57 protein-coding genes and 1 tRNA gene (2 of these 58 only partly in view) are annotated in these 56407 nt (G+C 63.9%); 24 read left to right on the top strand and 34 right to left on the bottom strand.

Annotation, left to right across the window (positions count from 1 at the left end):
- A protein-coding gene (gene pdxS / locus CAPI_RS05615; protein ID WP_018017066.1) for a pyridoxal 5'-phosphate synthase lyase subunit PdxS crosses the window boundary here: on the bottom strand, nt 1–655 show its 5' portion. 230 nt of this gene lie to the left of the window's left edge; the window shows 655 of its 885 coding nt (coding positions 1–655); the start codon lies at nt 653–655; its stop codon lies off the left edge, out of view.
- Between the two features lie 70 nt (nt 656–725).
- Between pdxS and pdxR the strand changes: the two genes are divergently transcribed.
- Together pdxR and CAPI_RS05605 are read left to right on the top strand one after the other, a co-directional pair.
- Nucleotides 726–2081: a MocR-like pyridoxine biosynthesis transcription factor PdxR gene (gene pdxR / locus CAPI_RS05610; RefSeq protein ID WP_018017065.1), complete on the top strand. Its 1356-nt coding sequence runs from the start codon at nt 726–728 to the stop codon at nt 2079–2081.
- Between the two features lie 192 nt (nt 2082–2273).
- The gene (locus tag CAPI_RS05605; RefSeq protein ID WP_018017064.1) at nt 2274–2414 is read left to right on the top strand and encodes a hypothetical protein; all 141 of its coding nucleotides are present in this window, start codon (nt 2274–2276) and stop codon (nt 2412–2414) included.
- A gap of 479 nt (nt 2415–2893) precedes the next feature.
- On the opposite strand, the gene arc is transcribed toward CAPI_RS05605, so the two are convergent.
- Genes arc through CAPI_RS05590 form a run of 3 tightly spaced genes read right to left on the bottom strand, consistent with a single transcriptional unit; the run spans nt 2894 to nt 6496 of the window.
- Nucleotides 2894–4417, bottom strand: a complete 1524-nt coding sequence (gene arc, locus CAPI_RS05600; protein WP_018017063.1) for a proteasome ATPase — start codon at nt 4415–4417, stop codon at nt 2894–2896.
- A gap of 9 nt (nt 4418–4426) precedes the next feature.
- On the bottom strand, nt 4427–5263 hold the full coding sequence (locus CAPI_RS05595; RefSeq protein WP_026157053.1) for a tRNA (adenine-N1)-methyltransferase: 837 nt from the start codon (nt 5261–5263) through the stop codon (nt 4427–4429).
- 39 nt (nt 5264–5302) lie between these two features.
- Nucleotides 5303–6496: a M18 family aminopeptidase gene (locus CAPI_RS05590; RefSeq protein WP_018017061.1), complete on the bottom strand. Its 1194-nt coding sequence runs from the start codon at nt 6494–6496 to the stop codon at nt 5303–5305.
- A gap of 25 nt (nt 6497–6521) precedes the next feature.
- On the opposite strand from CAPI_RS05590, the gene CAPI_RS05585 reads away from it, so the two are divergent.
- On the top strand, nt 6522–7334 hold the full coding sequence (locus CAPI_RS05585; RefSeq protein ID WP_018017060.1) for a RecB family exonuclease: 813 nt from the start codon (nt 6522–6524) through the stop codon (nt 7332–7334).
- Here the strand turns inward: CAPI_RS05585 and CAPI_RS05580 are convergent.
- From CAPI_RS05580 to CAPI_RS05540, 9 genes are all read right to left on the bottom strand, one after another.
- Entirely contained in the window at nt 7331–9013 is a 1683-nt protein-coding gene (locus tag CAPI_RS05580; protein WP_018017059.1) for a formate--tetrahydrofolate ligase, read from the bottom strand. The two genes, CAPI_RS05585 and CAPI_RS05580, sit on opposite strands and share 4 nt — an antisense overlap.
- Nucleotides 9014–9017: 4 nt before the next feature.
- The gene (locus tag CAPI_RS05575) at nt 9018–10328 is read right to left on the bottom strand and encodes an anaerobic C4-dicarboxylate transporter (protein WP_018017058.1); all 1311 of its coding nucleotides are present in this window, start codon (nt 10326–10328) and stop codon (nt 9018–9020) included.
- A 75-nt stretch (nt 10329–10403) separates the two neighbouring features.
- Nucleotides 10404–11825, bottom strand: coding sequence for an aspartate ammonia-lyase (gene aspA / locus CAPI_RS05570; RefSeq protein ID WP_018017057.1), 1422 nt, complete (start codon nt 11823–11825; stop codon nt 10404–10406).
- Between the two features lie 20 nt (nt 11826–11845).
- Complete coding sequence (gene hisG / locus CAPI_RS05565; protein WP_026157052.1) at nt 11846–12694, bottom strand: ATP phosphoribosyltransferase; 849 nt, start codon at nt 12692–12694, stop codon at nt 11846–11848.
- 20 nt (nt 12695–12714) lie between these two features.
- The gene (locus CAPI_RS05560; protein ID WP_211205597.1) at nt 12715–13014 is read right to left on the bottom strand and encodes a phosphoribosyl-ATP diphosphatase; all 300 of its coding nucleotides are present in this window, start codon (nt 13012–13014) and stop codon (nt 12715–12717) included.
- Entirely contained in the window at nt 12998–13636 is a 639-nt protein-coding gene (locus tag CAPI_RS05555) for an HAD family hydrolase (RefSeq protein WP_040356654.1), read from the bottom strand. Before CAPI_RS05555 ends, CAPI_RS05560 begins: the two co-directional genes overlap by 17 nt.
- Nucleotides 13637–13664: 28 nt before the next feature.
- Nucleotides 13665–14045, bottom strand: a complete 381-nt coding sequence (locus tag CAPI_RS05550; protein ID WP_018017053.1) for a hypothetical protein — start codon at nt 14043–14045, stop codon at nt 13665–13667.
- Nucleotides 14046–14069: 24 nt separating this feature from the next.
- A complete protein-coding gene (gene mshC, locus CAPI_RS05545) occupies nt 14070–15284 on the bottom strand; it encodes a cysteine--1-D-myo-inosityl 2-amino-2-deoxy-alpha-D-glucopyranoside ligase (protein WP_026157051.1) in 1215 nt (404 codons plus the stop codon).
- Between the two features lie 4 nt (nt 15285–15288).
- Entirely contained in the window at nt 15289–16152 is an 864-nt protein-coding gene (locus CAPI_RS05540) for an undecaprenyl-diphosphate phosphatase (protein WP_018017051.1), read from the bottom strand.
- Nucleotides 16153–16209: 57 nt separating this feature from the next.
- Between CAPI_RS05540 and CAPI_RS05535 the strand changes: the two genes are divergently transcribed.
- Complete coding sequence (locus tag CAPI_RS05535) at nt 16210–17238, top strand: YncE family protein (protein ID WP_040356557.1); 1029 nt, start codon at nt 16210–16212, stop codon at nt 17236–17238.
- A gap of 26 nt (nt 17239–17264) precedes the next feature.
- Entirely contained in the window at nt 17265–18320 is a 1056-nt protein-coding gene (locus CAPI_RS05530; RefSeq protein ID WP_435869251.1) for a quinone-dependent dihydroorotate dehydrogenase, read from the top strand.
- Here CAPI_RS05530 and CAPI_RS05525 read toward each other — a convergent pair.
- Nucleotides 18295–18642, bottom strand: a complete 348-nt coding sequence (locus tag CAPI_RS05525; RefSeq protein ID WP_018017048.1) for a hypothetical protein — start codon at nt 18640–18642, stop codon at nt 18295–18297. The genes CAPI_RS05530 and CAPI_RS05525 overlap by 26 nt on opposite strands.
- A 3-nt stretch (nt 18643–18645) precedes the next feature.
- A complete protein-coding gene (locus tag CAPI_RS05520; protein ID WP_018017047.1) occupies nt 18646–19185 on the bottom strand; it encodes a YbhB/YbcL family Raf kinase inhibitor-like protein in 540 nt (179 codons plus the stop codon).
- 129 nt (nt 19186–19314) lie between these two features.
- On the opposite strand from CAPI_RS05520, the gene CAPI_RS05515 reads away from it, so the two are divergent.
- From CAPI_RS05515 to CAPI_RS05505, 3 genes are all read left to right on the top strand, one after another.
- Nucleotides 19315–19400, top strand: a tRNA-Leu gene (locus CAPI_RS05515).
- Between the two features lie 63 nt (nt 19401–19463).
- On the top strand, nt 19464–20156 hold the full coding sequence (locus CAPI_RS05510; RefSeq protein ID WP_018017046.1) for a TVP38/TMEM64 family protein: 693 nt from the start codon (nt 19464–19466) through the stop codon (nt 20154–20156).
- 10 nt (nt 20157–20166) lie between these two features.
- Nucleotides 20167–20730 (top strand): hypothetical protein, encoded by a 564-nt coding sequence (locus CAPI_RS05505; protein ID WP_026157050.1) that lies wholly within the window; start codon nt 20167–20169, stop codon nt 20728–20730.
- Here CAPI_RS05505 and CAPI_RS05500 read toward each other — a convergent pair.
- The 3 genes from CAPI_RS05500 to CAPI_RS05490 are packed head-to-tail and all read right to left on the bottom strand — an operon-like array spanning nt 20693 to nt 23127.
- Nucleotides 20693–21844, bottom strand: coding sequence for an SPFH domain-containing protein (locus CAPI_RS05500; protein ID WP_018017044.1), 1152 nt, complete (start codon nt 21842–21844; stop codon nt 20693–20695). The two genes, CAPI_RS05505 and CAPI_RS05500, sit on opposite strands and share 38 nt — an antisense overlap.
- A complete protein-coding gene (locus CAPI_RS05495; protein ID WP_018017043.1) occupies nt 21844–22272 on the bottom strand; it encodes an NfeD family protein in 429 nt (142 codons plus the stop codon). Before CAPI_RS05495 ends, CAPI_RS05500 begins: the two co-directional genes overlap by 1 nt.
- 9 nt (nt 22273–22281) lie before the next feature.
- Nucleotides 22282–23127 (bottom strand): DUF3097 domain-containing protein, encoded by an 846-nt coding sequence (locus CAPI_RS05490; RefSeq protein ID WP_018017042.1) that lies wholly within the window; start codon nt 23125–23127, stop codon nt 22282–22284.
- 33 nt (nt 23128–23160) lie between these two features.
- On the opposite strand from CAPI_RS05490, the gene CAPI_RS05485 reads away from it, so the two are divergent.
- Complete coding sequence (locus CAPI_RS05485; protein ID WP_018017041.1) at nt 23161–23916, top strand: Rv1486c family protein; 756 nt, start codon at nt 23161–23163, stop codon at nt 23914–23916.
- On the opposite strand, the gene CAPI_RS05480 is transcribed toward CAPI_RS05485, so the two are convergent.
- From CAPI_RS05480 to CAPI_RS05470, 3 genes are all read right to left on the bottom strand, one after another.
- The gene (locus CAPI_RS05480) at nt 23913–24962 is read right to left on the bottom strand and encodes a ferrochelatase (protein WP_018017040.1); all 1050 of its coding nucleotides are present in this window, start codon (nt 24960–24962) and stop codon (nt 23913–23915) included. The genes CAPI_RS05485 and CAPI_RS05480 overlap by 4 nt on opposite strands.
- A 10-nt stretch (nt 24963–24972) precedes the next feature.
- Nucleotides 24973–26604, bottom strand: coding sequence for a DIP1281 family NlpC/P60 protein (locus tag CAPI_RS05475; protein WP_018017039.1), 1632 nt, complete (start codon nt 26602–26604; stop codon nt 24973–24975).
- A gap of 360 nt (nt 26605–26964) precedes the next feature.
- Nucleotides 26965–27465 carry an Rv1476 family membrane protein gene (locus CAPI_RS05470; protein ID WP_018017038.1) on the bottom strand — a complete coding sequence of 167 codons (501 nt, stop codon included), beginning with the start codon at nt 27463–27465 and terminating at the stop codon, nt 26965–26967.
- Nucleotides 27466–27791: 326 nt separating this feature from the next.
- Here CAPI_RS05470 and acnA point away from each other — a divergent pair, with 326 nt between their 5' ends.
- From acnA to CAPI_RS05455, 3 genes are all read left to right on the top strand, one after another.
- Complete coding sequence (acnA, locus tag CAPI_RS05465) at nt 27792–30572, top strand: aconitate hydratase AcnA (protein ID WP_211205596.1); 2781 nt, start codon at nt 27792–27794, stop codon at nt 30570–30572.
- Between the two features lie 88 nt (nt 30573–30660).
- Nucleotides 30661–31227, top strand: coding sequence for a TetR/AcrR family transcriptional regulator (locus tag CAPI_RS05460; RefSeq protein WP_018017036.1), 567 nt, complete (start codon nt 30661–30663; stop codon nt 31225–31227).
- 24 nt (nt 31228–31251) lie between these two features.
- The gene (locus CAPI_RS05455) at nt 31252–31971 is read left to right on the top strand and encodes a glutamine amidotransferase-related protein (RefSeq protein WP_018017035.1); all 720 of its coding nucleotides are present in this window, start codon (nt 31252–31254) and stop codon (nt 31969–31971) included.
- Here CAPI_RS05455 and CAPI_RS05450 read toward each other — a convergent pair.
- On the bottom strand, nt 31968–32624 hold the full coding sequence (locus CAPI_RS05450; protein WP_018017034.1) for an NAD(P)H-binding protein: 657 nt from the start codon (nt 32622–32624) through the stop codon (nt 31968–31970). The two genes, CAPI_RS05455 and CAPI_RS05450, sit on opposite strands and share 4 nt — an antisense overlap.
- Nucleotides 32625–32662: 38 nt before the next feature.
- On the opposite strand from CAPI_RS05450, the gene CAPI_RS05445 reads away from it, so the two are divergent.
- Nucleotides 32663–32941 carry an ACT domain-containing protein gene (locus tag CAPI_RS05445; RefSeq protein WP_018017033.1) on the top strand — a complete coding sequence of 93 codons (279 nt, stop codon included), beginning with the start codon at nt 32663–32665 and terminating at the stop codon, nt 32939–32941.
- Nucleotides 32942–32944: 3 nt separating this feature from the next.
- A complete protein-coding gene (locus CAPI_RS05440) occupies nt 32945–34315 on the top strand; it encodes a PFL family protein (RefSeq protein ID WP_018017032.1) in 1371 nt (456 codons plus the stop codon).
- Nucleotides 34316–34444: 129 nt separating this feature from the next.
- On the opposite strand, the gene CAPI_RS05435 is transcribed toward CAPI_RS05440, so the two are convergent.
- Genes CAPI_RS05435 through CAPI_RS05395 form a run of 9 tightly spaced genes read right to left on the bottom strand, consistent with a single transcriptional unit; the run spans nt 34445 to nt 42628 of the window.
- A complete protein-coding gene (locus tag CAPI_RS05435; protein ID WP_018017031.1) occupies nt 34445–34708 on the bottom strand; it encodes a hypothetical protein in 264 nt (87 codons plus the stop codon).
- Between the two features lie 23 nt (nt 34709–34731).
- Nucleotides 34732–36360 carry an ABC-F family ATP-binding cassette domain-containing protein gene (locus CAPI_RS05430; protein ID WP_018017030.1) on the bottom strand — a complete coding sequence of 543 codons (1629 nt, stop codon included), beginning with the start codon at nt 36358–36360 and terminating at the stop codon, nt 34732–34734.
- A gap of 57 nt (nt 36361–36417) precedes the next feature.
- Nucleotides 36418–36783, bottom strand: a complete 366-nt coding sequence (locus CAPI_RS05425) for a metal-sulfur cluster assembly factor (protein ID WP_018017029.1) — start codon at nt 36781–36783, stop codon at nt 36418–36420.
- Between the two features lie 12 nt (nt 36784–36795).
- On the bottom strand, nt 36796–37251 hold the full coding sequence (gene sufU / locus CAPI_RS05420; RefSeq protein WP_018017028.1) for a Fe-S cluster assembly sulfur transfer protein SufU: 456 nt from the start codon (nt 37249–37251) through the stop codon (nt 36796–36798).
- On the bottom strand, nt 37248–38513 hold the full coding sequence (locus tag CAPI_RS05415; protein WP_018017027.1) for a cysteine desulfurase: 1266 nt from the start codon (nt 38511–38513) through the stop codon (nt 37248–37250). Before CAPI_RS05415 ends, sufU begins: the two co-directional genes overlap by 4 nt.
- Complete coding sequence (gene sufC / locus CAPI_RS05410; protein WP_018017026.1) at nt 38513–39268, bottom strand: Fe-S cluster assembly ATPase SufC; 756 nt, start codon at nt 39266–39268, stop codon at nt 38513–38515. The genes CAPI_RS05415 and sufC overlap by 1 nt, the downstream gene beginning before the upstream one ends.
- Before the next feature lie 47 nt (nt 39269–39315).
- The gene (gene sufD, locus CAPI_RS05405) at nt 39316–40491 is read right to left on the bottom strand and encodes a Fe-S cluster assembly protein SufD (protein ID WP_018017025.1); all 1176 of its coding nucleotides are present in this window, start codon (nt 40489–40491) and stop codon (nt 39316–39318) included.
- A gap of 3 nt (nt 40492–40494) precedes the next feature.
- Nucleotides 40495–41901 (bottom strand): Fe-S cluster assembly protein SufB, encoded by a 1407-nt coding sequence (gene sufB / locus CAPI_RS05400; protein WP_018017024.1) that lies wholly within the window; start codon nt 41899–41901, stop codon nt 40495–40497.
- 31 nt (nt 41902–41932) lie between these two features.
- A complete protein-coding gene (locus CAPI_RS05395; RefSeq protein WP_018017023.1) occupies nt 41933–42628 on the bottom strand; it encodes a helix-turn-helix transcriptional regulator in 696 nt (231 codons plus the stop codon).
- A 130-nt stretch (nt 42629–42758) separates the two neighbouring features.
- Between CAPI_RS05395 and mptB the strand changes: the two genes are divergently transcribed.
- Genes mptB through CAPI_RS05370 form a run of 5 tightly spaced genes read left to right on the top strand, consistent with a single transcriptional unit; the run spans nt 42759 to nt 48066 of the window.
- Nucleotides 42759–44390: a polyprenol phosphomannose-dependent alpha 1,6 mannosyltransferase MptB gene (mptB, locus tag CAPI_RS05390; RefSeq protein ID WP_051059690.1), complete on the top strand. Its 1632-nt coding sequence runs from the start codon at nt 42759–42761 to the stop codon at nt 44388–44390.
- Nucleotides 44391–44396: 6 nt separating this feature from the next.
- Complete coding sequence (locus CAPI_RS05385; protein WP_018017021.1) at nt 44397–45362, top strand: ABC transporter ATP-binding protein; 966 nt, start codon at nt 44397–44399, stop codon at nt 45360–45362.
- Nucleotides 45363–45365: 3 nt separating this feature from the next.
- Complete coding sequence (locus CAPI_RS05380; protein ID WP_018017020.1) at nt 45366–46124, top strand: ABC transporter permease; 759 nt, start codon at nt 45366–45368, stop codon at nt 46122–46124.
- A gap of 31 nt (nt 46125–46155) precedes the next feature.
- Nucleotides 46156–47085 carry a COX15/CtaA family protein gene (locus tag CAPI_RS05375; protein ID WP_018017019.1) on the top strand — a complete coding sequence of 310 codons (930 nt, stop codon included), beginning with the start codon at nt 46156–46158 and terminating at the stop codon, nt 47083–47085.
- Between the two features lie 18 nt (nt 47086–47103).
- Entirely contained in the window at nt 47104–48066 is a 963-nt protein-coding gene (locus CAPI_RS05370) for a quinone oxidoreductase family protein (protein ID WP_018017018.1), read from the top strand.
- Here the strand turns inward: CAPI_RS05370 and CAPI_RS05365 are convergent.
- Nucleotides 48063–48965 carry a heme o synthase gene (locus CAPI_RS05365; protein WP_018017017.1) on the bottom strand — a complete coding sequence of 301 codons (903 nt, stop codon included), beginning with the start codon at nt 48963–48965 and terminating at the stop codon, nt 48063–48065. The genes CAPI_RS05370 and CAPI_RS05365 overlap by 4 nt on opposite strands.
- 248 nt (nt 48966–49213) lie before the next feature.
- Here CAPI_RS05365 and tkt point away from each other — a divergent pair, with 248 nt between their 5' ends.
- The 5 genes from tkt to pgl are packed head-to-tail and all read left to right on the top strand — an operon-like array spanning nt 49214 to nt 55660.
- Nucleotides 49214–51295 (top strand): transketolase, encoded by a 2082-nt coding sequence (tkt, locus tag CAPI_RS05360; protein ID WP_018017016.1) that lies wholly within the window; start codon nt 49214–49216, stop codon nt 51293–51295.
- Between the two features lie 34 nt (nt 51296–51329).
- Nucleotides 51330–52415 (top strand): transaldolase, encoded by a 1086-nt coding sequence (gene tal, locus CAPI_RS05355; protein WP_018017015.1) that lies wholly within the window; start codon nt 51330–51332, stop codon nt 52413–52415.
- Between the two features lie 15 nt (nt 52416–52430).
- Complete coding sequence (gene zwf / locus CAPI_RS05350) at nt 52431–53978, top strand: glucose-6-phosphate dehydrogenase (RefSeq protein ID WP_026157046.1); 1548 nt, start codon at nt 52431–52433, stop codon at nt 53976–53978.
- 14 nt (nt 53979–53992) lie between these two features.
- Nucleotides 53993–54928: a glucose-6-phosphate dehydrogenase assembly protein OpcA gene (locus CAPI_RS05345; protein WP_018017013.1), complete on the top strand. Its 936-nt coding sequence runs from the start codon at nt 53993–53995 to the stop codon at nt 54926–54928.
- Nucleotides 54929–54940: 12 nt separating this feature from the next.
- Nucleotides 54941–55660 carry a 6-phosphogluconolactonase gene (gene pgl, locus CAPI_RS05340; protein WP_018017012.1) on the top strand — a complete coding sequence of 240 codons (720 nt, stop codon included), beginning with the start codon at nt 54941–54943 and terminating at the stop codon, nt 55658–55660.
- On the opposite strand, the gene secG is transcribed toward pgl, so the two are convergent.
- Both secG and tpiA read right to left on the bottom strand, forming a co-directional pair.
- On the bottom strand, nt 55657–55893 hold the full coding sequence (gene secG, locus CAPI_RS05335) for a preprotein translocase subunit SecG (protein ID WP_018017011.1): 237 nt from the start codon (nt 55891–55893) through the stop codon (nt 55657–55659). The two genes, pgl and secG, sit on opposite strands and share 4 nt — an antisense overlap.
- A 44-nt stretch (nt 55894–55937) precedes the next feature.
- A protein-coding gene (gene tpiA, locus CAPI_RS05330) for a triose-phosphate isomerase (protein WP_018017010.1) crosses the window boundary here: on the bottom strand, nt 55938–56407 show its 3' portion. 322 nt of this gene lie beyond the right edge of the window; 470 of the gene's 792 nt are visible here — the last part of the coding sequence; its start codon lies off the right edge, out of view; the stop codon is at nt 55938–55940.

Raw genomic sequence — 56407 nt, 5'->3', positions numbered from 1 at the left:
CAGGCGTCGCCACACCGCCCGCGGTGAACAGCACCACCGGCAGCTCTCCGTGCTCGGCAACGTATGCGACGAGGTCGTAGGGCGCCTGGAGCTCCTTGGCGGCGACGTAGAGCTCATCGCGGCTGGAGTTCCACAGGGACTGGAGCTTGGCAATCTCCGCCTTGATGGTGCGGATGTGCTTGGTGGCCTCGGAGACATCCCCGGTGCCGGCCTCGCCCTTGGAGCGGATCATGGCGGCGCCCTCGTTGATGCGTCGCAAAGCTTCGCCCAAGTTGGTGGCCCCGCACACGAAGGGCACGGTGAAGGGGCGCTTGTCAATGTGGTTGACGTAGTCGGCGGGGCTTAACACCTCGGACTCGTCGATGTAGTCGACGCCGAGGTGCTCGAGGATGCGGGCCTCGACCGTGTGGCCGATGCGGGCCTTGGCCATGACGGGAATATCCACGGCAAAGGTGATCGCTTCGATGAGGTCGGGGTCCGACATGCGGGCCACCCCGCCCTGGGCGCGGATGTCGGCGGGCACGCGCTCGAGCGCCATGACGGCCACGGCGCCGGCATCTTCGGCGATGCGAGCCTGCTCGGGCGTGACGACGTCCATGATCACCCCGCCCTTGAGCATTTGGGCCAGTCCAGATTTCACGGTGGTATCGGTCATGCCTTCCAGGGTGCATGTGCAACTGGTAGATTACAAGGGCCAGTAAGACGCGAATATTTTGGACCAGTTTATGTTTACCGTCGATCGCTCCCTTCCAACCTCCTTGCCGAACCAGATCGCGACCGGCATGCGCGCGCTGTTCGGCTCCGGGAAGCTCGCCGCCGGCGACAGGGTGCCCTCCACCCGCGAGCTCGCCCGCCAGCTCGGGGTCTCGCGCGGCAGCGTCGTGGCCGCGTACGACCAGCTCGTCGCCGAGGGCTTCCTCCTCTCGGCGCAGGGCGCGCCGACCGTCGTGCACCCCTGCCTGCCCCGCCGCGCAGCGGTGGCGCCCCACTCCCCCGCGCCCGCACGCCCCTCGCAGCAAAGGACAATCTCCTTGCGCCCCTCCTCCAGACATGCCGGAACGATCGGCACCGCCGCGTGGCGCCGTGCCTGGCGGGAGGCCGCGGATGCCCCGGCTCGGGACATCGACAAGTCGGGAGAGCCGAGGCTGCGCAGCGCCATCGCGGAGCACCTCCGGCTCGCCCGCGGCCTCACCGTCGACCCGGGCACCGTGCTCGTGACCGGCGGTTCACGCGACGGCCTACTGCTCATCCTCATGTCCTTGGGCCGCAGCCTGCGCGTGGGTGTGGAGGACCCAGGCCACCCCGGGCTGCGCACGATCATCCCCCTCGCGGGACACACGCCCGTGACGTGCCGCACCGACGCGCGTGGGGTTGTGGTCGAGGCGCTTCCGGACGACCTCGACGCCCTGTTGGTAACGCCCTCGCACCTCTACCCGCTCGGCGGGGCGATGCCGGCCCCGCGGCGCGCTGAACTGCTCGAATGGGCGGCTAGCCGCGGGGTGGTTGTCATCGAAGATGATTTCAACAGCGAGCTGCGCTACCGCATCTCCCCGCAGCCGCCCTTGGCCACGCTTTCCACCGACGCCACCGTGATCACGCTGGGCACGTTCACGACGCTGTTGAGCAAGCAGTTCAGCGCGGGCTACGTCGTTGCCGGCGCCACGGCGGTAGGGGCGCTGCGCCGGACGCGAGAGATGCTCGGCATGCCGGTCTCCCCCGTCACCCAACACGCCATCGCTAACCTCCTCGAAGGCGGGCACGTGCGGCGCAACGCCAGGGCCATGCACAGGCGGCTTGCAGAGCGAAAAGACATCGTCAGCGCGCAGGTTGTGCCCGCGTTGCGCCGGAATGGGGCCACCGAAATCGAGCGAGAGGAGGTCCTCGGCGTCGACCTGCTCGTTCGGTTCGGCGACGGCGCAGCGCAGGAAGAGTTCGAAAACCGGCTCAATGCAGGAGGGTTCGAATGCGGCCACGTCGACGCCGAGTCACCGGAGGGGATCTTGATCAGCTTCGGGCACCTGAGCCAGCGGGAATTCGACGCCGCGATGGGCGCGATAAGGAAGATACCAGGCGAGGGATAGCTCTCCATCGATTGCGTAGGAGGCATGCGAACGGCAATTAATTAACAAAGCGGACCGGCGCTCGCAGGAAATGACTTGAAGCCTAGTTATCATTTACCGAGCGCCATGTTTCAGTGCCACCGGCCGACGTAATCAATTTTTGCGCCATGTCGCCGCAAGCAACACAAATTAATGCAAGGTGCCAATCAAAGTGTGGGCCTGTACGATGCTGATTCCTGGCCGGCTTTCGCGGAGAGCCCGAATGGCTGCAGTCTGACCCTCTTCCGCTTTAACTCGCTTGAGGATGAGTTGTTCCTCTTCTGGCAGTACGACATTTTCTACGCTTTCGCCTGACCGCCATGATAGACCGAAGACAAGCAATGCGAGCGAAAAGCCAATGCTGATAAACCCGATGATCGCAAGTGCACTACTCGGGCCGTCGGAAAGTGCTACGCAAAGGCTTCCCACTATAAGAACAACGACAAACGATTTTAGAAGCTTATTACGCATTAATCCTCCTCAGTGCACGTTAAGCACAGTTTTCTCTAACTGCAGTAATCCCTAGAAGTTCGGATGCAGTAGCGCCGGCTGCGTCAAGCCCCGCTTGCAGGCGCTCCGCGTTAGTTGTTGCGCCAGTTAGCAGGTCAATGACAGTTACATTCAGGGATTTCGTCTGCTGCAGCTTCGGATGCCCGTGTAAACGACAGGCAGGTATCAATAAAAAGCGGTGTGAACTTCCTCATGTCCTAACGCCAACTCTTTTTTGGGGGTCATGTCAAGGCATAGTTGAAAACGATTGTCGTAAACGGCACACCGTTACACGTTCTGATTCGTTACCCCAGCACCTCCGCCGCGACGACGCGCCGACCCCGCCGACCAGTGATCCGCGCCCACTCGTCGGGGTTCGCGGTGTTGGGCAGGTCCTCGCTCTCGTCCTGCTCGGCACGCACCGCGGCGCGCAGGTGCTCGACAGTCACCCCGCTTGTCGACGCCCCCGCGATGTGGTCCTTGATAGCGAGCTTCTTGGCGCGATCGACGATGTTGGCGATCATCGCACCGGAGACGAAGTCGCGGTAGTGGAGCACCTCGGCGGTGCCGTCGACGAGCTCGAGGCGGACGAAAGGGCGAGGTGCGAAAAGGGCGTCGACGGCGGCGTCGATAAGCGCCGCGATGGGCTCCGCGTGCGGGACGGAATCGGTGAGGTAGCGGGAGAAGATGTCGCGGACCTCCTCGCGAGTGGGCCGCGAGACGCGGATTTTGATGTCGAGCCGGCCTGGGCGGAGGATCGCCGGGTCGATGAGCTCCTCGCGGTTCGTCGCGCCGATGACGATGACGTTGGCGATGCCCTCCACGCCGTCGATCTCGGTGAGCAGCTGCGGCACCACCGTCGTCTCCATGTCCGAGGACACGCCTGAGCCGCGGGTGCGGAAGATGGACTCCATCTCGTCGAAAAACACGATGACCGGGCGGCCATCCGAGGCCATCTCGCGGGCGCGCTCGAAGATGAGGCGGATGCGTCTTTCGGTTTCCCCGACGAATTTGTTCAGAAGCTCTGGGCCCTTGACGTTGATGAAGTGGGTCGTGCCGCCGCTGCCAATCTGCGCGGAAAGAGAGTTCGCTACGGCCTTCGCGATGAGTGTCTTGCCGCACCCGGGAGGCCCGTAGAGCAGGAGGCCCTTTGGCGGGGTGAGGTCGTACGCTCGGTAGAGCTCCGGGTTGCTAAAGGGCAGCTCCACGGAGTCGCGGATAGTTTCGATCTGCGAGTCGAGGCCGCCAATGTCGGCGTAGGTGACGTCCGGTACTTCTTCGAGAAACAACTGGTTGACCTCGGTCTTGTCAACCCGCTCGAAGGCGAACCCAGAGCGGGTGTCAACCACGACGGTGTCCCCGGCCCGGGCTGTGGACAGCAGCGGCTGGGCGAGCAACACGAGGCTCTCCCCGCCCTGCTGGTCTGCGACGACTGCCCGGTCGGCGCCGATTCTTTCTACGACCGTTGCGAGCTGGCCCGAACGCTCGAAACCGCAGGGCTCGACGACGACGGTGCCATCGCCAAGGCGCACCACCATGCCGGGATGGAGCTCACCGGGGTCAATAAGGGGCGACACTTTGACCCGCATGCGCCTGCCGGACGTGAACACATCCGCCTCGTGGGGGTTGCGCGCCGCGGCGAGGTACACGCCGTAGGTCGACGCCGGCTCCTCGAGCTGCTGCAGCTGTGTGGTGAGGTCACTGAGTTTATCCCTGCTCGCTTTGAGCAGCTCGGCGAGCTTCTTGTTTCGGGACCGGAGAGCTGCGTTTTCGCGCTGGATTTCCCGTTCCATTCCGCTCTGGGTGGAGGCGGAATCGGCGTCGTTCATGGTTTATTCCTACCTCCGGGCCTTGCGTTGCGGTCGGGGCGGCTTGACACCGTCGGCAAGTCTGCGGGTCCACACGAGGAACGCGGTGTGGGCGTTCATCCGGTGCTCTGGGCGGGTGGCCAAGCCCTCAACTTTCCACTCGCGCAACAGCGTCTCCCAGGCTCGTGGCTCGGTGAAGCACTCCGCGCCCCGAATCGCTTCCATAATGTTCATCAGCTGCGGCACCGTTGCCACGTAAGTCATGAACACCCCACCGGGGATGAGCAATTGACGCACTGTGTTGATGTAGTGCCAGGGCTCGACCATGTCCAAGATGAGGCGGTCAACGGGGCCACCGAGGTCGTCTGTACTGATCTCACCGAAGTCCCCCAGCCGTGGTGTCCACCATTCCGGCTCACCGCCGAAGTACTCGGAGACGTTGCTGCGGGCGAAAGAGAGGTGGTCCTCGCGGATTTCGTAGGAGAATACGCGCCCCCTCGGCCCAACTGCGCGGAGCAGGGACATCGACAGGGCCCCGGAGCCGGCACCCGCCTCAAGGACCCGCGCACCCATGAAGATGTCACCCTCGACGAGGATTTGTGCCGCATCTTTGGGGTAGATCACGGCGGCCCCCCGCGGCATGGACAGGACGTGGTCGACGAGTAGATGGCGGAAGCAGAGGTAGTCGGCTCCGAGGCTGGATTTGACCACGGAGCCCTCATCGGCACCGATGAGGTCATCGTGGAACACAATGCCTTTGTGCGTGTGGAACTGCCCGCCGGGCACGAGCTCCACGGTGAAGTGGCGGCGTTTAGCGTCAGTGAGCTGTACCTTATCGCCTGCCTGGAACGGTCCGGAATACAACAGGGAGCCTCCTTGAAAAGCGTCGTGGCCGTTTAGTATGCCCTACTCCGCGTAGAAGGCCGTCAGCGCATCTGTGAACCACCCGAGGTCTTGCACCGAACACAGCTCGCGGGCGGAGTGCATTGATAACAGAGCAATGCCCACGTCCACGGTGGGAATCCCGAGGCGCGTGGCCGCTATCGGCCCGATCGTCGAACCGCAGGCAACGTCGTTGTTTCCCACGAACGTTTGGTGCGGAACGCCGGCGGCCCGGCACGCCCGGATCCACGCAGCCTCCGTCGCAGCGTCCGAGGCGTACCGCTGGTTCGCATTGACTTTCACCACCGGGCCGCCTCCCAAGCGCGGGCGGTGGGTGGGGTCGTGCTTCTCAGGGTAGTTCGGGTGCGCCGCGTGCGCGGCGTCCGCGGAAACGAGTAGCGAATCAGAAAGAACGTCGTCTACGTCCCCGAGGGATGCGGCCAGCTTCGTCACAATCCTCTCGAGGAGCGGCCCACCCGCGCCCGTCGGTGACGCCGAGCCCACCTCTTCGTGATTGAACGCGGCGAGGACGAGCACGTCACGCGCAGAGTCCTTCGCCGAGAGCAGCGCGCTTAACGACGCCCAAACGCTGCTTAAGTTATCCAACCGCCCCGCGGCGAGCAGCTCGTCAAGCATTTCACCTCGCTGGGTGTCGGCGGAAACCAGCTCGTGCGCGATGATGTCCCCCGCATCCACGCCCGCCGCCCGCGCAACCACCTCGAGGAAGGGCTCTTTCGTGCCCAGCACGGGCTGGGTGTGGGTCTGCCGGTTCAGCGGCGCAGAATCCGGCCGCGTCAGGTGGATGGCCAGGTTGGGGATCCGCGCGACGGGGTCGGTATGAACGAGGCGTAGCGAGCCGTCGGCTAAGGCAATCCGCCCGGCAAAGGCAAGGTCGCGGTCGAACCACGAGTGTAGGATCGGGCCGCCGTATATCTCCACCGCGACCTGATTGAGCCCTTCGCGCTGCATTTGCGGGTCGGGTTTGGCCATGAACCCCGGGGAATCGGTATGCGAACCGACCACGCGCAGGCGGGGGCGTGGGTTGTCGGGCACCCACCACGCGAGCACCGCACCCCCGCGGACGAGGACGTGTCCCCCGGGGGTGAGGGCGGAATCGGGGGCGAAGGAGGCGTCGACAAGCGTCTGCCCGACAACGTCCGCCGCGTGGAACGCGCTGGGGCTAGCTGAGAGGAAGGAGATGAAATCGCGCGGGTTCATGCCCCCACTCTAAGATGAGAAGGACATGTCTACGCCGCTTCCCCGCCCTCTCGCGCTTTCACCCTCTCGAGCAAACGACTATCAGCAGTGCCCGCTGCTGTACCGCTTCCGGGCAATCGACCGCCTTCCGGAGGATAAGACCGAAGCTCAGGTCAAGGGGACCCTTGTTCACGCCGTTCTTGAAGAGATGCACGGCTGGCGGCGCGACGAGCGCACGTACCCAGCCGCGGTGAAGCGCATTCGCCCCGCGTGGGAGAAGATGTGCGCCGAAGACGCGACGTGCGCGGACCCCATCGCCGATGAGATGGAGCTCTTCGTCGCCGCCCGGGAACTTATCCGCGGCTACTTCTTCATGGAAAACCCCGCGGGTTTCGATTCAGCCGAGCAGGAAATGTACGTCAACGCCGTTTTACCCAACGGCGTACCGGTGCGCGGATTCATCGATCGGGTTGACGTCGCGCCTACTGGGCAGGTGCGGGTCGTTGACTACAAGACGGGCAAGAAACCCGCCCCCCGCTACTCCGCAACCGCGCAGTTCCAGATGCGGTTCTATGCTCTCGTGTATTGGCGGCTAACGGGTGTCCTCCCCAACCAGCTTCGCCTGATGTACCTCAAGGTGATGGACTCGCTCTTCCTTGCCCCTTCGCGCGAGGAGCTGGAGTATTTCGAGCGAGACCTCGGCGACCTGTGGGACAAGATCCTTGCCGACGGCGCCTCGGGAACCTTCCGCCCCACCACCTCGAAGCTGTGCGGGTGGTGCCCATTCCAAGCTCTGTGCCCGGCCTTCGGCGGGCATCCGCCTGCTTACCCCGGCTGGCCGGGGTCCGCTGCGGACTAAAACAGTCCGGTCACGACACCGGCTGAGTCAATGTCGATGTTATTCGCGGCAGGTTTTTTCGGCAGGCCCGGCATGGTCATCACGTCGCCGGTGAGCGCGAGGATGAAGCCAGCCCCCGTCCGGGGGATGAGCTTGCGCACGTGCAGCGCGTGCCCTTCGGGGGCGCCCAAGCGCGCAGGGTCATCTGAGAAGGAGTACTGCGTTTTCGAAATGCACACCGGCAGCGTGTCCATTCCGTTTTTCCGCAGAGTTGCTAGGTCGCGCTGCGCATTGACGGAATACTGCACCGCCCCGGCGCGGTAAATCTCGCGCGCAATGGTGGCAATGGAGTTTTCCACCCCTTCCGCCGGATCGTACAGGGGGTGTGAGGCTCCCTCGGCAAGGTTGGCGAGGACCACGTCGGCGAGCTCGCTCGCTCCCGCCCCGCCGTCAGCCCATACCGTCACTTCGGCGAACGTGACCTCGCGGTCTTCTGCCCACTGCCGGACGCACTCCCGCTCGTTTTCCGTGTCCGCCGAGAAGAGGTTCAACGCGACAATCGGTGTTACGCCGAACTTCCGCACGTTGTCGACGTGCCGCTCGAGGTTGACCAGACCCGCGCGGAGCGCATCGACGTTTTCGTGGGTGAGCTGGTCTTTGGGTACTTCGCCCTGGTACTTAAGGGAGCGGATCGTCGCCACGATCACGGCACCGGCCACGTCTAGGTCGCCGCACCTGGCCTTGATATCGAAGAACTTCTCCGCCCCGAGGTCGGACCCAAACCCGGCCTCGGTAAAAACGTAATCCGCGCAGCTCAATGCCGTGCGGGTGGCGACCAAGGTGTTACAACCGTGGGCGATGTTGGCAAAGGGTCCGCCGTGCACGAACGCCGGCGTGCCTCCGAGGGTTTGCACAAGGTTGGGTTTGATGGCGTCCTTGAGCAGCGCGGCCATCGCCCCCTCTGCCCCAAGATCACCCGCCGTCACTGGGTCGCCGTCGTAGGTCAACCCCACCGTGATGGATGCGAGCCGCCGTTTCAGATCGGACAGGTCCTTGGCGAGGCAGAGGATCGCCATCACCTCCGAGGCGGCGGTGATGGTGAACGAAGTCTCGGCGGGCACCCCGTGCGCCGGCCCCCCGAGTCCCGCCACGACGTTGCGCAGGGATCGGTCGTTGACGTCGAGGCAGCGCTGCCACGTCACGCGCCGCGGGTCGATGCCCAGCTGGTTGCCCTGGTGGATGTGGTTGTCGACGAGGGCGGCAAGCGTGTTGTTGGCCGAGGTAATGGCGTGAAAATCACCGGTGAAGTGAAGATTGATGTTCTCCATCGGGACGACCTGGGAGTATCCCCCACCGGCCGCGCCGCCTTTCATCCCCATAACGGGGCCGAGGGAGGGCTCCCGCATCGCGACGACAGCGTTAAGGCCCTTCTTAGCGACGGCATCAGCCAACCCGATCAAGACCGTCGATTTCCCCTCCCCGGCCGGGGTGGGCGAGACACCCGTGACCAGAATGAGCTTCCCCGGTCGTAGGGCTCCGGTGTCTGCGGCCTGCCCGGCCTGCCCGGCCTCCCCCGGGTCGACTTTGGCCATGTGCCTCCCGATGGGGATCAGCGCGCCGTCAGCGATATGGGCGCGGCGGGCAATCTCCGTAATTGGCTCGAGAGCATGGGCCTGTGCGATCTCAACATCGGAAGTCATGGGTCTAGATTACAATCGCTCCCAGCGCGTAACCGAGGATGACGGCAACCGCGATGCAGACCACACCGGGCAGGATGAACGGGTGGTCAAACACGTACTTGCCAATGCGCGTCGACCCCGTATCGTCCATTTCCACGGCGGCGAGGAGCGTCGGGTACGTCGGCAGAACGAACAGCGCGGACACAGCCGGGAAGGCGGCCACAGCCGTCAGCGGGCTGACCCCAATGGCAAGGGCGGCCGGTATCAGGGCCTTTGCGGTGGCGGCCTGCGAGTACAGCAGGGACGCCGCGAAGAAGAGGACAACGGCAAGCAACCAGGGCTGGGAGGTGAGCACGCCGCCGGAAATGTCCTGGATTTGAGCGATGTAGTGGTTGATGAACGTCGTCCCCAGCCACGCGACACCGAGCACGCACACGGACGCCGACATGCCGGAACGGAACACCTGGGTGTTGAGGATCTCGGCGGCCGAACTGCGCGTCACTAGGAGGATCGCTGCAGCGGCCGCAAGCATGATGGCCATGATTGCTTCGTTGCGGGGGATGGTTGGGTTTGCAATCAGCCCCACTTGATCTGAGATAAGCGTGGCGTACGCCATCACGAGGACAATGGCGATGACGAAAATGAGCACCGACGCCTTTGCGCCTTTCGGGGCGACGTACTCGGAAGCCGGCGCCGGGTGGGAAACTAATCCCGCTTCCACGCGCCTCTGATACTCGGGGTCGTCCCGGAGGTTCTTTCCAAGACGGTTAGCCAACCACGCCGTGGGGAAGATAGCCAAGAACGTGGCGGGGATCATGACGGCTAGCAGCTGGAGGTAACCGACTCCAAGGGGTTCAAGGGTGGCGGCCATGAACACGACCGCGGCGGAGATGGGCGAGGCGACGATGGCCATTTGGGAGGCGATAACCGCGACGGACAGGGGCCGCGATGGACGGACGTTTCCTTCCTTGGCAACCTCGACGATGACGGGAAGCGTGGAAAACGCGGTGTGGCCCGTGCCGGCAAGCACCGTCATGAGCCACGTGACGATTGGCGCGTACAGCGTTACCCGGCTGGGATTGCGGCGGAGGAAGCGCTCAGCGAGCTGGACGAGGTAATCCATGCCCCCTGCCAATTGCATCGCGGAGATGGCGGCGATGACGCACATGATGATGCCGATGACGTCGAACGGAATGTCATCGGCGGTGACCTTCATACCGGTCAGGCCGAGAAGAAGGACCCCAAGGCCGCCGGCGAAGCCGATGGCAATGGAGCCCATGCGTGCGCCGAGAACAATGGCGCCGAGAAGGATGACGATCTGTAGTGCTAGTAACACCGGAGACTCCCTCTAGGAGGTACTTATGACAAGGTTAAGTATCCGCTGAAAAGGGCGACTCCGGCAAACCCGCGACTAGTCGTCGAGGTACAGCTTTCCGCGGTATTCGGGGTGCATCAGGTTCTCCTTCGAGAAGACGCGGTCGAGATCCGCCTCGGTCATAAGCCCCCGCTCAAGCACCAAATCGCGCACGCTCCGGCCGGTCGCCGCGGCCTCTTTTCCGATCACGTCGCCGTTGTGGTGACCGATGTAGGGGTTGAGGTAGGTGATGATGCCGATCGAGCTTGTGACATATCCCTCACACACCTCCTTGTTCGCGGTGATGCCCGTGACACACTTCTCGCGGAGGGTCCGCGCCGCGTTGCGGAGCAAGCCAATCGAGCCGAATAGGGCCTGGGCGATGACTGGTTCCATCACGTTGAGCTGCAGCTGACCCGCCTCGGATGCCATAGAGACGGTGAGGTCATTGCCGAAAACCTTGAAGCAAACCTGGTTGACAACCTCGGGGATTACGGGGTTGACCTTGGCCGGCATGATAGACGAGCCCGCCTGACGCTCCGGGAGGTTAATCTCGTTGAGGCCCGCGCGGGGACCAGACGAGAGCAGGCGCAGGTCGTTGCAGATCTTGGAGAGCTTCATCGCGGCGCGCTTGATGGCGGAGTGCATCATCACGTACCCGCCCGTGTCCGACGTCGCCTCGATGAGGTCCGGCGAGGCCTGGATATCCAGCCCGGTCACTTCGCGCAGTGCGGCGACCACCTGATCGCGGTAGCCGCTGGGGGTGTTAATCCCGGTGCCAATCGCGGTCGCACCCAGGTTCACCTCCAGGAGCGCTTCCGCTGCCGTGCGAATCGTGCGCTGTTCTTCGCCCAGGTTCGCTCCGAAAGCAGTGAACTCCTGGCCGAGGGTCATGGGCACGGCGTCCTGCAGCTGCGTGCGGCCCATCTTGATGATGTCGGCGAACTCATCGCCCTTGGCGCGGAACGCCGACTGCAGCTCGTCGAGCTCTTCAAGCAGACCCTGGACGGCGTAGTAGACACCGAGACGGAAACCCGTTGGGTACGCGTCGTTGGTCGACTGCGACATGTTGACATCGTCGTTAGGGTTGATGATGTCGTAGGAACCCTTCTCCTCGCCCAGGTGCTCGAGCGCGAGGTTGGCCACGACCTCATTCGTGTTCATGTTCACCGAGGTGCCAGCGCCGCCCTGGTAAACGTCGATCGGGAACTGGTCCATGCAGCGGCCGTTGAGCAAGATCTCGTCACAGGCCCACATGATCGCGTCGGCCTTCGTACGGGGCAGAGCGTGGAGGCGTCGGTTTGCCATCGCGGCGGCTTTCTTCACTTGCACCATGCCCCGGATGAAGTCCGGGAAGTCACTGATTGCGCTCTTGGAGAGCTGGAAGTTATCGACGGCACGAAGCGTGTGCACGCCGTAGTACAAGTCGGAAGGAACCTCGAGTGTCCCGAGGAGATCCTCTTCGATGCGCGTAGTCATGAGCGCAATACTACGCACCCTCACAGGCGCGCGATGCGTAGCTCTGTGGCTAAGATACCCTCTGCTCCTACCCCCGCCAGCGCGTCCATAACTTTGTTGGCGTCGACCTTTGGCACCATGGCCCGCACGGCCACCCAGCCCTCCCTCGACAGGGGGGAGACGGTGGGCCCCGTGATCCCGGGCGTGATCGCCGATGCCGCCTCCAGCCCCGCGCGCGCAACGTTGTAATCGATCATGAGGTACGTCTGGGCGTTGAGGATCCCGCGGATCCGCTTGAGGACGACGTCGTGCGCCGGGCCGAGGGTCAAGCCTTTTCGTGTGACGACGACCGCCTCGCTGCTGGCCACCGCCTCCCCGAAGGGCACGAGGCCCTGTTGCCTCAACGTGGCTCCCGTGGAGACGACGTCCGCGATCACGTCCGCCACCCCGAGTTTGATGGAGATTTCCACCGCGCCGTCAAGACGGATGACCTGTGCGGGCGTGATTCCCCGCGCCGCGAGGTAGTCCTCCACCAAGTTCGCGTACGACGTGGCAATCCGCGCGCCGTCGAGCTGTTCGACCGTCCACGCTTCATCCTTCGGCGCGGCGAAGCGGAAAGAAGAGGCGCCGAAGCCCAGGGCCATTACTTCTTCAACGTCTGCGCGGGAATCGAGGGCCAGGTCACGCCCCGTAATGCCCAGGTCCAGGTGACCCTGCGCCACATAAATAGCAATGTCCTTCGGGCGGAGAAAGAAAAACTCGACCCGGTTGTCCTCATCGAGGACGTTGAGGGCTTTGTTCATGCTCCGACCCTTGTACCCGGCCTCGGTGAGCACTTCCACCGCGCGGTCAGAAAGCGCGCCCTTGTTGGGCACAGCGATCTTGATGATCTGTTCGTTCACGCGCGCTCCTAGAGGTATCGATAAAGGTCGTCCGGGGTCAGCCCGCGCTTGAGCATCATGACCTGTGTCCAGTACATCAGTTGGCTCATCTCCTCTGCCAGCTCCTCATCGGACTGGTACTCGGCGGCGATCCAGACTTCTCCGGCTTCTTCGATGATCTTTTTGCCAATGAAATGTTCGCCCTTGTCCAGCGCTTCCACGGTGGAGGAGCCGTCGGGGCGGAGCTGGGCACGGGTGGCCAACTCGGCATAAAGTTCATCGAAAGTTTTCACAAGGCCACATAATATCCCATTAGGCTGCGTCGCCATCGGAGAACCATGCCTCGACATCGCGAGCCGTGGCGCCGACGAACCGAGCCGGATCAAATCGCGTGACTCCGCGCGGGACCGCCTCCGCGAGACCGAAGACCCGGCACCCAGCGGCGGCGGCGGCACTCATCCCTGCCCAGGAGTCCTCGAAGACCAAACAGCGCTCCGGGCGCGCCCCCGCCCTACGCGCAGCCTCGGCGTACATGTCCGGGGCGGGCTTGGGGTGTGCCACCTCATCCCCCGTGATGGACCCCGCGAAGTAGTCGCGCCCGACGGCGTTGATGCAGACATCGGCGAGGCGGCGTTCGGTGTTGGTGGTCACGTACATGGGCACGCCGGCCTCGGCCAGGTCGGCGAGTAGTCCGTCAATGCCGGGGTTCGGCAGCAAATCGTGGCCAATGAGCTCGCTCATCCGCTGGTACATCCACTCCTTGTAGTGGGCGCTATCGGCGTCGTCAAGCGTGAGCCCCGCGTGCCGTGCGCACACAGCGAGGGTGTTGGCAAAACTGCCGCCTACCGTCGCTTCGCGAAGCTCGGGCGTGAGGCGACGGCCAAGGCGTTCGGAAAGCTCGTAGGTGGCCACACCCCACAGGGGCTCTGTGTCAACGAGTGTGCCGTCCATGTCCCAGAAAATCGCGTCGAGTGTCACGTCACTCCAGCTCGGGTACAGCGGCAAGCGCCTCGTCATCGGCACCGGTCGCTGCAGCGGCTCGGTAGACGAGCTCCGCGATGTCTGCCTTTTCTTCGGGTTCGAGAACGGCATCGGCGTGAGCGCGGTTGAAGGCTTGCAGGTTGTCGTAGAAAGGCGTTACCACCCTAGCTAGCGCCTCCCCGTCCGGGTCGTCACCGAGGAGCTCGAGGGCGTCGAGGAATTTCTCTAGTTCACCCTTCAGCTGCGGCAGCACCGAGGGGTCGAAGGGCTCGTCCCACGATTCCCGCTCCTCGTCTCTGAGGTAGGAACCGGAGGCGAAAGTGGTCAGGTCGGAGATGAACTCGTCGACGTCGGGCTGAAACTGCTCGCGGATGCTCATGTACGCAATTGTGTGTCAAAGAACCTAGAGGCGCACGCCGAGCAGGCCGTCGAGAGCTGCGGCGATAATCCCGTCGTGATCGCCGCGCGCCTCATCGACGCATGTCAGCGCCCGCGGGGTGTCCAAATCATCAGCCAGCGCGGTCCGCATCTTGTCGACGACCTCCGTGGCCTCCTCCAGCGTCACCTCGCGGGACAGCGTCTCTCGCCACGACGAGAGGCGCCGCCCAGCTAACTCCAGCGCGGTCTCCGAGAAGTCACGGTCCGCGCGGTAGTGGACCGCGAAGAGCGCGAGCCGGATGGCTGAGGCCTCGTGACCGGCGCCGGTGAGTTTGTGTACAAAGACGAGGTTGCCCAACGACTTCGACATCTTCGTTCCGTTCAGGGCGATCATCCCGGCGTGGACGTAGTGGCCCGCCATCCGCGGCACGCCATACGCGGCCTCGGCGTGTGCAGCCGAGAACTCGTGGTGCGGAAACGCAAGGTCCGAACCACCGCCTTGGATAGCGAAGGACGCGCCGAGCCGATTCGTCGCAATCGCCGAGCATTCCACGTGCCACCCGGGTCGGCCGGGCCCGAGGGCGCCGTCCCAGGCTGGCTCCCCCTCGCGGTAACCACGCCAGACGAGGGCGTCGAGCGGGTCGCGCTTTCCCTCTCGTTCGGGGTCGCCGCCGCGCTCCGCGAAGAAATGCTCCATGTCCTCGCGGGTGAAGTTCGATTCGTATCCGAACTGTGGCGTGGCGTTGACCGACGCGTAGATGTCGCCGTGGTCGAGCCGGTACGCCGCGTTGGCGTCGAGAAGCGAGGCGACCATCTCGATGACCTCGCCCACGGACTCCATCGCGCCGACGTACTCGCGTGGGGGGATGACCCCGAGCAGTTCCATATCGCTGCGGAACAGGTCTACTTGACGTGCCCCGAGGTCACGCCAATCGACGCCGTCGCGCTCGGCGCGTTCGAAAAGCGGGTCGTCGACATCGGTGACGTTTTGCACGTAGTGGACGCGGAGACCGTTAGCCAGCAATTGGCGGTGAATGAGATCGAACGTGAGGTATGTGGCGGCGTGGCCAAGGTGGGTTGCGTCGTAGGGGGTGATCCCGCACACGTACATTCCCACCTCCCCACGGGGATCAGGCGTGATGTCAACAGGTTTTACGGCTTGGTCTGCGGTGTCATAAAGGGATAGGGCGACTGGGGTGCCGGCGACAACGGGAACGGAGGGGGCGGGCCAAGAATGCATGTCGTTACCCTACCGCCGGGCTCATCATGCCTGTGGCTAGGAGTACCGCGACCAGGACACCCAGGGGAATGCGATAGGCGGCGAACCAGGCGAAGGAGTGATTCGACACAAACTTCAGCAGCCATGCAATAGAGATGTAGCCCAAGACGAAAGCAATGCCCGTTCCCACCGCCAGCTGCGCGCCGGTGGCCGCCTGTCCATCCTCGGGGTGGAACGCGTCCGGCAGGGAAAACAACCCCGAGGCCAGGACCGCGGGGATAGCCAGCAGGAAGCTAAAACGGGTGGCTACCTCGCGTTCGAGGTTGAGGAAAAGCCCGCCCGAGATCGTGCCACCGGAGCGCGACACACCGGGAATAAGCGCGAGGCACTGCCACGCGCCCATAATCAGAGCGTCTTTCATCGTGAGGTCTCTATACCCGCGCGACTTCGTGCCGCGGTGCTCCGCGAGGATGAACACGAGCGAAAAGACCACCAGCACGGTTGCTGTGATCCAGAGGTTGCGAAAGTTGTCTCGGATCAGGTCTTTGAGAAGGACACCGAGGAGCGCAACAGGAATGGTGCCGGCGATGACCATCCACCCCATTCGGTAGTCGTAGTCGCGCTTGTCTTTGTTGAACAACCCGGCGAACCATGCCACCGCGATCCTCCAAATGTCTTTTGCAAAGAACACGAGCACCGCTGCTTCCGTACCCAGTTGGATGACAGCTGTGAAGCTCGCACCCGCATCGTGACCCCAGAACGCCTGGGAAACGATACGGAGGTGCCCGGAGGAGGAAACTGGCAGAAATTCCGTTAGGCCCTGGACCACGGAGAGAACCAAAACCTGAACCCAGCTCATGGAATCCGCCAGAGGAGAAGCGTCAGTCATGGGTTCACACCCTACCCCCGGTTGGGGCGTTGCTAGTCTGGGCTAGTCTGGGCCGTTGTGAGGAAAGCAAATTTAATGGTCGCCGCCCTAATCCTCGGGGCGGTTGTGGCCGGGTGTCAGTCCACCCCCTCGGGTGAACCCAGCGACGCTGCCGAGTACATGGGCAACGCCTCCCCCGCCGCCTCGCCCGACGTCACGGTGGAACCTGCGGGAGAGGTCACTTCCTCCCCCGCGGTAACGTCGCTCGCAACCGACGGCGCATTGATCGCGGTTCGATCTGCCGGCACGCTCACGGTGGGAACGCTCGATGAGATCGTCTCCGGTGCAGGGCGCTCGTTCGCGCTGGATGACTCCTGTGGTGCTGTTTCCGCCTCCCCCGGCGTCTTCGCCGCGGGCTGTGGGGACACGATCCGGATGTTCACCCCCGGCGGGGAGACGGAGACTCCGGCGGAGGCAAACGCCACGGCGGTCGCGGTGACGTCGGCAGGCGACGTGCTTGCCGCAAGCGACGCGGATCGCACCGTGCACGTCTACCGCGATGGAAAGGTCGCGGACTCATTTACCGCGGCGAGGGAGACCGACCTTCTGGTAGCGGTGCCCCGCGGGGACGCTGGAGACTCGACAGATCAGGCGGTGCGCGTCAACCGCTTCGACACGACCGTCCAAAACCTCGACATCGCCAACGGGCGCCAAGGCGGGACGCTGCGCGCAGGGTTGGGCATTGGCACGATCGCGACGGGGCCGGGCGGACTCGTTCTCGCGTCGGACGCGACGGGGTCCCAGCTGCTGGTTTACCTCGTTGACAACGTGATTCGCCTGCAAATGAGCGCCCCCGTCGCCTCGAATCCCTGGGCTGTCGCGTGGGATGACGCTCACCGCCTCGCCTGGACGGCTTCGACGGCGCTGAACACGGCGGAGGGTTATGACCTCTCGAAGGGCGTCCCATCGCGCCGAGCGAGCTTTCCGACGGTCCGCGACGCGCAGTCCATGATCTCGCTGAACGACGGCACCCTCGTCCTGGCCTCGGCTGCCGGCGACGGAATACAAGTAGTTTCCCCCTCCACCATTGAAGGAGCACTCTCGTGAGGCTGTACGATTCCGCACTCAAGGCCATGTTTCTCCTTCCTCCAGAGCGCATCCACGGCATCGTCAGCGGGGGGTTGCGCGCCCTGCATACCCTCGGCCCCGTCAATGTCTCCATGGAGCGCGCGCTCCGGGTGCACGACCCGGTTCTAGAGCAGGACCTCTTCGGCGTGCACTTTCCCGCCCCGCTAGGTCTCGCGGCAGGTTTTGACAAAAACGCCCGCGCCCTGCGGGCGTGGGGCGCGGTGGGCTTCGGCTACGCCGAGATGGGCACGGTGACTCCACTTCCGCAGCCGGGCAACCCCGCGCCCCGGCTCTTTCGGCTTCCCCAGGACAAGGCCCTGCTGAACCGAATGGGTTTTAACAACGACGGCATCCTGAACGTCGCCAAGAACCTGCAAGCAAAGCGGGCCACCGACGTGGTCGGGATCAACATCGGGAAGAACAAGACGGCGGCCGACGCGGTGGCCGATTACCGATCCGGGGCCACCGTCCTCGGTCCCCTCGCCGATTACCTGGTAGTCAACGTCTCCTCCCCCAACACGCCCGGGTTGAGGGATCTGCAGGCCGTCGACGAGCTCCGCCCCATTCTGCGGGCCGTCACGGGCGCCACCGACGCCCCGGTCTTAGTAAAGATCGCGCCCGACCTCAGCGATGATGACATCGACGCCGTCGCCGATCTGGCGGTCGACCTCGGCCTCGCCGGCATCGTTGCGACCAACACGACAGTTTCGCGCGCCGGGCTGCGCACCAGCGCCTCCGACGTCGAGGCGATGGGACCCGGAGGGATTTCGGGAGAGCCGCTGAACGCTCGATCCCTAGAAGTGCTGCGGCGCCTGCACGGGCGGGTAGGAGACCAGCTCGTGCTCGTGAGTGTGGGCGGAATCTCAACACCAGAGCGCGCCTGGGCAAGGGTGAGTGCTGGGGCGAGCTTGCTGCAGGGTTACACCCCGTTTATCTACGGGGGCCTTGGGTGGGTCCGCGGCGTACACCAGGGACTCGCTCGGCAGGTCAGGGCGCACGGGTTGACGTCGATTAGCGATGCCGTGGGGAGCGGCCTCACATGGCGTTCCGACGCAGAATAAGCGCGCACACCGCCGCGACCACCGCCCACAAGATGAGCCAGAACGGCTCCGCGTAGAACAGGACCACCCGAGGCAGAAACGCCCCGCACGCGAGGAGCGCGACCGCGACCCCGAGGAGGCCAACCTGCCCCCGCGTACGCTCCTGCCCCTTGATGAAGGTCGCGTTGGCGCCAAAGATTGCGGCCGCGACTGCAATCACGGCCTCCCGCGCGGTGATGGCGACAATGTGCTCCCCGCGGAAGAACGCGAGCGCCGCGAGGAGAAGAAAGACGACGGCGAGGACCATGAAGGCCCCGCCGGCTCGAAGCTGAACTGGAATCATGCGTCAGTTGTTCTCGTACCAACCCCACAGGATCGCCCGACCCAGCGAGTGGAAGTAAAGGTTGAAGCCGAGGGCCGCGGGAGACGCGTCATCCGGGACGTCGAGCGTGTCAACGTCCACCGCGTGCACCGCCACGATGTACCGGTGAGGCCCGTGGCCCGCGGGCGGGTTCGCGCCGTAAAATGCCCGCTGTCCCGAGTCCCCCACCAGCGTGGTGGCGCCGACCCCGAGATCAGGTGTGGCGCCCGAGCCAGAGGGGAGCTCACTCACTGAGGCTGGGATGTTGAATGCGGCCCAGTGCCAGTATCCCGAAGCTGTGGGCGCGTCGGGGTCGAACAGGGTCACTGCGAGGGATTTCGTCCCCTCCGGCAGGCCCGACCACGCAAGCTGCGGGGAGGTTGCGGCCTCGCCGACGAGCTTCGGGCCCAGCTTGTCCCCGCTGCTTAGGTCGGTTGAGGTTAGCTCAAAGGCTGGGAGTTCCCGCAGCGGGGCATAAGGGTCCGGTCCGGGGAAGGCGTCCGAAGTGTAGTCGTAAGTAGTCATGCCCTCCGTTCTACCGAATCCTCCACCACTACGCAGGCAAAGTGCCCTCTGGCCTGGCGATTTTGTAAGGAGCGGCGCACCACCTTATAGTATTCCAAGTGCCCAGCCGAGAGGCTGAAACACTACCCGGCCCGGGTGGCGGAATGGCAGACGCGCTAGCTTGAGGTGCTAGTGTCCTATTAACGGACGTGGGGGTTCAAGTCCCCCCTCGGGCACAGTCTCCCGAGACACGGTTTCCACGGTGTCTCGGGTTTTTCTTTGCAATGGAAGGGCCGCCGGTGCAGAAATCCTCGATCTGGCGCGTCATCGCGCTCATTGTGGTCGGCGTCGCTTTTCTGGTGGCGTGGAGGTCCCTCGAGATCCCGTCGCTGTCCAGTCTCCGACAGTGGTCGGCGCACGCCGGTGAGTGGTTCCCGTTGCTGTTCTGGATGCTCTACGTCCTCGTGACCCAGTTCCCCGTCCCCCGGACCCTCCTGACGATTTCCGCGGGGGTCTTGTTTGGAGGGGTGTGGGGTGCGGTGCTTGCCATCACGGCGACTACCGCCTCAGCCGTCGTCTCCCTGCTCGTCGTGAGGGGGTTGCTGCGGGATTGGATCGCTCCCCGCCTCACACACCCGGCTGTCGAGCTGGTAAACCGCCACCTAGAGCAGCGGGGGTGGCTGGCGGTGGCGAGCCTGAGGATGATTGCGGTGGTTCCGTTCTCCATCATGAACTACACCGCGGCGCTCACCCGCGTTCCAGTGCTCCCCTTCGCCGCGGCAACCTTCGCGGGTTCGCTCCCCGGCACCGTCGGCACGGTCTTTTTCGGCGACACGCTCACCGGCACGGCGAACCCCGCGGTCGTAGCCCTCACGGTCATCCTCGCGCTATGCGGGATCGGGGGGCTCATCGCGGATGCCGCCTTGCCCACCCGCTCAGACACTCGAGCATCCGCCCGCGTGTCGAGTCAAGGCACAGGGGTAGACAACTAGACTCTCAGACGTGATAGCCGTTCATGCCCGCTACCGAGGTAGGGAGAGGCGCCGCGCGGAGTTGGTACGTCGCTCTGCCGGCGCGTTATCGACGCTGCCGGGTGTCGAGGACTTCGAGGTGTGCGGAGTTGAGGACATTCGCGCTGCCGTGTCCAGCCCCGAAGCTGTTCTCAACGTCATTATGGCCTTGCTTGCCGACGGCAACTGGGCCGTCGGCCTTGGCATCTCCGACACCAACGACGCCCTCCCCTTGGCGACGGCGGCTGCAGGCCACCGGGCGGGGGTGGTATCCGTCAAAGTGGAGGGACGCGGGGCCGGAACCGACGCCGAGGATATTGCAGCCGCCCTTGCCTTGCTTGGGCACCTTGTACACAAGCGCACCTTCGAAGGGCGGCAGGCCACCGCTCTCTTGCGGGGCGGGTATAACCAAAACGAGGCAGCCGAAGAGCTCGGCATCTCCAAACAAGCGATGAGCCAGCGCCTGCAGGCCGCCGGGTGGCGTGCGGAGCAGGCTGGGTGGAAACTGGTTCTTAACCTTATCGCTCGGGCTGCGGCGCCGTCGCCCGCTCAATAGTTGGCTGTGCGGTGGGGTCGGGGTCGTCGACGTGCTTGTTCGCCACCGCGCGCGCCTCGGCCAACGCTTTGGCCAGCTCAGGGTCAGTGGAGGTGTCGAACCACTCATCTGTGTCCTCCTGACCGACGAGATCCCGGGTGTCTTTGTCGACTCCGGAGGGCTCATAGCGGAACACACCGTCATCATCCTTCTTCGCCATGGCGCGTGCGAATTGCTCTAGCGAGTCGCCGAAAGCGGAGGGGATCATCCACATGGTCGCCGCCTTGTTCTCCGCAATCTTCGGCAGCTTCTCTAGGTACTGGTAAGACAACAGCTCGGGAGTCACCCCCGACGCCTTGATGGCGGCGTTGACCTTCTGGATAGCGCGCGCCTCGCCCTGCGCCTCAAGGAACTTGGCGGCCCGCTCGCCCTCTGCACGGAGAATCGTCGCCTGGCGCTCCGCTTCCGCGTTGAGAATCGCGGCGTGCTTTTCACCTTCCGCGGAGAGGATTCGTGCCTGCTTCTCACCCTCCGCCGTTTTGATGTCGGACTCGCGCTTTCCCTCAGCGGTGAGAATCATCGCCCGCTTCTCGCGGTCGGCCTTCATCTGCATTTCCATGGATTGCTGGATTGACGGCGGCGGATCGATCGCCTTGAGCTCCACTCGGCTAATTCGCAGCCCCCACTTCCCCGTCGCTGCGTCCAGTTCCCCGCGCAACCGACGATTGATTGTCTCTCGAGAGGTTAGGGTCTCTTCGAGCGTCATGCCACCCACGACGTCTCGCAGCGTGGCCACGGAGATTTGCTCCACGCCGACCAAGTAGTTATCGACGCCATAAATCGCCCTCGCAGGGTCGTTAATTTGGAATGTCACCACGGTGTCGATGGCGACGGTGAGGTTGTCCTGGGTGATCACGGCCTGAGGAGGGAAGGACACGACGCGCTCGCGGGTGTCCACTCGCGCGCGCACCCTGTCGATGAACGGCACGAGCAGCGTGACCCCACCCGAGACGGTGCGGGTGTAGCGCCCGAGACGTTCGACGACAGCGGCCTCCCCCTGCGGTATGAGCTTAATTGAGGTGAACAACACCGCCACGACAAGCGCGATGATTATGAGGGCGACGATAGGGCCCATCATCCTTCCTTCCAGACGACCGCGACGGGGCCGTCGATAGCTGACACGGTTACATGGCCACCCGCAGGGATCACGACGGCCGGGTCGAGCGAACGGGCTGACCAGATAGAACCCTCTAGGCGGATCTGACCGCCCGAGGGGGTGATGTCCTCGATCACCACAGCCGGTGACCCGACAAGAGCTCGTGGCGAGTCGTCGAAGGCAGCGGGCGCGAGAAACCGTCGGTGCAGGTATGGGCGCAGGAAGAACCAGAACGCTGCGGAGGAGACGGCAAAGACCGCGACCTCGGCCCACAGAGGTAAACCGAAGGCGGCGGCACCGGCGGTGGACAAGGCACCCGCGGCAATCATGAGGAACGTGAACTCCCCCGCCGCCAGCTCTAAAACGGCAAGAACAGCTGCTGAGATCAACCAGACGAGAGGGCCCACGGGACCACCCTACACGTCTTCTTTCCGCAGTTCAGGGTTTGTTAGGAAGTCAACGAGGCGCTCGACGGCTCCGATCAACGTGTGGTCTAGGTCTCGGAACGTTCGCACGGCACCGTATACGCGATTCCATCCTTCCTTTGTGTCAGACCACCCAAGGCGGGCGCACACCCCAGTCTTCCAGTCCTCCCCATAGGGGACCTCCGGCCAGCGGGCAATCCGCACACTCGATGGCTTCACCGCGGCCCAGATGTCAACGTACGGGTGGCCAGTCACGAGGACGTCGGGGCCAAGACTGCTGGTGAGGAGCGACTCCTTGGTCCCCTCCAGAAGGTGGTCGGCGAGCACCCCTACGCGACGGCCCGGGCCGGGCTGGAATTCGCGTAGGCGGTCCGGCAGGTTGTCTAGGCCCTCCAGGTACTCAACGACAACGCCTTCGACGCGCAGGTCGTGACCCCACACCTTTTCCACAATGGCCGCGTCATGAATTCCCTCGACCCACATGCGGCTCGGTTGCGCGACCCGCGCCCGAACGTCTTCCACGCGCCGTGACCCCGAATTGGACTTTCGGGGGGATGCGGGTGGCTGACCCGCGTGACGGGTGAGGGTGGAACGTGTGCCGTCGACAAGAAAAGCCCCGGGAAGCAGCTTGAAGAGTCGCTGGTTTCCGTAGCGGTCTTCGAGGCGTACAAACTCGCCGTCGTAGGTTCGTTCCGTATTGATCACTGCACCGACGAAGTTTCCGCCGTACACCTCTACGACGCGGCCCGGAACAGCTGGGACCTGAGGGTAAGCCGGTTTCTCACGGCGGCGGTGGCCGGAAAGGATGTCCCCCGAGTAACGATCGTCGTATGCCATAGTCGTGCCATTCTATCCGCTAAGATAGCCGCGGTGTATACGCGCGCTCAGGTCTATTCCCCCCTGCAAAACACCGCGGTGTGGCTCGCGGCGTGGCTCTACGGGGCCGAATCGACGGACGAGGTTTTAGATGCCCTCACCGACCTTGGAGGGGATCACTCGTTCGCAGGTGAGGGTGTTGCGCACCTGCTTCGCGACGTCCGCCGTGCCGCCGATCTCACGGCGCCCGGTGCGCTCCGGCTCATTTTGGCGGGGCCCGGCCAGGCTGCGGCGCTTCCTGCCGGTTCGGACGCCGCGGCGGCGTTGACTTCCGCCGGGTGCATCGCTATCAGGGGAACGGACGCGCTGAACCACATTCTCGTTCCTGCTTATGCCACCGACGGCGTCACCTGGCGCTGGTTCGTGGAGGAGGAGCGCCTTCCGGAGCCGTCATGGTTGAGCCCCGGGGAGGCCGACCGGCTGCTGGCGCGCGCGACCGAGGAAGCCGCGCTGCTCATTGAGTCCGGCGGAGGCGTGAGCACTCGCGTACCAAACGCTCGATTGACCGTCGGTACCCTAGCCGACTTTTACGACACACCAGGGCTTCCGCTCGACGTGAGCCCGCGTGCAGCCAAGCTCTTTGCGCGTGCGGACCGAGTGGCGGCCATCGTCGAAACAGTGGCCGACACGCTGGGTGATCATACTTATGACCCGCAGCTAAACGGGTTGTGGTCCTACATCCGCACGGCGCGGATGGTTGGGGTGACCGAGGCTGTTTTGTCCTACTGGAGGGCTCGGCAGGAGCGCTAGCTGGCGTTCGCGTGGGCAGGCCGGGACGCCGTGCAGCATTCCGGGCTGCACGGGGCGCCGTTGACGGTGCAGCCCTGGGCGGTAACCGTCGACAAGCTGGCTGGCTCCGCGCCCTGCGCGACATTTTCCGCTAAATCGACGACTAGTCCGGCGAACTCGTCCGTGAGGCCGACCGTAGCGAGGCGGTTGAGCGTCATCCCGCGTTCCTCAACGGCCTCGCGCAGCTCGGTATCGAGGTCCCAGATAACCTCCATGTGGTCGGTGATGAACCCGATGGGCACGCAGATGATGTGGCTGGCACCGGCATCACCGAGCTCCACAGCGCGGTCCACGACATCCGGCTCGAGCCACGGGGTAGCGGGATTGCCCGACCGCGATTGCCAGACGACCTCGTAATCGCTCACGCCGGCCTCGTCCGCGACTAAGCGAGCCGCCTCCGCCACCTGCCGCGAGTACAGCTGTGCATCCTCGGGCCCGCCGGAGGCGTTGTCGGCTGCAGTGGGGACGCTGTGAGCGCTGAATAACACTCTGGTACCTTCCCCGCCCTCTTTTTCCCACGCTTCACGCAGCTCATCAGCGTGCAGTTTGATGAACTCCGGGTGGCCGAAGAACTGCCAGAGCTTCGTGAACTCCAGCTCCGGCGCGTTCTCGCGCAGCCGTTGGATATCCTCGTCATACTGCCTGCACGCCGAGTACCCGCCCCAGGCGGAAGTGGCGAACACGAGAACCCGGTGATGCCCATCAGCGACGATCTTGGCGGCGGCGTCCTCCGCGAAGGGGTGCCAGTTGCGGTTGCCGAAGTACACCGGCAGGTCATGGCCCCGCCGGGCCAGCTCCTTTTCGACGTTCGCGATGATCGTGCGGTTCTGATCGTTGATCGGGCTGACCCCGCCGAAATGGAAATAGTGCTCTCCCACTTCCGCCAAACGCTCACGGGGAATGCCCCGGCCCCGCGTCACGTTTTCAAGAAATGGAATGACCTCGTCCTCCCCTTCGGGGCCGCCGAAGGAAAGGACGAGGAGCGCGTCGTAGTCGTATAGAGCCATGGCTCTCATGCTAGAGCAGGCGTACGGCCTTCGCGGACATTCCCGACCAACGGACGGGAGAAATCTGCACGTTTTGGCCGGCTTGGGGGGCCTCGATCATGCTGCCATTCCCCAGGTAGATGGCAACGTGCTGGCTGCCCTCCGGACCCCAGAAGAAGAGGTCTCCTCGTTTCGCTTCGCTGGGGTCAATCTGGGTGCCGCGGAGGTACTGGTAACCGGTGTAATGAGGCAAGGAGATGCCGGCCGCAGCGAACGCGTAGAGGACCAGCCCGGAGCAGTCGAACCCGAGCTGGTCGCCACCGTCAACGCCCGCGGTGGGGCCGCTCGCGTCTCCGCCACCCCACACGTAGGGGGTGCCGATCATCGACTCCGCGCGGGCGATCACCGTTTCGATGGACGCTCCGGAGGTGGCGGTGCTGACCTGTTTGCTCACGTCCTCGGCCGAATTAACCTTCGGGAGGATGTCAGCGACAGTGGTGGATCCCGATTCTTCTTTAGCGTCGGAAGCCTCAGAGGCCTCCAACGCCTCACCCGCGGAAAGGGCTGCGCTGAGGCTGGTGGAGAATGCGGCGATGAGTTTGCTCGTACTGTCCCCGTACGGGTTGTCCAGCTTGCCGTGATCGGCCTGGGTCGCGCCCACGTGCGCCGCGGCAGCGACGATTGACGACGCCTGCGCAACCGGGTCCGACGCTTCCTCGCTCGATTCATCGGCGACAGTCCGAGCGACAGCGATCGCGTTCGCAATTTGCTCGTCGCTTGGCTGCGGGACGTCCGGCGCAGCATCGGCCACCTGAGAACGGACCTGTTCCACGACATCTGCGGAGACAGATTCAGGCTGGATTGCCTTCTGCTGAGCGTAGTTTTCCCCGGCCCCCGCACCCGGAGTTTGCTCGCTCGTGGCCGCCTCGGGGCGAGCCTTAGCAAGAGCCTGTCGGGCGCTACGGAGGTCGTCTTCCGCCTGTGTGCGGTCGGCAAGTGCGGAATCGAGAGACGACTGACTGTCCTCGAGCGCGGTGCGCGCGTCCTGTTCGGCTTCAGACGCCTCGGAGGCTGTTCGCTCGGCCAGCTGGCTGGTTTGACGCGCGAGTGACTCGTCGTTCGCCGCCGCGGTTCGCGCACGCTCTACGTCAGCGAGGCGCTGTTGTTTTTCCGCCGTTTGTTGATCCAGGTACACAGACCGGTCGAGGAGATCTTCCTGCGCACTCCCCCCAGTCAACCCCGCCACACGGGAGGGGTTTCCCTGGTTGCGGTAAGTGCTGCGGGAAATCTCGGAAAGCGCCGCGCGCGCTTGAGAGACGGCGGCCTGTGCCTCGGTTAACTGGTCCTTGGCGTCGAGGGAGCCTCTGCGAGCCTGCTCGGCTCGCGACTGCGCATCGTCGAGATCGACGAGCGCCTTGTTGGCCGCCTCGCGCAAGGCGCCGAAGTTGCGGTTTAACTCGTCGATACGGCTCTGCGCTTCCGACACTGATGCGATGAGCCGGGTCACCGAGCTCTCCTGGCTGTCCTGGCCGTCCGGGGTAGCTTGCGCACGCGAGGGGGTCGGAGAAACCGTAGAAACGATAGATAGGCTGGCGGTGCACGCCACAACGCTGATCACGACGCGAGACCATCGCGTTCGCATGCCCGTGGAAGGGTTGCCCATAGAGGAGCTCCTCACACCGCGTATCAAGGTTTGAGGCTTGACATGCGGATCATCTGCTGACTACTGACACGGCCCCTCGGTGAAGGTGACCCATCCGCCGGGACGTGCTTCCCCGCAGGCCTGACGTAGCCCACCAATCGCGCCCGAGCTGACTAGGAACTAGCGCGAAAACAGGTGAGAAGGATGTGCTTACCTTCGACTCTGGAGCCGACGAAAGAACCATACGTCACTTATTTAATTCGTGTCTTAATCTTTACCGTTTTTCACGCGGATATCAGTTCGCCCCACGCTTCACGCGGGCGACACGCTGGGGAGAGGCGCGCCGGCGTGCCAGGTGTGAAATCTGTCACAGACGCCGATTCAGTCAAGAATGCGAGCTTGATATAACCCATGGGCGGTGCGTTTAAACGTCGAGAAGAAGGCGAGTACTACCACCACGGCGAGGAGCATGGAGAGGGGGACCCACGGGGTCGTTTCGTGGCGAGAGGCCTGCGCGAAGGCGGTCACGCTCGCTCCATATTCCTTCTCTTTGACCATTGCTACTTGGGCACGCTCGACTTGAGCTCGGGTGAGCTTGCTACTTACCGCCATGGCAACGTCGGGGGTCCGGACCACCACGGTGTCCAGCCCTGTCGCGCTCGAGAGGTCGTGTGCGATATCGCGCATGTCTGCGGGTTGTTCCGGGGTCGCCGCGAGGGCAACGAAACCGACAGATCCCAGTGAGGAGACGTCGGTGCTAGAGAGGGCACGCAGGACCGAGGCTTCGATTCCCGTATTTACTGGCGCAGTGTCGGCGAACGCCACTCCGTCTTCCTCTAGCTGGCTTTCCAATGACCCCATATCGACATCGGTGGGAATCATGGCTCTGCCTTTCTTATTGGGTCTGCGCGGGCTGCCCGGACCGCTCGAGTCCAGTTTCGTTCGAATGGGCAGTTTACGTCACGGGAATGGCAACGGGGTGGGTGACGCTCTACACCCAAAGGGGGGACAAGTAAGGCTTCCCTTAGCAGGCATCCTTGGTGGTGAAAAGGTCTTAAGCTGGAGTGAGAGCGAAATCACAGGCTGAACATAACGATCGTTACGTTAAGAATGCCGTCGGCCCCCGTTTCCTCCCATACACTTGGACAACGACCACCCGCTGGGTCCTCGCGCCCAGATTGGTTTAACGACGAGAAATGGAGCTCACTGTGGCTGATAGCAAGAACTCCTTCAATGCCAAGAAAACTCTCGAGGTTGGTGGCAAGTCTTACGACTACTTCGCCCTCGATGCAGTGGAAGGCATGGAGAAACTGCCCTACTCCCTGAAGGTTCTGGGCGAAAACCTCCTCCGCACGGAGGACGGCAAGAACGTCACCGAAGACCACATCCGTGCGATCGCCAACTGGGACCCCGACGCCGAGCCGTCCGTTGAGATCCAGTTCACGCCGGCCCGCGTCCTCATGCAGGACTTCACCGGTGTTCCCTGTGTCGTTGACTTGGCCACGATGCGTGAAGCCGTGTCCACTCTGGGTGGCAACCCGGATCAGGTGAACCCGCTCAACCCTGCGGAAATGGTCATCGACCACTCCGTCATTATCGAGGCGTTCGGGTCGACCGAGGCGCTGGATAAGAACGTTGAGATCGAGTACGAGCGCAACGAGGAGCGGTATCAGTTCCTTCGCTGGGGTGCGGAGAACTTCTCGAACTTCCGTGTCGTCCCCCCGGGAACGGGCATCGTTCACCAGGTCAACATTGAGTACCTGTCCCGCGTCGTGTTCGATAACGACGGGGTCGCATACCCGGACACCTGTATCGGCACCGACTCGCACACGACGATGGAAAACGGCCTGGGTATCCTCGGCTGGGGCGTCGGAGGTATCGAGGCTGAAGCGGCCATGCTGGGCCAGCCCGTTTCCATGCTGATCCCGCGCGTTGTCGGTTTCAAGCTGACCGGTGAGATCCCTGTTGGCGTCACGGCCACGGACGTTGTGCTCACCATCACCGAGATGCTCCGTCAGCATGGCGTGGTGCAGAAGTTCGTTGAGTTTTACGGCAACGGTGTGAAGCAGATTCCGCTTGCTAACCGCGCCACGATCGGCAACATGTCCCCCGAGTTCGGTTCCACCTGTGCGATCTTCCCGATCGACGAAGAGACCATCAACTACCTCCACCTCACCGGACGTGACCAAGAGACCCTCGATCGGGTCGAGGCTTACGCCAAAGCGCAGGGTATGTGGCTCGAGCAGGACGCCCCCGAGGCCAAGTACTCTGAGTACCTGGAGCTGGACCTGTCCACGGTCGTGCCGTCCATCGCCGGCCCGAAGCGCCCGCAGGACCGCATTCTGCTGAGCGAATCCAAGGCGACCTTCCGTGCGCAGCTGCCCGATTACAACGACGCCGGAGACCAGACCTTCGAACCGGTCCGCGCCCCCAAGACGGAGTCCGTTTCCTACAACGAGTCCTGGCCGGGCCACGGCGAGTCCGCTGCCGTGGGCGCTGAGGGCCGCGCTTCCAAGCCGGTTGTCATCGAGTCCCCGCAGGGCGGCGAGTACACAGTGGACCACGGCATGGTGGCAATCGCGGCCATCACGTCGTGCACGAACACGTCCAACCCCTCGGTGATGGTCGGCGCAGCGCTTCTCGCCCGCAAGGCAGCGGAGCGTGGCCTTCGCGCCAAGCCATGGGTGAAGACCATCATGGCGCCGGGCTCCCAGGTCGTCGACGGGTACTACGAGCGCGCCGACCTGTGGAAGGACCTCGAGGCTGTCGGCTTCTACCTCTCCGGTTTCGGCTGTGCATCCTGCATCGGAAACTCCGGCCCTCTGCCAACCGAGGTGTCAGAGGCCATCAACGAGTTCGATCTAACTGCTACCGCCGTCCTTTCCGGCAACCGCAACTTCGAGGGCCGCATCTCCCCCGACGTCAAGATGAACTACCTCGCCTCCCCGTTGCTGGTCATCGCTTACTCCATCGCCGGGACGATGGACTTCGATTTCGAGACCCAGGCGCTCGGCCAAGACCAGAACGGCAACGACGTCTTCCTCAAGGACGTGTGGCCGTCCGCCGAAGAGATCGAGAAGACGATCGCCGACACCATCTCCCGTGAGATGTACGAGGCCGATTACGCCGACGTCTTCAAGGGTGACGCCCAGTGGCAGGGTCTCGACATCCCCCAGGGCAAGACCTTCGACTGGAACGAAGACTCCACCTACATCCGGAAGGCGCCGTACTTCGACGGCATGCCGACGGAGCCGGAAGCTGTGGAAGACATCTCGGGCGCCCGGGTCCTGGCAAAGCTGGGCGACTCGGTGACCACCGACCACATCTCCCCTGCTTCGTCCATCAAACCGGGCACGCCGGCCGCGAACTACCTCGACGAGCACGGTGTCGCGCGTCAGGACTACAACTCCTTTGGTTCGCGCCGCGGAAACCACGAGGTCATGGTGCGAGGCACCTTCGCCAACATCCGTCTGCGCAACCAGCTCGTGGACGAAGCCGGCGGGTACACCCGCGACTTCACCCAGGAGGGTGCGCCGCAGGCCTTTATCTACGACGCCGCGCAAAACTACGAAGCGGCCGGTATCCCGCTGGTCGTCCTCGCTGGTAAGGAGTACGGCACCGGTTCCTCCCGCGACTGGGCCGCTAAAGGGACGAACTTGCTTGGCGTGCGCGCCGTGATCACGGAGTCCTTCGAGCGCATTCACCGTTCGAACCTGATCGGAATGGGTGTGCTCCCCCTCCAGTTCCCGGCTGGGGAGTCCCACGAGTCGCTGGGTCTCGACGGCACCGAGACCTTTGACATCACGGGCATCACCGCATTCAACGACGGGGAGACTATCCCGTCGACAGTCAAGGTCACGGCGACCAAGGACAGCGGCGAGACGGTGGAGTTCGACGCCGTCGTCCGCGTGGATACACCGGGTGAAGCTGAGTACTACCGCCACGGCGGCATTCTGCAGTACGTGCTGCGTCAGATGGTGAAGAGCTAACTCGCCAGCATGAACGGAGGGGTCATTCGGTTTCGGCCGGACGGCCCCTTCACCCTTTTTCTTCCCGTATCACTCCCCGAGGTGTGCCATGCCCATCGTCTCCGCCAGCGAGTTAAGCCGCCGACGCCAAGAAATTATCGACGCCGCACGTACCTGCTTCGCCCGCTACGGGTACGAGGGGGCGACCGTCACCCGATTGGAAAAAGCGACCGGCAAAACACGGGGCGCCATCTTCCACCATTTCGGCGACAAGGAGGCGCTATTCCTCGCGATCGCGAGCGAGGATGCGGCCCGGCAAGCCGAGGTCGTGGCCGAAAACGGCCTGATTGAGGTGATGCGACATCTGCTGACGAACCCGGAACAGAACGAGTGGTACGCTACCCGGGCAGAAATTCTCCGTCGATTGCGGACAGACGAGGATTTCGAGGCGCGGTGGCGCAGCCACCAAGAGGTCTTGGAAAACGCCGTCCACGCGCGCTTAGAACGTAACTCGGTGATGCGCGAGGACGTCTCCTTGGACCTGCTGCAGACCTATCTTTCGACAGTGATGGACGGGCTGATTTCGCGGATGGCGGCCGGGGAGCCCGTCGATAAACTTGAGCGCATGCTTGACTTCGTGGAACAGTCGGTGCGCCGACCCGATGCGGAACTATAGACCGAGCGGTATAGAATACCGTTCATGCCCTCGTTTCTCCTGATTTCGCTTCGAAACGGGGAGATCGGACCAGCCGTAGCGGCCGCCGAGCTCCACGACGTCTTAGAATCCACGGGTCTGGGCGCAGCAGATGTGGAGATGCGTGTCATCGCCAGCGTCAACGACACGGTGGGCCCCCTCGACGGGTTTGCGGGTGTGATTGTGGGGGGCAGTTCGCTTAATATCACCTCCCCGAGTTACTCGCCCTGGCAGTTGCACATTCACGCCCAGCTTTCTCAGGTCCTCTCTAGCGGCGTTCCCACGTTTTTTGTCTGCTTTGGAATCAGCTGGCTTGTCGACAATCTGGGAGGAACCGTCAGCCATTCCGCCCCCGAGGTGTCTGGCCCCACGGTCGTTAATCTCACCCCGGCCGGCCGCGAAGACCCGCTCCTCGACGGGTTCCCCACCACGTTTCAGGCGTTCACGGGCCACACCGAGAATCCCGAGGTCCTACCATCGCCCCTCGAGATCCTGGCGACGGGTCCAACGTGCCCCACGCAGATTGTCCGGTACGGGAGCAACGTATGGGCGACCCAGTTTCACGCCGAGATGGACGCTACGGCGATGAAGAGGAGGATGGACTTCTACTACGACTACGGGTACTTCCCCCTGACGGAGTACGACACGATCGTCTCCGCACTCCCGCAGATCGACGTCCACTGGGCTAACACCCTGCTTCGCCGCTTCACCGAGTTTTGCCGCTAGAGGTCTGAGACGCTCCCCGCCCCTCCGACGAACTCGAGTGGATTCGGCAGGCCATCCCACGACGCGCGCCCGACCACCTCCGCGATGACCTGCGCAACGAGCTCCCGCGGCGTGTCGCGCCGGGAACTGTTTCGGTAAAACTCGATCCCCGTCGACGGTTTATCGGTCAAGGCGCCGGGTCCGAGGATGATATGCGTTAGCTGCGACGCGGACAATCGCTTGTCGACGGCTTTCTTGCTCTCCACATACGCGTACCACGAACTGCCGTCGTCCTCCGCGGTCGCGTGCATCGCCCCTGCGTAGGACACCATGACCAGCCGCGGCGCCTGATCGCCCAGCTGCTCCAAAGCGTCAACCACCGTCATCGCGGCATCACGGTCGACCGCGAAGGTGCGCGCCGCGTCTCCCCCACCGGCGCCCGCCGACCAGACAACGGTCTCGAAACTGGGGAGGAGCTCGACCCACTCGGAGACAGTGGTTGCCGTTAGGTCACGAAGCAGAGGGGACGCCCCGGCGTCGATAAGCGGCTGCTCGTGCCTGGGGTCTCGAACGAGCCCAGTAACCCGATGGCCTTGTTCTACTAGTAGGGGCACGGCGAGCGCGCTAACTCTGCCGCCCGCACCGAGGACGAGGATGCGCGAGTCGCGGTTCATGGGCTCCACCGTAGCGGCGCGGGATAAACTTCTGCCACATGCACGCAATTATTACGACTACGGGCGCGGACCGCGTCGGCATCATCGCCGGCGTTGCGGGAGCGGCAGCGGAAAATGGGCTCAACATCCTCGACCTGTCGCAGACAATCATGGATGACTACTTCACCATGGTCATGCGAGTGGAAACCACCAAGGACGGTGCCGACGGCCCCGACGTCTCCACGCTCCAAGAACGCTTCGATGAGGTGGGAGCGCGCCTGGGAGTTATCGTCCGCATCCAGTCCGAGGCACTGTTCACTGCCATGAACGAGGTTTAGCGTATGGCCGTCGATTTCGACTTCAAGTCCAGTCACATCCTCGATGTCATCCACATGATCGAGGACTATCGCCTAGACATCCGAACGGTAACGATGGGCATCTCCCTTATCGGGTGCACCCGCAGCTCGATGGAAGAGACGTGTCGTGCCGTCTACGACGTGGTGAGTACCCGCGCGGCCAGACTGGTCGAGGTGTGCGAGGGTATCGAGCGTGAGCTGGGCATACCGATCGTGAACAAGCGGATCTCGGTTTCGCCCATCAGCCTGGTGGCGGCAGGTGTCGACGGTAACCCCGTCGACCTAGCACGCACCCTCGACCGCGCTGCCCGCGAGCTCGGTGTCAACTTTGTGGGAGGGTACTCGGCGCTCGTCGAAAAGGGAGCGACTGCCTCGGATATGCGTCTCATCCGCTCCATCCCGGAAGCCCTCAGCGACACCGAGGCCGTGTGCGGTTCCGTCAACGTCGCGACGTCACGGGCGGGGATCAACATGGACGCGGTGCGCACCATGGGTGAGGTGATCAAGGAGGCCGCCGAGCTCACCAAAGACCGCTCCTCCATTGCGTGCGCGAAGCTCGTCGTCTTCGCCAATGCGGTCGGAGACAACCCGTTCATGGCCGGGGCGTTTCACGGGATCGAGGAGCCGGACACCGTCGTATCCGTGGGTGTATCCGGGCCCGGCGTCGTCGACCACGCGATCGGATCCCTCGAGGGCGCCAGCCTGAATGAGGTTGCGGAAGAAATCAAGAAGGCAGCGTTCAAGATCACGCGGGCGGGCCAGCTGGTGGGCACGATGGCGTCGGAAAGACTCGGCGTCCCCTTTGGCATCGTGGACCTCTCTCTGGCTCCCACCGCCGAGGTTGGGGACTCCGTGGCCCACATCCTGGAGCGCATGGGTCTAGACCAAGTGGGCACCCATGGGACGACCGCGGCCCTCGCGCTGCTCAATGACGCCGTGAAGAAGGGCGGCATGATGGCGTGTTCGCGCGTGGGCGGTTTGTCAGGTTCCTTTATCCCCGTGTCGGAGGATCAGGGGATGATCGACGCCGTGCGGGCTGGTTCCATTTCCATGGACAAGCTTGAGGCGATGACCTCGATCTGCTCGGTTGGCTTCGACATGATTGCGATCCCCGGAGACACATCAGCTGAGCTCATCGCCGGCATGATTGCCGACGAGGCCGCGATCGGCGTGATGAACCACAAGACCACCGCCGCGCGCCTCATCCCCGTACCCGACACCGCTCCAGGCGACGAGGTCAACTTCGGCGGCCTGCTAGGGTACGCGCCGGTCATCCCGGTCAGTCAGGTGGGCAATGCGACGTTCATTCAACGCGGGGGGTTCATCCCCGCCCCGGTTCACGGTTTCCGAAACTGATTCGAACACGCATGCTCGTTTCACGACGGTGGGGCCACCACCGTACCCTTGAACCTCATGAGTCCCAGCCGGCGACGACACCTTCACCAACCAGCTGATGGCGAACTTTGCGCAGCGGTACCGGCAGTTCTAACTCGGCCGGTCCGTCTGGAGCCCGTCGACAACCCGTTTCGCGGCACTGAGGGACAGGCCGGTTTCCTCCCGCAATCGCTTGATCGCCGCGATGGGTTTCCCCTCCTCGACGAGATCGCGCACGGCCTGCGAAACCAGCGGTTTCCCGGGCGGGACCTCGATCCCGGCCCGTGCGGCGAGATCGACAACTGTGCTTTCCAGGTGCGCGATCCGGATGACTAAGTCGTCAAGTACCTGCTTGTCCCGGTTCCAGCAGAACATGGCACTGAAGCTATCACAGGTTCCTAAGCCAGCTCGACGATCTCCATGTACTCGTCGCTCCACATGTCCTCGTCGCCTTCGGGCATGATGATGACGCGCTGCGGCTCCAGCGCGCGCACCGCGCCTGGGTCGTGGGTGACCAGGACAACTGCGCCCGTGTACGTCTTGAGCGCGTCGAGCACCTGCTCGCGGGACTGCGGGTCCAGGTTGTTCGTGGGCTCGTCGAGAAGTAACACGTTCGCCCGCGAGGAAACCAGCGTGGCCAGCGCCAAACGGGTCTTCTCACCGCCTGACAGCGTCCCGGCTGGTTGATCCAACTTGTCCCCGGAGAACATGAATGCCCCGAGCAGGCCACGCAGGTCCTGCTGCCCGGCGTCCGGACAGGCGGCAATCGTGTTTTCCCACACAGACCGTGTGCCGTCGATCGTGTCGTGCTCCTGAGCGAAGTAACCGATCTTCAGACCGTGGCCGGTGACCAGCCCACCTTCGCCGTCGGTTCGTTCTACCCCGGCGAGCAGCTTCAGCAACGTCGTTTTGCCGGCGCCGTTGGTTCCCAGCACCACTACTCGTGAACCTTTGTCGATGGCAAGGTCAACGCCCGCAAACACCTCCAGGGAGCCGTACATCTTGGTCAGGCCCTTGCCGTAGAGGGGAGTTTTGCCACAGGGCGCGGGCTCGGGGAAAGAGATGGTGGCGACCTTGTCGGCAACGCGGATGTCGTCAAGCTCGTTCATCAACCGATCGGCGCGGGCGAGCATCTGCTTGGCTGCCGCCGCCTTCGTCGCCTTCGCCCCCAGCTTCGCCGCCTGCTTCTGCAGCGCTGAGGCCTTCTTCTCCGCGTTAGCACGCTCGCGCCGCCGTCGCGCTTCGTCGAGGGCGCGGGCATCCTTGTACTTGGCAAAACCCATGTTGTACACATCGGCCTCGGCCCGCACTGCGTCGAGGAACCACACCTTATTGCACACCTCGTCGAGAAGGTCGACGTCGTGGGAGATCATGATCAACCCACCTTCGTGTTTGGACAGGAAGGCGCGCAGCCAGTTGATTGAATCGGCGTCGAGGTGGTTCGTGGGCTCGTCGAGAAGAAGCGTCGTCGTCGACTTGCCCGAGCCATTGTTGGCGGCAAATAGGATCTGGGCGAGCTCGACGCGGCGGCGCTGCCCGCCCGAGAGCGTTTTCAGCGGCTGGTCGAGGATGCGCTCGGGCAGCCCCAGGTTGTCGCAGATCTGCGCCGCCTCGGCGTCGGCCTCGTACCCACCCAGCGCCTGGAAGCGCTCCTCCAGCTTGGAGTATTTGGCGATCGCGCGGTCGCGCTGCGCGCCCTCCGCGGTTTCCATGATCGCCTGTTGCTTGTCCATGCCGCGGCGGATCTCGTCGAGGCCGCGTGCGGACAGCACCCTGTTGCGCGCGGACTGCTCGATGTCACCCTCCTTCGAGTCCTGGGGAAGATACCCGATCTCTCCGGAGCGGATCACCGAACCACCGTAGGGTTCGGTGGCGCCGGCGAGGATGCGCATGGTGGTGGTCTTGCCGGCGCCGTTTCGCCCGACCAGGCCGATGCGGTCCCCCGCCTGGACGCGGAGGTGCTGCCCCGGAGCGGTGAGCAGGGTGCGGGCGCCGACGCGAACCTCGAGGTCTTGGGTGACAATCACGGGGAATTACTGTATCAACCGAACGCAGATCCCCCGCATCGTCTCGTCGCAGCTACGCTATACCGCGAAACCGAGCGCGCGCAGCTGCTCGCGACCTTCTTCAGTGATCATTTGAGGCCCCCACGGCGGCATCCACACCCAGTTAATGACGACCTCGTCCACCTCGGTGTTCTGCACCACCGCGAGTTCCGTCTGCTCCTCCAGCATGTCCGTGAGCGGACACGCCGGGGACGTCAGCGTCATGTTGATGACAGCCTTCGTGGTCTCTTCTTCTTCAATCCAGATGTCGTACACGAGGCCCAAATCGATGACGTTGATTCCCAGTTCTGGGTCAATGACGTCGTGCATAAACTCAGCAACATCGGATGCGAGCTGGATCTGCTCTTCTGTCTGAGCGGGACGCGTGTTTTCAGCTTCGGTCATCGTTCCTTCTCCTTATCTCCCCGGGGTCTTCCCCAGGGCGTCCGCTGTCGCTGCTTGGAACGCTTTCCACCCCAGCAGCGCGCATTTCACGCGAGCGGGAAACTTAGCCACGCCGGCGAAAGCGACGCCGTCGCCGATAACCGCTGGGTCGCCCTCACGCGTACCGCGCGAGGTCACCATCGCTTCGAACTCCGCCAACTTCTCGAAGGCCTCCTCGACGCGGTGGCCGATCACTTCCTCGGCCAGCACGCTTGTCGACGCCTGGGAGATACTGCACCCGGTCGCCTCGTATGACACGTCCGCAACCGTGCTCCCGTCGTCGGAAAGCTGGACCCGGAGCGTCACTTCGTCCCCGCAGGAGGGGTTGACGTGGTGCACTTCCGCCGCGTACGGCTCGCGCAGGCCCGCGTGCTGCGGGTTCTTGTAGTGCTCCAGGATGACCTCTTGGTACATCGACTCTAGGTTCACGCGCCCACCCCAAAGAACTGCTGGGCGTACCGCACCGCGTCCGCCAGCGCATCCACCTCTTCTAGGGTGTTGTAAAGGTAGAAGCTGGCCCGGGCCGTCGCCTGTACGTCTAGGCCCCGGTGAGCGGGCCAGGCGCAGTGGTGACCCGTGCGGATGGACACGCCACGCGAATCCAACACCTGGCCCAGATCGTGGGGGTGGAGCCCGTCCACGGTGAAGGCGATCGCACCACCGCGATGATCCGGCGTCGAAGGCCCGGTGATACGGAGGCCTTCGATCTCCGCCAACTGCGTGAGAGCGTAGGCGGTGAGCGTGTGCTCGTGTGCCTGGATGGCGTCCATTCCAACATCGCTGAGGAAGTCAACCGCCGCACCGAGGCCAACGACTTGGCTGGTCATCTGAGTGCCCGCCTCGAACCGCTGGGGCGCCGGAGCGTAGGTCGAGTGATCCATGTGGACCACTTCGATCATCGATCCGCCCGTGAGGAACGGCGGGAGGGCGTCGAGAAGCTGGCCCTTGCCGTAGACCGCGCCGACACCAGAAGGGCCGCACATCTTGTGGCCCGAAAATGCAGCGAAATCGACGCCGAGCGCGTGAAGGTCAACGGGCATGTGCGGCACCGACTGGCAGGCATCGAGCACCGTGAGCGCTCCGACAGCTTTTGCGCGGCGAACCATTTCGGGGACGTCGGCGTGGGCACCCGTCACGTTGGACTGGTGGGTAAAGGCGACTACCTTCACGGTCTCGTCGAGCTCGAGCGAATCGAGGTCGATGCGTCCGTCTGGGGTCATCGAGTACCACTTCAACTGGGCCCCGGTTCGGCGCGCCAGCTCCTGCCACGGCACGAGGTTGGCGTGGTGCTCGAGTTCGGTGACCACGATGGTGTCCCCTTTGGACACGCGTAGGTCGCCGGCGCGGTCGTCGCCAAGAGTATAGGCGACGAGGTTGAGGCCTTCCGTCGCGTTCTTGGTGAACACGAGCTCGTGACCGTCTGCCCCCACAAACGCCGCGATCTTCGCACGCGCCGACTCGTAGGCGTCGGTCGCCTCCTCCGCCAGCTGGTACGAGCCGCGGTGCACGGGCGCGAAGGTGTTCAGCACGAAGTCGCGTTCCGCATTCCACACGCGTTCCGGTCGCTGCGATGTCGCACCGGAATCAAGGTAGACCAAGGGCCTTCCCTCGCGGACGGTGCGGGACAGGATCGGAAACTCCGCGCGGACGGCGTCTACGTTGAGTGTTCCGTCTGAGTTGCTAAAAGCCATTAGATGAACTTTTCGTAGCCTTCTGCTTCGAGGACATCAGCCAGGGAGGCGTCACCGGTCTGGACAACCTTGCCGTTGGCGAAGATGTGAACAAAATCCGGGCGGACGTAGTTGAGAATGCGCTTGTAGTGGGTAATCATGAGGACCCCGCCCCCCGTCTCCTCCTGGTAACGGTTGATACCCGCGGACACGATGCGCAGGGCGTCGACGTCGAGGCCCGAATCCGTCTCATCCATCACTGCGAACTTCGGCTTCATCAGCGCGAGCTGCATCACCTCGTGCCGCTTCTTCTCGCCACCGGAAAAGCCCTCGTTCACGGAGCGTTCCGAGAAGGACGCATCCATCTGGAGTGAATCGCGGGCCTCGTTGAGCTCTTGGACCCACTCGCGCAGTTTCGGCGCCTCACCGCGTACCGAGGTGACCGCGGAACGCATGAAGTTCGACGAAGACACACCGGGGACCTCAACCGGGTACTGCATGGCAAGGAAGAGGCCGGCGCGGGCTCGCTCGTCGACCTCCATCTCCAGAATGTTTTCACCGTCAAGAAGGACCTCGCCGTCGGTGACTTCGTATTTGGGGTGCCCAGCCAGGGTGTAGGCCAGCGTCGACTTGCCAGAACCGTTAGGGCCCATGATGGCGTGGGTCTCGCCCGAGTTGATCCTCAGGTTAACGCCCTTCAAAATCGGGGTCGGCTCCTGGCCCTCTTCGGAGGGGATGACGTTAGCGTGCAAGTTCTTGATCTCAAGAGTGGACATACTTTTATACCGTCTGCTTTCTGTGTTTCAGCCTGGGTATCGGCGGTTTAAAGGTTGGCGAGCTCGAGTTCCCCGGACACCCGGGCGATGAGTTCGTTGCGCACGGACTCGACCGGGATGCGGTTGAGTACTTCGTTGAAGAAGCCACGGATGATCAGGCGGGTCGCTTCCGCCTCGGGAATGCCCCTCGAGCGAAGGTAGAACACCTGCTCCTCATCGAACCTGCCAACAGTAGCGGCGTGGCCCGCGCCGGCGATCTCTCCGGTTTCGATTTCCAGGTTCGGAATGGCGTCGGCGCGCGCTCCGTCGGTAAGAACCATGTTGCGGTTTGTCTCGTAGGTGTCCGTGCCATGCGCGGCCGCGCGAATCAGCACGTCGCCAACCCAGCAGGTGCGCGCGTCGGGAAGGTGAGACGACTTATCGCCCTGAAGCGCGCCTTTGTACAACACGTTGGACCGGCAGTTCGGCACGGCGTGATCCACGAGCAGTCGGTTCTCGATGTACTGTCCGTCATCGGCGAAGTAGACGCCGGTGAGCTCGGCATCGCCACCCGGGGCGGTGAAGGACACGCGCGGCGTGATGCGCACGACCTCCCCACCGAACGTCGCAACGGTGTGACGCAGTGTCGCGTCTCGTCCCACGGTGACTGCCTGCGAGCCGAGGTGCACCGCGTCGCGGTCCCAATCCGCGTCCACAACTGCATGAACGCGGGAGCCGTCTCCGAGAACCCAGTTCACGTTGTCCGCGTGCGTCCCCGAACCGGCGTAACGCACGATCACCGTTGCCGTGGAGTGGGCACCGGCGTCGATCAGCACTGTGCCGAAGGTGGTCACGTCGGCGCCGGAGCCGGTGACAGTCACCGTCACCGGCTCCTCCAGCTGGGCATCCGCGGGGATGGTCACGAGCGTGCCCGACTTCGCCGCCGACCACGCCTGGGCTGCCACGCGGTCTACGGGTGCGCCCGCTGCCTTGAGGCGGGGATCGTCGGCAGGAAGCTTCTCGACGCGAACCTCAACCGGGCCGGATACCTCGATGTTCGCCTCCGCTACAGGGGCGAACGTGCCGTTGTGCAGGCCGCGCAGACGGCGCAGGGAAATGAACCGCCACACCTCATCCCTGCCGCCCGGAATGTCGAACTGTTCGACGTCGAAGGAGGAAAACAGGTCCCCCTTGTTGTTGTGGGTCGTCGCGTTCTTGACGGTCTCCACGGTTGCTTCTGCCATCGGTTAACCCACCGATCCTTCCATCTGCAGTTCGATAAGGCGGTTCAGCTCAAGCGCGTACTCCATGGGGAGCTCCTTGGCAATCGGCTCGACGAAGCCGCGGACGATCATGGCCATCGCTTCCTGTTCCTCGATGCCACGCGACATGAGGTAGAACAGCTGCTCCTCCGACACCTTTGACACCTTGGCCTCGTGGCCGAGGGTGACGTGGTCGTTACGGATGTCGTTGTAGGGGTACGTGTCCGAGCGGGAAATGTCATCCACCAGCAAGGCGTCGCACTCGACGTTCGAGGTGGAGTGGTGCGCGTTCTGGTTGATTTGCACCAGCCCTCGGTACGCAGCGCGCCCGCCGCCGCGAGCCACAGACTTCGACACGATCGACGAGGAGGTATGCGGGGCCATGTGCGTCATTTTCGCGCCGGTGTCTTGGAACTGGCCCTCGCCGGCAAAGGCGACGGACAGCACCTCGCCACGGGCGTGCTCTCCCGTCATCCACACGGCCGGGTACTTCATCGTGACCTTGGAACCGATGTTGCCATCAACCCATTCCATCGTCGCCCCGGCTTCGGCCTTGGCACGTTTGGTCACTAGGTTGTAGACGTTGTTCGACCAGTTCTGGATCGTGGTGTACCGGCAGCGGCCACCCTTCTTCACGATGATTTCCACCACGGCGGAGTGCAGTGAGTCCGACTTGTAGATCGGGGCGGTGCAGCCCTCGACGTAGTGCACGTAGGCGTCTTCGTCGACAATGATGAGCGTCCGCTCGAACTGGCCCATGTTTTCCGTGTTGATACGGAAGTAGGCCTGCAGCGGGATGTCCACGTGAACTCCCGGCGGAACGTAGATGAAGGATCCGCCCGACCACACCGCGGAGTTCAGCGCGGAGAATTTGTTATCGCCGGCGGGAATGACGGTGCCGAAGTACTCGCGGAACAGCTCTTCGTGCTCCCGCAGTGCGGTGTCGGTGTCGACGAAGATAACGCCCTTCGACTCGAGGTCTTCACGGATCTGGTGGTAGACCACCTCTGATTCGTACTGGGCCGCAACGCCCGCCACTAGGCGCTGCTTCTCGGCCTCGGGGATACCGAGCTTGTCGTAGGTATTCTTGATGTCCGCTGGGAGTTCCTCCCACGACGCGGCCTGCTTCTCCGTCGACCGGACGTAGTACTTGATGTTGTCGAAGTCGATATCGGAAAGGTCCGCGCCCCACGTGGGCATCGGCTTCCTATCGAAGATATCCAGTGCCTTCAGGCGCTGGTTGAGCATCCACTCGGGCTCGTTCTTGATACCCGAGATGTCGCGCACGACGTCTTCGTTCAGACCGCGGCGAGCGGCAGCTCCGGCGACGTCTGGATCGTGCCACCCGTAGTTGTAGGCGCCGATGGACTGGATGATCTCATCGTCGTTCATCGGCCTTTCCAAGCCGGGTGCGGGGGTAGTCTCAGTCAAGGTCTCCGCTCCTTTCAGTGTGGGTCCCGTCCGCCGGTTTCGCGACGTTCAGGGGAATGTTTGTCGTGCAGATGTCGCTGCCACGCGTGATGAGCGCGAGCGGCTGGACGTGCCGACCCGTGAGCTGCGATATCGCTTCGTGTTCCGCTTCGCACATCTCCGGGTGGGCTGCGGCGACGGCCGAAATGGGGCAGTGGTGCTGGCACAGTTGGATCCCGGCGCCGACCCTCGTCGCCTTCGCAGCGTACCCGTTGCGATCCAACGCGTCCGCCAACTGGCGGGCGGTGTCCGCGGGGTCATCACTGGGATCGATGCCGTCAAAGATGCGCCGCATTCGCTCGCGCGCCAATTCCAGCACAGCATTGTCGCCTCCCGCGCGTGCAAGTGCGCTCAGCGCGTCAGCCGCCAAAGAGTCGTAGTCCGTGCCGAAGGTGTTTTTTCCGGCCTCAGTCAGCCGGTAGTGCTTGGCGGGGCGGCCCCGGCCAGCTTCCTCACCGGCCACGGCGCGCGGCGGGCACTCCTCGGCTAGACCCTCGTGGGCTAATTTCTCCAGATGGCGCCGCGCTCCGGCAGCGGTCAGCCCCAGTGATTCTCCAACTGCGGAGGCGGTGACGGGGCCATGCGCAAGAAGCTCGGACAACACAGCGTGGCGGGTGTCTCGGCCACGTAGCCGGGGTTGTTCCTCCATGTCCTCACCTCGTTTCACAGGATGTTTCACATGATGCCGACGGTCGAATCACCGCTGCCTTTTTTCAACACTAGTGTGTCGTTATTCATTCCGTCAGGACGGGTGGGGCACTGCCGTAGACTGTGCAGCCGTGAGTTTCCCCCGACGCCGTTTAGCAGCTCTCCCGCTGTGGATCCTGCCCCGCTTGGGCCGGCCCGGATCGCGCTCGTCGGAGCTGCATGCGCGGGAGGAGGACCCTCAGGCGGCCCCCCAGCCGTCGACAAGCGAGCTCAATCGCTTCTCGCTGTTGCGATGGCTGGGAGCGGTCGGCACCCTGCTCATGGGCCTCGGTGGCCTCGGGGGTGGCGCGCTGCCGGTGGTGGGCAACCCCTATTTCACGCTGCCGGGGGGAGCGTTTATGGGACGGATGCTGCAGGCGTCGTCGGCGCTCGTTCTTATCGGCGTCGGGCTGCTGGTTACGGCGTGGGTGTGCATGGGTCCGTTCCTGGGAGTGAGCCGCGGTCACCCGAGAGTGCGCTCCGGGGTCATTGTGCAGACGTGGGCGGTGTGGGTGCTCCCCCTGCTTTTTACCGCGCCCCTTTTCACACAAGACATCTATTCCTATCTTGCTCAGGGATCGATTGTTCGACATGGCCTCGACCCCTACGCCGCGGGACCAGTGGAGCTGCTCGGGACGGAAAACCACTTGGCCCGGTCGGTGCCCTTCATTTGGGCACACTCCCCTAGTCCGTACGGGCCCGTGGCGCTGGGTCTGGCGGGAGCAGTCTCGCGGCTGACGGGAGACTCACTCGTCCTTGGAGTGCTCGCCCACCGCGCCCTTGCTCTTGTGGGGATCGCATCGGCGGCGTGGGCAATCATCGCGCTCGCTCGGCGTTGTTCCGTGGCACCAGCAACTGCGCTATGGCTCGGTGTTCTCAACCCCCTCACGTTGCTACACCTCGTAGGGGGCATTCACAACGAGTCGTTGCTGCTCGGTGTTGTCCTTGTCGGTCTCGAGGTGGGCCTGCGCGCAATAGAGGCGGGCTCGAAAGTCCGGCGCTTTGGCATGCTCTGCGCGTCCGGCTTCCTCATCTCATGTGGTGGCATGGTCAAAGTGACGGGCTTCATCGGGCTCGGTTTCGTGGGGATGGCTCTGGCCCGGGCACTGCGGTCGAAGTACGGCAGGGCAGCGATCCCCTTAGCCGCGTTCATCATGCTGGCCGTGCTCGTATTGTCCGTCGCCGTTGTGTCCGCAGCGACGGGGATTGGCCTGGGGTGGGTGACCAGCCAGGGGGGCGCCGCGACGATCCGCAGCTGGATGTCTCTGACCACGGTTATCGGGGTCAGCGCAGGGTTTTTCGGAATGGTACTCGGCTTGGGCGACCACACAGAGGCCATGCTCACCGTCACCCGCGGCGCGGGTCTCACCCTCGCGGGAGCCTTCCTCATCCGCATGCTGTGGGCAACGTTTCGCGGATCCATCCACCCGGTGGGGGGACTCGGCGTGGCAACCCTGGTTCTCGTGGTCCTATTCCCGGTGGTTCACCCGTGGTACCCACTGTGGGCCCTTTTGCCCTTGGCCGCCTGGGCCAACCGCTTTGGATTCCGCGCAGCGGTGGTTGTCTACTCCGCCGCCTTTAGCTTCTTCGTTCTCCCCCGCGGCCTCGCTCTATCCCCCGGGGCCGTGGCCACGATTTACTTCTCCGCCGCGGTGTACTTCGCCCTCTTATGCGGGTTGGCCTGGCTGGTGTACCGCCGTTGGGGCCGCCGGGGGTTACACTAACCACCCATGAGTACAACCTTTGGTGGAGGATCCCCTACCTTCTCCCCCTCCACCTCGGACGACGCTTTAGTTCACGCTTTGGTCGTCGATGACGTCCGCAAGCGGTTCGCGAATACCGAGGCCGTGCGAGGGGTGAGCTTCACCGCCCAGCGCGGTGAAGTGCTCGCGCTTCTCGGGCCTAATGGGGCTGGCAAAACGACAACGATCGAAATGTGCGAGGGGTTTATCGCGCCCTCGCACGGAACCATCCGCGTCCTCGGCCTCGACCCCGCGACACACCCCCAGCGAGTTCGCGACCGCATTGGGATCATGTTGCAAGGCGGTGGCGCGTACTCGGGGATTCGCGTCAAGGAGATCCTGTCCCTAACGGCCCGTTATAACGCCGATCCCCTCGACCCCGAATGGCTCCTCGACACCCTTGGCCTGCGCGGGGTCGAGAAGACAACGTACCGGCGCCTCTCGGGCGGGCAGCGTCAGCGTCTCTCGCTCGCGCTCGCAATAATTGGCCGGCCTGAGCTCGTTTTCCTGGACGAGCCGACCGCCGGCATGGACGCCCAGTCCCGGCTTGCGGTCTGGGACCTTATCGGCGCGATGAAAAACGACGGGGTCACTGTCGTACTGACTACGCACCTGATGGACGAGGCAGAAGCTCTCGCCGACAAGGTGGTGATAGTGGATCGCGGACGCGTAGTAGCGCAGGGCTCCCCCGCCGAACTCACCCAGGGCGTGGCAGCTCCGGGCATTTTCTTTTCGACGTCCACCGCCCTCGCCACGTCCGAGCTGGAGGGAATGTCCGTCGAGGCGGTGCGCCCGCTTCACTACCGCGTGCCAGGCGCCGCGTCCCCGGACGTGGTCGCCGCGGTCGCCGCCGCGGCGGCTGCGCAGGGGGTGCAGATCCGCGAGCTCACAGTGGATCACCGCACGCTCGAGGACGTCTTCCTCGACATCACTGGCCGAGATTTGAGGAGCTGACAGATGCGCTTTGCCCCCGGAACGTTCACTCCCCGCCCACAACGCGCCCCCGCCACAACGATGGCGTTGGCGCAGGGCCGAGTGGAAGCGCTGTTGATGCTCCGCCACGGCGAGCAGCTCTTGCTCAACATCATCGTGCCGGCCTTTCTCCTTGTCGCGTCACGCTTCCCCTTCGTCGGTGATTACCTCAGCATCGACAGGGCCGTCCCCATGGTTTTCGCTGTCGCTGCCAGCAGTGCCGGGTTCACGGGCCAAGCGATCGCCCTTGCATTCGACAGGCGCTACGGTGCCTTAAAGCGGTCGGGGGCCTCGGGTGTGCCCGCGTGGACGATCATCGCCGGCAAGGTGTTGGGCGTGGCGGCCATGGTCGCCGTGCAGGTGGTGTTCCTCGGTGCGCTGGCGGTTGCGCTCGGGTGGCGTTGTTCGCTGCTCGGGGCGGCGGCGGGTTTGCTCACGCTCCTCGTGGGCGTAGCTGCCTTTACCTCCCTGGGGCTGCTGATGGGTGGCACGCTGAGCTCGGAGCTGGTCCTGGCACTCGCCAACCTCATGTGGCTAGTCCTCATGGCGTTGCTCGGGTGGGTCGCATTTTCTGGGGACCTCGCTCACGCCGGCTGGTGGAACATCGTGCCTACTATCGCGCTGGCCGGTTCGCTCACCCAGGCTCTCCACCTCGCGGCCGACCCAGCCGCGCTGGCAGCCCTGGTTGCCTGGGCCGTCGCGGGAATCTCCGCGGCGGCTCGGTGGTTTCGCTTCGATGGTTAGTATCCGCCCGGGCTGGGATAGGCTGACATGCGTGAGTACGGCGACTAGCAAGACGACGTCCGGGCGAACCCAGACCCCCAGCCTCCACCTGCAGCGGATTCTGGCGCTCATCCTCCTTATCGGCCAGGGCGGGATCACCGTGACTGGGTCCCTCGTTCGTGTCACGGGCTCCGGACTCGGCTGCGATACGTGGCCGCTGTGCCATGAAGGCTCGCTGGTCCCCGTCGCCGGCGCCGCCCCGTGGGTACACCAAGCTGTGGAGTTTGGTAACCGCATGCTGACTTTTGTGCTCTCCGCGGCGGCGATCGCGGTTCTCTACGCCGTTGTCCGGGCCAAACGACGTCGCGAAGTGAAAGCCCTTGCGATTGCCTCCCTCGCCGGGATCGCCGTCCAAGCTGTGATTGGTGGGATTTCCGTCCTCGTCGACCTGCGGTGGTGGGCCGTTGCCGTCCACTTCTTGCCGTCGATGGTGCTCGTGTGGATCGCGGCATTGCTTTATATGCGCGTCGCAGAGCCCGACGACGCGACACCCCAACAACGGTTCTCCTCTTCCGCCCGCGCGCTGTCGATCCTCGCTGCGGTCGCCCTCTCCGCCGTTCTGGTGACGGGGACGATGGTGACCGGTTCGGGGCCGCACTCCGGTGACGCGGGCGCGGGCATGCAGGGCCGCCTCCAGATGGACACGCGCATTTTGGTGTATGTCCACGCGGTGTGCATGTACACATATCTCTTGTGCACCCTGATCACCGTTTACTTGCTGCGCCGCAGCCACGCCCCACGCGACGCCTTCCACACGGCATCCGTCCTGGTGGGAATGATCGTGGTCCAATGGGCCGTCGGGGTGACCCAGTTCTACCTCGGAGTACCGCGGTGGACGGTGCCGGGTCACATCGCAATGTCGTCCATCGTGGTCGCATTCAGCGCGTTCCTCTATGCGCACGGCCGGAGGCGGCTGAGCTAATCTGGTTACCCTGGCGGTATGAAAGCGATTCTCGTAACCCGCCACGGTGGACCAGACGTCTTGGAGCTCGCTGACGTGCCCGTTCCCTCGCCCGACCCGGACCACATCTTGGTCCGCGTCCTCTACGCCGGCGTCAATTACATTGACACCTATTTCCGCTCCGGCTCCTACCCCTCGTCACCCCCGTATATTCCGGGCACCGAGGGATGCGGCCAGGTGCTGGAGGACCCGTCGGGGGACATCGCGCCGGGAACGCTCGTCGCGTGGCACGACGCGCCGGGGTCCTACGCCGAAGTTGTGTCTGTGCCCCGCGGCCGGCTTGTCGCGGTGCCGGACTCGGTCCCTCCTGCCATTGCAGCGTCCATGCTTCTCCAGGGGATGACCGCCCATTACCTGCTTCACGGCACGCGGGAAACGAGGCCCGGCGACACGATGGTAATCACGGCCGGTGCTGGCGGCGTGGGCCTCATCCTCACACAGATGGCCACCGAGCTCGGCGCCGTGGTCTTTTCGGTCGTGTCTTCGGAGGACAAAGAGCGGCTCGCTTACGACGCCGGTGCCGCTCACGTATTCCGCTACGACGCCAACCTGGCCGAACAAGTCCGGTCCGCCACCGGAGGCCGCGGTGTGGACGTGGTGTACGACGGCGTCGGCAAGTCGACGTTCGCTATGGCTCTCGACGTCTGCCGCCCAAGGGGGCTCGTTTGCTCTTTCGGTTCCGCGTCGGGCGAGGTAGAGCCATTTCAGATCCAGGAGCTCAACCGGCACGGTTCCCTATTCCTCACGCGCCCCTCGCTCGGCGCCTACGTCTCCACAGACGACGAGTTTCGCTTCCGAGCCCAAGCCGTTGTCCGCGCCGTGGAGTCCGGTTCGATCACCGTACGAGTCCACGAGCCTTACCCGCTTGCCGACGCATCGCAGGCGCACCAGGACCTCCAGTCGCGGTCCACGTCTGGGTCTGTGGTCCTCAAAGTGAATTAGAGCAGGGGTGGCAGGCCCACGACGGCGTCAAAAGAAAGCGCCAGGAACAGCACCGCCAGGTAATTATTCGACAGAATAAACAGCTTGAGGGGCTTGACGTCGACGCCGCGCTTCACGCCGTTGTGCAACTGCGTCGCCCGGGTTAAGAACGCGGCGCCGGAAAGTACAGCCGCAACGGCGTAGATCCACGAGGTCGCAGGGATGAGCGCGAGCGAGGTAAAGGCGGTGAGCCAGGAGTAGAAGACGATCTGCCGCGTTGTCTCCACCGGCGAAGCAACGACGGGCAACATGGGCACCTCGGCCCGCTGGTAGTCATCCCGGTACTTCATGGCCAGAGCCCACGTATGCGGTGGCGTCCAGAAAAAGATGATGAGGAACATCACCACCGCCTGCCACCACCGATCAGGCGTGCCGTCACTGACGTTGTCGCGGATCACCGCCCACCCAACAAGGACCGGCATGCACCCAGCAGCGCCGCCCCAGATGACGTTTTGCCAGGTGCGGCGCTTGAGCCACTTTGTGTAAACGTAAATGTAGAACCAGTTGGTCAGCACGATAAAGAACGACGCGAGCCACGAGTGACACACAAGACCGAGCCACAGCACGCTGATAAGCAGCATCACCCACGCGAAGACCGCGGCGCGCCCTTTCGTCACGGTGGCGCGGACTAGGGGGCGCGCCCGGGTGCGCCCCATTTTCTGGTCGATGTCGTAATCGGCCACCATGTTGAATGTGTTGGCGGAGGCTGCACCCATCCACCCCCCGAGGAGCGTAGCCAGGATGAGCCACACCGGAACGTTTCCTCGATCGGCCTGAAGCATCGCCGGAATTGCCGCCACAAGCAGGAGTTCAATCACCCGCGGTTTCGTCAGAGCGAAATACGCCTTGATCGTCTCCAAAGATTGTCCTCCACTTTGTAACCTGTGAGCGGTGCTCGGACGCACGGCCACCTTTAGTAGTCGCGTGCCACGGGCGGAAAGTTCCACCGGACTTTGACCCTTCGACCGAGGTTACCGCCACGCGATAGTCGAAGGGTAATTGAACGGACACGGGCGAATGCAACCGATTAGGCTAGGTGTCGCAGACATAGCTACCCACACACTCCGAAGCGAGGATTCTTTTGTCTCTGGCACCCGAACTGCACGCCATGACCGTCCGCAACTACCCGGAAAACTGGACGGACTTAGACACCCGGGCGGTCGATACTGTTCGCGTGCTCGCAGCTGACGCGGTGGAAAACTGCGGGTCGGGACACCCAGGTACGGCGATGTCCTTGGCCCCACTCGCTTACACGCTGTACCAGCGCGTCATGGACATCGACCCGCTCGATCCCCACTGGGTCGGACGCGACCGGTTCGTTCTGTCCAATGGCCACTCCTCTTTAACCCAGTACATTCAGCTGTACCTGGGTGGCTTCGGCCTTGAAATCGAGGATCTCAAGGCCTTGCGCACGTGGAGTTCGAAGACACCGGGTCACCCCGAGTACAACCACACGAAGCACGTGGAAATTACGACGGGCCCGCTCGGCCAGGGCTTAGCTTCCGCCGTCGGCATGGCTGCCGCAGCGCGGCGCGAGCGTGGCCTTTTCGATCCAGACGCCCCGGCCGGCCAGTCCCCGTTTGACCACTTCATCTACGCGATCGCGGGCGACGGCTGCCTCCAGGAAGGTGTCACCTCGGAGGCATCCTCCTTCGCTGGCACCCAGCAGCTCGGAAACCTAATCGTATTTTGGGATGACAATCGAATTTCGATCGAGGACGACACCCGGATTGCCTTCACTGAGGATGTCCTCGCGCGCTACGCCGCCTACGGATGGCAAACGCTGACGGTCGAATCAGGCGAGGACGTGGTGGCAATTGAGAAGGCGGTTGCCGACGCCCAGGCAGACCGCACCCGCCCGTCTCTCATCCGGGTTAAGACCGTGATCGGCTACCCCGCGCCGAACCTGCAGAATACGGGCGCGGCTCACGGCGCCGCGCTCGGAGCCGAAGAGATCCGCCTGGTCAAGGAAGAACTCGGCTTCGAGCCGAACGTCTTCTTCCCCGTCGAAGACGACGTCATCTCCCACACTCGCCAGCTTGTCCAGCGGTCGGCGGAAAAGCGCGCACGCTGGGACGAGCGGTTCGCCGCGTGGGCCCAAGCGCACCCCGACAGGAAGGCGCTGCTAGACAGGCTCAGCGCCCGGGCGCTGCCGGAGGGCTGGGACGCTGATCTGCCCGCCTGGGAGCCCGACGCCAAGGGAATCGCGACCCGCAAGGCGTCCGAGGCCGCGATTCAAGCCGCGGCGCGAGCGCTCCCGGAGCTGTGGGGCGGGTCAGCTGACCTTGCGGGGTCCAACAACACTCTCATTAAGGGGGAGCCGTCCTTCGGGCCGGAGTCCATCACAACAGACATGTTCACGGCCAACCCCTACGGTCGCAACCTCCACTTCGGAATTCGCGAGCACGCAATGGCCGCGATCATGAACGGCATTGCGCTGCACGGTGGCACCCGGGTGTACGGCGGCACTTTCCTGATTTTCTCGGAGTACCTCTACCCTGCCATTCGCGTGGCTGCCTTGTCCGGAATCGACGGCTACTACGTTTTCACGCACGACTCAATTGGCCTGGGCGAGGACGGCCCGACGCACCAGCCGGTCGAGACCCTCGCGGCCCTGCGGGCTATCCCGGACCTGGCGGTGATCCGCCCGGCGGACGCGAACGAGACCTCCGCGGCGTGGAAGGCCGCCCTCGAGGCGAAGGAGCAGCCGAAGGCGCTCGCGCTCTCGCGGCAGAACCTGCCGGTTCTCGAGGGCACACGGGAGAAGGCTTTTGAAGGCGTCGCCAAGGGGGCCTACGTGCTCGTGGAGGCCTCTCGCTCGACCCCGGACGTCATCCTCCTCGCCACCGGGTCCGAGGTGCAGTACGCGGTATCGGCGGCTGGACGGCTCGAAGCGGAGGGGACGGCAGCCCGTGTTGTAAGCGTGCCGTGCGTCGAGTGGTTCCTCGAGCAGGACGACGACTACATCGAGTCGGTCTTGCCGGCGGAGGTCAAAGCGCGCGTGTCCGTCGAGGCGGGCGTCTCGATGCCGTGGCACCGCTTCACGGGTGATCACGGTCGGACCGTCTCGCTCGAGCACTTCGGGGCATCCGCTCCTGGCAGCGAACTGTTCGAGAGGTTTGGGTTTACCGCCGACGCGGTATACGAGGCCGCTCAGGACTCTCTCGCCTCCGTTCAGAAATCCCGCTAGCAGGCCCCTCAATAGGCATCAGAAAGGCACAACCATGACCGCCATCGATGAACTCTACGAAATTGGAACGTCCACCTGGCTCGACGACCTCTCGCGCGATCGCATTACGACGGGCAACTTGGCCAAGATCAAGGCATCGAAGTCGATCGCGGGGGTGACGACGAACCCGGCCATCTTTGCCAAGGCGATGTCGGGCGGCAACGCCTATGACGTCCAGCTCGCCGACCTGAGGGCCGCTGGTTCTCACCCCGACGAAGCGGTCTACGCCATGAGCGTCAAGGACGTTCAAGATGCCTGCGACCTCTTCCGCGACGTCTACGAGCGCACCGATGGGCGCGACGGACGCGTCTCGCTCGAGGTCGACCCGCGCTATGCCGCTGATGAGGAGCGAACGGTGGAGCAGGCGAAAGAGCTGTGGAGGTTGGTTGGCCGCGACAACGTGATGATCAAGATCCCCGCGACTGACGAGTCCCTCCCTGCCATCACCGCGGCGCTGGCGGAGGGGATCAGCGTCAACGTGACGCTCATCTTCTCTGTGAAACGCTACAAGCAGGTCATCGACGCCTACAAGGCCGGCATCCGCCAGGCGGCCGAAAACGGGCGGGACGTTTCCGCTATCCACTCGGTCGCCTCGTTCTTCGTCTCCCGAATGGACACGGAAGTCGACCGGCGCCTCGACGTGATCGGCAGCGAGGAAGCCCTGGCTCTGCGGGGGCAAGCCGGCATCGCCAACGCCCGGCTCGCATACCAGCTTTTCCTCGACGAGTTCCGCGACATGTCGGATCTCCCGGCAGGCGCCACCAAGCAGCGCCCGCTGTGGGCGTCGACGGGCGTGAAGAACCCCGACTACCCCGCGACGATGTACGTCACCGAGCTTGCTGGCCCTGACACGGTCAATACGATGCCCGAAGAGACCCTCAACGCCGTGCTCGAGCTCGGAGGTCTTCACGGCGACACTCTCACGGGGATGGCCCCCGCAGCGGAGGAGGTCTTCGCCCAGTTTGAGTCCGTGGGCATTTCGCTTGACGACGTCGTCCGCGTCCTGGAGCGGGAGGGCGTCGATAAGTTTGTGAGCGCGTGGCAGGAATTGCTCGACTCGATGCTCGAGAACCTGAAATAGGCGGCGGTGGATAACGTGACGTCAGCACAAGCTGATGGTGGGCAGTGGGTCAATCCCCTTCGCACCCCAGACGACAAGCGGTTGCCTAGAATCGCTGGCCCATCGGGAATGGTGATCTTTGGGGTGACGGGTGACCTGGCGAAGCGCAAACTCCTGCCAGCCGTCTACGACCTTGCCAATCGCGGCCTCTTGCCAGCCGGATTCACTCTCGTGGGTTTCGGGCGTCGCGACTGGTCCAAACAAGACTTCGAGGATTACGTGCGGACCTCGGTGGAGAACGGGTCGCGCACCCGATTCAACGAAAATGTCTGGAACCGTCTTGCCGAGGGCATGCACTTTGTAAAAGGTGCGTTCGACGACGACGAGGCTTTCGAGAGGCTTGCCAGCCTGATGTCCGAGATGGACACGACGCGGGGCACGGCGGGGAACTGGGCATTTTATCTCTCGGTGCCCCCCGAGCATTTCTCTTCCGTCGTGCACCAGCTCGATCGATGCGGGATGGCCGCGCCGAGAGAGCGACAGTGGCGCCGCATCATCATCGAAAAGCCCTTCGGCCACGACCTCGCGTCGGCCCATGAGCTCAACGAGGTGGTCAACCAGGTCTTCCCGGAGCACGCCGTGTTCCGCATCGATCATTATTTGGGCAAGGAAACAGTGCAGAACATCATGGCGCTGCGCTTTGCCAACCAGCTGTTCGAGCCGATCTGGAACGCCAATTACATCGACCACGTTCAGATCACGATGGCCGAGGATATCGGTCTCGGCGGGAGGGCTGGGTATTACGACGGGATCGGAGCTGCCCGAGACGTGATTCAAAACCACCTAATCCAGCTCCTCGCCTTGGTGGCGATGGAGGAGCCGGCTTCGTTTTCCCCGCGCCAGCTCAAGGCGGAGAAGCTGAAAGTGCTGCGGGCCACGTCCCCGGTCGAGCCCTTCGACCAGACGACGGCCCGGGGCCAGTACGCCGCGGGGTGGCAGGGCTCCGAGCGGGTGGTCGGGCTGCGCGAGGAGCAGGGCTTCGACCCGAACTCGCTGACTGAGACCTACGCCGCGTGCACCCTCCGCGTGAACACGCGTCGTTGGGCGGGTGTTCCGTTCTATCTTCGCACCGGCAAGCGCCTGGGGCGGCGCGTCACGGAAATCGCTCTGGTGCTCAAACGCCCGCCCTACCAGCCCTTCCAGGAAGGCCAGACGGACCTGCTGACCAACAACGCGGTGGTGCTGAGGATTCAGCCCGACGAGGGTGTCTTGATGCGGTTCGGGTCCAAGGTGCCCGGGTCGACGATGGAGGTCCGTGACGTCAACATGGACTTCTCCTACACCGAGGCCTTCACCGAGCAATCCCCAGAAGCGTACGAGCGGCTTATCCTCGATGCTCTTCTCGACGAGTCGAGCCTCTTCCCCACCAACCAAGAGGTCGAGCGGAGCTGGGAAATTCTAGACCCGATCCTGAACTACTGGAGCCAACACGGGCGCCCCGACGAGTACCCAGCGGGAACATGGGGCCCCGACTCCGCCAACCGCATGCTCGAAGCAAACAGGCACGTGTGGCGGCGGCCCTAAACCGGAGGATTTCAATGATTATTTCCTTGCCCGACACCACCACGCGCGAGATCTCGCGAACCCTCCTCGAGGCGCAGGAGAACTACTCGCTGGCTACGGGCCGCGTGCTCACGCTTCTCGTCTCGGCCCGAGAGAACGACGATCTGGATTCAATCCTCCTGTCTGTGCGTGAAGCCACGATGGAGCACCCCGCCCGGGTGCTCGTCATGATTCTGGGGGATTCCTCCGCGCCGACCTCGCTCGACGCGGAGGCCATCCTCACCGCGGATGCCGGGGTGTCAGAAATGGTGGTGATGCATCTCAAGGGAGAGCTCACCCACCACTTGGACGCCGTAGTCACCCCGCTGCTCCTCCCTGACACCCCCATCGTTGCTTGGTGGCCCACCACGGCACCGGCCCGGCCCGCCGAGGCCCCCCTGGGGCGGATTGTCCAACGCCGCATCACCAACGCGCGCCGTAACGTTTCCGGTAACGCGCTCCTCCGCCTCTCCAATGGGTATACGCCTGGCGACTCGGACATGATGTGGTCCCGCATCACGCTGTGGCGAGGCATCGTCGCATCCGTGCTGGACCGCGACCTCAGCGAGAGAGTAATGGCTGTTGAAATCACCGGACCGGTCGACAACCCGAGCGTCGACATCGCCGCCGGCTGGCTTGCCAGCTGCTTGAACGTCGACGTGGTGCGAAATCCCGCGGAAGACTCGTGCGCCATTATCGAAAACGTTCCGATTACGAAGCTCGTCCTCTCGCGAGCAAGCGGCGACATCGTCATTGCGGTTGTCGACGAGCAATCAGTCCGCGTCTCGATCCCCGGCCTACCCGATTCATACGTGGCCATGACGGCGCGTACGGATGCGGAATGCCTCGCCGAGGAATTGCGCCACCTCGACCCCGACACGTCCTACGCGCGGGCGTTAAACAGCCTTTCCCACGTTGTCGAAACTCACTAAAGGACCCAGGCCTTGGACATTTCCCGTTACCCCGATCTCGACTCACTGCTATCGGCGGCTCGGACGCGATTCGTGCAGCTCATTTCCGCGATACACGCTGACCCCGTGGGCGGAGTCAATGGCGACGGCAGCGCACGCATCGTCGCCACAGGGGGAACGGCCGGTATCGCTTTCCTCGCCTCGCTTGTCGACGCCCCGGTGGACTGGTCCCGGGTCCACGTCTACTTCGGCGACGAACGCAACGTGCCGGTGACGCACGACAACTCGAACGAAAAACAGGCGCGGGATGCCCTTCTGGACCGCATCGCGATCCCGGGGGCACATATTCACGGGTACCGGCTCACTGGCGCCGGAATGGATGAACAGGCGGAAAGCTACGAGCGCGACATCACCATCACCGCTCCCGAGGGTTTCGACCTCCACCTCCTCGGCATGGGCGGCGAGGGCCACGTCAACTCGCTTTTCCCCCACACCCCAGCCCTGGCGGAGAGCAGCCGGCTCGTTGTCCCCGTCACCGACTCCCCCAAACCCCCGGCGGAGCGCGTGACCCTCACACTCCCCGCGATATCCCGCGCCCGCCGGGTGTGGCTGCTCGTGTCCGGGAAAGAAAAAGCAGAGGCGGCAGGGCACGCCGCCCGTGGCGACGACCCCGCCACCTGGCCGGCCGCAGGAGTCCGGGGCGCGGAGGAGACCCTGCTGCTGGTCACCGAGGACGCAGCAACTCGGATCTAGACTGCGAAGGACTGGATCAGATTCAGGCCCAGAATGCAGGTGATCCACACCACCGAGATGACGACGGTGTAGCGGTCGAGGTTTTTCTCCACGATCGTCGAGCCAGACAGGTTTGACTGAACTCCACCGCCGAACAGGCTCGACAGGCCGCCGCCCTTGCCTTTGTGCAGCAGCACAAACACTGTCATGAGCACGGCGGCGAGTACCAGCACGATTTCGAGCGCTAGAACCATGTGGGAATCTCCTCAGTTCGCTTCTCTAGGTAACCCGAAACAGCCTACACCCCGGGATTCGCGCTCGCGTTAGCAGCAGCGGCCGCGAGCCGGGCGAATTCCTGCCCGTCGAGTGAGGCACCGCCAACGAGGGCGCCGTCGACATCCGCCTCGCCGATGATGTCTGCGATCGTGTCGGTTTTGACGGACCCGCCGTAGAGAATGCGCATGGCTTGCGCCGTCTCCTCGCCGGCGAGCTCGCGCACCAATCCGCGGAGCGCGCTGCACACCTCTTGGGCATCGGCCGCCGAGGCAACCTTGCCCGTTCCGATTGCCCAGACCGGCTCGTAGGCGATCACGACGTCGGTGAGCTTGTCCTCGAGCCCCGCAAGCGACTTCCGGGTCTGGTTGACGACGTAGTCGACGTGGGTGCCCGCTTCGCGGACGTCGAGAGGCTCCCCCACGCACACAATCGGTCGGATACCGTGCTCGAGCGCCTTCGCAGACTTTTTCGCGACAATCTCATCGGTCTCCG

This window comes from Corynebacterium capitovis DSM 44611 (genome assembly GCF_030440535.1).
In the GTDB taxonomy this organism is placed as follows: domain Bacteria; phylum Actinomycetota; class Actinomycetes; order Mycobacteriales; family Mycobacteriaceae; genus Corynebacterium; species Corynebacterium capitovis.
Note: the sequence above shows the minus strand (reverse complement) of the source record. Positions and strands in the feature narration are given on the sequence as shown.

Coding starts and splice junctions, on each gene's coding strand:
- pdxR (WP_018017065.1), top strand. CDS start 726: ATGTTTACCGTCGATCGCTCCCTTCCAACCTCCTTGCCGAACCAGATC.
- arc (WP_018017063.1), bottom strand. CDS start 4,417: ATGAACGACGCCGATTCCGCCTCCACCCAGAGCGGAATGGAACGGGAA.
- CAPI_RS05590 (WP_018017061.1), bottom strand. CDS start 6,496: ATGAACCCGCGCGATTTCATCTCCTTCCTCTCAGCTAGCCCCAGCGCG.
- CAPI_RS05585 (WP_018017060.1), top strand. CDS start 6,522: ATGTCTACGCCGCTTCCCCGCCCTCTCGCGCTTTCACCCTCTCGAGCA.
- CAPI_RS05580 (WP_018017059.1), bottom strand. CDS start 9,013: ATGACTTCCGATGTTGAGATCGCACAGGCCCATGCTCTCGAGCCAATT.
- aspA (WP_018017057.1), bottom strand. CDS start 11,825: ATGACTACGCGCATCGAAGAGGATCTCCTCGGGACACTCGAGGTTCCT.
- CAPI_RS05560 (WP_211205597.1), bottom strand. CDS start 13,014: ATGGCGACGCAGCCTAATGGGATATTATGTGGCCTTGTGAAAACTTTC.
- CAPI_RS05555 (WP_040356654.1), bottom strand. CDS start 13,636: ATGGACGGCACACTCGTTGACACAGAGCCCCTGTGGGGTGTGGCCACC.
- CAPI_RS05550 (WP_018017053.1), bottom strand. CDS start 14,045: ATGAGCATCCGCGAGCAGTTTCAGCCCGACGTCGACGAGTTCATCTCC.
- mshC (WP_026157051.1), bottom strand. CDS start 15,284: ATGCATTCTTGGCCCGCCCCCTCCGTTCCCGTTGTCGCCGGCACCCCA.
- CAPI_RS05540 (WP_018017051.1), bottom strand. CDS start 16,152: ATGACTGACGCTTCTCCTCTGGCGGATTCCATGAGCTGGGTTCAGGTT.
- CAPI_RS05530 (WP_435869251.1), top strand. CDS start 17,265: ATGTTTCTCCTTCCTCCAGAGCGCATCCACGGCATCGTCAGCGGGGGG.
- CAPI_RS05525 (WP_018017048.1), bottom strand. CDS start 18,642: ATGATTCCAGTTCAGCTTCGAGCCGGCGGGGCCTTCATGGTCCTCGCC.
- CAPI_RS05520 (WP_018017047.1), bottom strand. CDS start 19,185: ATGACTACTTACGACTACACTTCGGACGCCTTCCCCGGACCGGACCCT.
- CAPI_RS05500 (WP_018017044.1), bottom strand. CDS start 21,844: ATGGGCCCTATCGTCGCCCTCATAATCATCGCGCTTGTCGTGGCGGTG.
- CAPI_RS05490 (WP_018017042.1), bottom strand. CDS start 23,127: ATGGCATACGACGATCGTTACTCGGGGGACATCCTTTCCGGCCACCGC.
- CAPI_RS05480 (WP_018017040.1), bottom strand. CDS start 24,962: ATGGCTCTATACGACTACGACGCGCTCCTCGTCCTTTCCTTCGGCGGC.
- CAPI_RS05475 (WP_018017039.1), bottom strand. CDS start 26,604: ATGGGCAACCCTTCCACGGGCATGCGAACGCGATGGTCTCGCGTCGTG.
- CAPI_RS05470 (WP_018017038.1), bottom strand. CDS start 27,465: ATGATTCCCACCGATGTCGATATGGGGTCATTGGAAAGCCAGCTAGAG.
- CAPI_RS05460 (WP_018017036.1), top strand. CDS start 30,661: ATGCCCATCGTCTCCGCCAGCGAGTTAAGCCGCCGACGCCAAGAAATT.
- CAPI_RS05455 (WP_018017035.1), top strand. CDS start 31,252: ATGCCCTCGTTTCTCCTGATTTCGCTTCGAAACGGGGAGATCGGACCA.
- CAPI_RS05450 (WP_018017034.1), bottom strand. CDS start 32,624: ATGAACCGCGACTCGCGCATCCTCGTCCTCGGTGCGGGCGGCAGAGTT.
- CAPI_RS05445 (WP_018017033.1), top strand. CDS start 32,663: ATGCACGCAATTATTACGACTACGGGCGCGGACCGCGTCGGCATCATC.
- CAPI_RS05440 (WP_018017032.1), top strand. CDS start 32,945: ATGGCCGTCGATTTCGACTTCAAGTCCAGTCACATCCTCGATGTCATC.
- CAPI_RS05435 (WP_018017031.1), bottom strand. CDS start 34,708: ATGTTCTGCTGGAACCGGGACAAGCAGGTACTTGACGACTTAGTCATC.
- CAPI_RS05425 (WP_018017029.1), bottom strand. CDS start 36,783: ATGACCGAAGCTGAAAACACGCGTCCCGCTCAGACAGAAGAGCAGATC.
- CAPI_RS05415 (WP_018017027.1), bottom strand. CDS start 38,513: ATGGCTTTTAGCAACTCAGACGGAACACTCAACGTAGACGCCGTCCGC.
- sufC (WP_018017026.1), bottom strand. CDS start 39,268: ATGTCCACTCTTGAGATCAAGAACTTGCACGCTAACGTCATCCCCTCC.
- sufD (WP_018017025.1), bottom strand. CDS start 40,491: ATGGCAGAAGCAACCGTGGAGACCGTCAAGAACGCGACGACCCACAAC.
- sufB (WP_018017024.1), bottom strand. CDS start 41,901: ATGAACGACGATGAGATCATCCAGTCCATCGGCGCCTACAACTACGGG.
- CAPI_RS05395 (WP_018017023.1), bottom strand. CDS start 42,628: ATGGAGGAACAACCCCGGCTACGTGGCCGAGACACCCGCCACGCTGTG.
- CAPI_RS05385 (WP_018017021.1), top strand. CDS start 44,397: ATGAGTACAACCTTTGGTGGAGGATCCCCTACCTTCTCCCCCTCCACC.
- CAPI_RS05380 (WP_018017020.1), top strand. CDS start 45,366: ATGCGCTTTGCCCCCGGAACGTTCACTCCCCGCCCACAACGCGCCCCC.
- CAPI_RS05370 (WP_018017018.1), top strand. CDS start 47,104: ATGAAAGCGATTCTCGTAACCCGCCACGGTGGACCAGACGTCTTGGAG.
- tkt (WP_018017016.1), top strand. CDS start 49,214: ATGACCGTCCGCAACTACCCGGAAAACTGGACGGACTTAGACACCCGG.
- tal (WP_018017015.1), top strand. CDS start 51,330: ATGACCGCCATCGATGAACTCTACGAAATTGGAACGTCCACCTGGCTC.
- CAPI_RS05345 (WP_018017013.1), top strand. CDS start 53,993: ATGATTATTTCCTTGCCCGACACCACCACGCGCGAGATCTCGCGAACC.
- secG (WP_018017011.1), bottom strand. CDS start 55,893: ATGGTTCTAGCGCTCGAAATCGTGCTGGTACTCGCCGCCGTGCTCATG.